This window comes from Pseudomaricurvus sp. HS19, assembly GCF_009857815.1.
Taxonomy (GTDB): Bacteria; Pseudomonadota; Gammaproteobacteria; order Pseudomonadales; family Cellvibrionaceae; genus Pseudomaricurvus.
Window position 1 is genome coordinate 57,672 of record NZ_WVVW01000012.1, and the last position, 56,726, is coordinate 114,397.

55 protein-coding genes (2 of these 55 cut by a window edge) are annotated in these 56,726 nt (G+C 58.2%); 36 read left to right on the top strand and 19 right to left on the bottom strand.

Translation table 11 applies throughout. The features are described 5' to 3' along the window. Positions 1-1,021, bottom strand: the 5' portion of a protein-coding gene (glnT, locus tag GSF27_RS15560; RefSeq protein ID WP_160970829.1) for a type III glutamate--ammonia ligase. It extends 311 nt beyond the left edge of the window; only the first 1,021 of its 1,332 coding nucleotides appear in the window; it begins with the start codon at positions 1,019-1,021; its stop codon lies off the left edge, out of view. A 264-nt stretch (positions 1,022-1,285) separates the two neighbouring features. Between glnT and GSF27_RS15565 the strand changes: the two genes are divergently transcribed. Further along, complete coding sequence (locus tag GSF27_RS15565; RefSeq protein WP_160970831.1) at positions 1,286-1,882, top strand: XRE family transcriptional regulator; 597 nt, start codon at positions 1,286-1,288, stop codon at positions 1,880-1,882. Positions 1,883-1,908: 26 nt separating this feature from the next. Here GSF27_RS15565 and GSF27_RS15570 read toward each other — a convergent pair whose 3' ends face one another. Further along, positions 1,909-2,247 carry a P-II family nitrogen regulator gene (locus tag GSF27_RS15570; protein ID WP_160970833.1) on the bottom strand — a complete coding sequence of 113 codons (339 nt, stop codon included), beginning with the start codon at positions 2,245-2,247 and terminating at the stop codon, positions 1,909-1,911. 312 nt (positions 2,248-2,559) lie between these two features. Here GSF27_RS15570 and GSF27_RS15575 point away from each other — a divergent pair, with 312 nt between their 5' ends. The 8 genes from GSF27_RS15575 to GSF27_RS15610 all read left to right on the top strand — a co-directional run bounded on the left by GSF27_RS15575 (position 2,560) and on the right by GSF27_RS15610 (position 12,566). Then, positions 2,560-3,309 (top strand): TetR/AcrR family transcriptional regulator, encoded by a 750-nt coding sequence (locus GSF27_RS15575; RefSeq protein ID WP_202410490.1) that lies wholly within the window; start codon positions 2,560-2,562, stop codon positions 3,307-3,309. A gap of 19 nt (positions 3,310-3,328) precedes the next feature. Beyond that, positions 3,329-4,462 carry an efflux RND transporter periplasmic adaptor subunit gene (locus GSF27_RS15580; RefSeq protein ID WP_160970835.1) on the top strand — a complete coding sequence of 378 codons (1,134 nt, stop codon included), beginning with the start codon at positions 3,329-3,331 and terminating at the stop codon, positions 4,460-4,462. Positions 4,463-4,472: 10 nt separating this feature from the next. Then, positions 4,473-7,583: an efflux RND transporter permease subunit gene (locus GSF27_RS15585; RefSeq protein ID WP_160970837.1), complete on the top strand. Its 3,111-nt coding sequence runs from the start codon at positions 4,473-4,475 to the stop codon at positions 7,581-7,583. A gap of 137 nt (positions 7,584-7,720) precedes the next feature. Beyond that, positions 7,721-8,200, top strand: a complete 480-nt coding sequence (locus tag GSF27_RS15590; RefSeq protein WP_160970839.1) for a GNAT family N-acetyltransferase — start codon at positions 7,721-7,723, stop codon at positions 8,198-8,200. A gap of 316 nt (positions 8,201-8,516) precedes the next feature. Then, positions 8,517-9,656: an ABC transporter ATP-binding protein gene (locus GSF27_RS15595; RefSeq protein ID WP_160970841.1), complete on the top strand. Its 1,140-nt coding sequence runs from the start codon at positions 8,517-8,519 to the stop codon at positions 9,654-9,656. Further along, positions 9,653-10,567 carry an ABC transporter permease subunit gene (locus GSF27_RS15600; RefSeq protein WP_160970843.1) on the top strand — a complete coding sequence of 305 codons (915 nt, stop codon included), beginning with the start codon at positions 9,653-9,655 and terminating at the stop codon, positions 10,565-10,567. Before GSF27_RS15595 ends, GSF27_RS15600 begins: the two co-directional genes overlap by 4 nt. After that, entirely contained in the window at positions 10,560-11,405 is an 846-nt protein-coding gene (locus GSF27_RS15605) for an ABC transporter permease subunit (RefSeq protein WP_370462619.1), read from the top strand. Before GSF27_RS15600 ends, GSF27_RS15605 begins: the two co-directional genes overlap by 8 nt. A gap of 63 nt (positions 11,406-11,468) precedes the next feature. Next, positions 11,469-12,566, top strand: a complete 1,098-nt coding sequence (locus GSF27_RS15610) for an extracellular solute-binding protein (protein ID WP_370462620.1) — start codon at positions 11,469-11,471, stop codon at positions 12,564-12,566. A 277-nt stretch (positions 12,567-12,843) separates the two neighbouring features. On the opposite strand, the gene GSF27_RS15615 is transcribed toward GSF27_RS15610, so the two are convergent. After that, positions 12,844-14,145, bottom strand: a complete 1,302-nt coding sequence (locus tag GSF27_RS15615) for an FAD-binding oxidoreductase (protein WP_160970845.1) — start codon at positions 14,143-14,145, stop codon at positions 12,844-12,846. 26 nt (positions 14,146-14,171) lie between these two features. Next, positions 14,172-15,311: an alanine dehydrogenase gene (gene ald, locus GSF27_RS15620; protein WP_160970847.1), complete on the bottom strand. Its 1,140-nt coding sequence runs from the start codon at positions 15,309-15,311 to the stop codon at positions 14,172-14,174. 176 nt (positions 15,312-15,487) lie between these two features. Between ald and GSF27_RS15625 the strand changes: the two genes are divergently transcribed. After that, positions 15,488-15,973: an Lrp/AsnC ligand binding domain-containing protein gene (locus tag GSF27_RS15625; protein ID WP_160970849.1), complete on the top strand. Its 486-nt coding sequence runs from the start codon at positions 15,488-15,490 to the stop codon at positions 15,971-15,973. Between the two features lie 68 nt (positions 15,974-16,041). Here GSF27_RS15625 and GSF27_RS15630 read toward each other — a convergent pair whose 3' ends face one another. Both GSF27_RS15630 and GSF27_RS15635 read right to left on the bottom strand, forming a co-directional pair. Then, positions 16,042-17,403: a glutamine synthetase family protein gene (locus GSF27_RS15630; RefSeq protein WP_202410491.1), complete on the bottom strand. Its 1,362-nt coding sequence runs from the start codon at positions 17,401-17,403 to the stop codon at positions 16,042-16,044. A 2-nt stretch (positions 17,404-17,405) separates the two neighbouring features. Then, a complete protein-coding gene (locus GSF27_RS15635; protein ID WP_160970851.1) occupies positions 17,406-18,164 on the bottom strand; it encodes a gamma-glutamyl-gamma-aminobutyrate hydrolase family protein in 759 nt (252 codons plus the stop codon). A 281-nt stretch (positions 18,165-18,445) separates the two neighbouring features. Between GSF27_RS15635 and GSF27_RS15640 the strand changes: the two genes are divergently transcribed. After that, the gene (locus GSF27_RS15640) at positions 18,446-19,813 is read left to right on the top strand and encodes a glutamine synthetase family protein (RefSeq protein WP_160970853.1); all 1,368 of its coding nucleotides are present in this window, start codon (positions 18,446-18,448) and stop codon (positions 19,811-19,813) included. Positions 19,814-19,897: 84 nt separating this feature from the next. On the opposite strand, the gene GSF27_RS15645 is transcribed toward GSF27_RS15640, so the two are convergent. Further along, positions 19,898-21,178: an FAD-binding oxidoreductase gene (locus GSF27_RS15645; protein ID WP_160970855.1), complete on the bottom strand. Its 1,281-nt coding sequence runs from the start codon at positions 21,176-21,178 to the stop codon at positions 19,898-19,900. A 91-nt stretch (positions 21,179-21,269) separates the two neighbouring features. Continuing rightward, positions 21,270-22,580, bottom strand: coding sequence for an aspartate aminotransferase family protein (locus GSF27_RS15650; RefSeq protein WP_160970857.1), 1,311 nt, complete (start codon positions 22,578-22,580; stop codon positions 21,270-21,272). Between the two features lie 233 nt (positions 22,581-22,813). On the opposite strand from GSF27_RS15650, the gene GSF27_RS15655 reads away from it, so the two are divergent. Further along, entirely contained in the window at positions 22,814-24,310 is a 1,497-nt protein-coding gene (locus GSF27_RS15655) for an aldehyde dehydrogenase (protein ID WP_160970859.1), read from the top strand. Between the two features lie 72 nt (positions 24,311-24,382). On the opposite strand, the gene GSF27_RS15660 is transcribed toward GSF27_RS15655, so the two are convergent. Next, positions 24,383-25,678 carry an FAD-binding oxidoreductase gene (locus GSF27_RS15660; RefSeq protein ID WP_160970861.1) on the bottom strand — a complete coding sequence of 432 codons (1,296 nt, stop codon included), beginning with the start codon at positions 25,676-25,678 and terminating at the stop codon, positions 24,383-24,385. A gap of 109 nt (positions 25,679-25,787) precedes the next feature. On the opposite strand from GSF27_RS15660, the gene GSF27_RS18035 reads away from it, so the two are divergent. Then, positions 25,788-26,336, top strand: coding sequence for a cupin domain-containing protein (locus GSF27_RS18035; RefSeq protein ID WP_160970863.1), 549 nt, complete (start codon positions 25,788-25,790; stop codon positions 26,334-26,336). A 304-nt stretch (positions 26,337-26,640) separates the two neighbouring features. Further along, positions 26,641-27,336: a methyltransferase domain-containing protein gene (locus GSF27_RS15670; RefSeq protein ID WP_202410493.1), complete on the top strand. Its 696-nt coding sequence runs from the start codon at positions 26,641-26,643 to the stop codon at positions 27,334-27,336. Here GSF27_RS15670 and GSF27_RS15675 read toward each other — a convergent pair. Then, a complete protein-coding gene (locus tag GSF27_RS15675; RefSeq protein WP_160970865.1) occupies positions 27,327-29,228 on the bottom strand; it encodes a sigma-54-dependent Fis family transcriptional regulator in 1,902 nt (633 codons plus the stop codon). The two genes, GSF27_RS15670 and GSF27_RS15675, sit on opposite strands and share 10 nt — an antisense overlap. Positions 29,229-29,585: 357 nt before the next feature. On the opposite strand from GSF27_RS15675, the gene GSF27_RS15680 reads away from it, so the two are divergent. The 5 genes from GSF27_RS15680 to GSF27_RS15700 all read left to right on the top strand — a co-directional run bounded on the left by GSF27_RS15680 (position 29,586) and on the right by GSF27_RS15700 (position 33,868). Further along, positions 29,586-31,070 carry a CmpA/NrtA family ABC transporter substrate-binding protein gene (locus GSF27_RS15680; RefSeq protein ID WP_160970867.1) on the top strand — a complete coding sequence of 495 codons (1,485 nt, stop codon included), beginning with the start codon at positions 29,586-29,588 and terminating at the stop codon, positions 31,068-31,070. 2 nt (positions 31,071-31,072) lie between these two features. Beyond that, complete coding sequence (ntrB, locus tag GSF27_RS15685; RefSeq protein WP_160970869.1) at positions 31,073-31,900, top strand: nitrate ABC transporter permease; 828 nt, start codon at positions 31,073-31,075, stop codon at positions 31,898-31,900. 3 nt (positions 31,901-31,903) lie between these two features. Beyond that, positions 31,904-32,812: an ABC transporter ATP-binding protein gene (locus GSF27_RS15690; protein ID WP_160970871.1), complete on the top strand. Its 909-nt coding sequence runs from the start codon at positions 31,904-31,906 to the stop codon at positions 32,810-32,812. Positions 32,813-32,872: 60 nt separating this feature from the next. Then, positions 32,873-33,313 (top strand): cyanase, encoded by a 441-nt coding sequence (cynS, locus tag GSF27_RS15695; protein ID WP_160970873.1) that lies wholly within the window; start codon positions 32,873-32,875, stop codon positions 33,311-33,313. A gap of 78 nt (positions 33,314-33,391) precedes the next feature. Continuing rightward, on the top strand, positions 33,392-33,868 hold the full coding sequence (locus GSF27_RS15700; RefSeq protein ID WP_160970875.1) for a nuclear transport factor 2 family protein: 477 nt from the start codon (positions 33,392-33,394) through the stop codon (positions 33,866-33,868). Positions 33,869-33,878: 10 nt separating this feature from the next. Here GSF27_RS15700 and GSF27_RS15705 read toward each other — a convergent pair whose 3' ends face one another. Beyond that, entirely contained in the window at positions 33,879-34,262 is a 384-nt protein-coding gene (locus tag GSF27_RS15705; protein WP_202410494.1) for a DUF4377 domain-containing protein, read from the bottom strand. 254 nt (positions 34,263-34,516) lie between these two features. Between GSF27_RS15705 and GSF27_RS15710 the strand changes: the two genes are divergently transcribed. Further along, positions 34,517-35,071: a flavodoxin gene (locus GSF27_RS15710; protein WP_160970877.1), complete on the top strand. Its 555-nt coding sequence runs from the start codon at positions 34,517-34,519 to the stop codon at positions 35,069-35,071. Between the two features lie 28 nt (positions 35,072-35,099). Here GSF27_RS15710 and GSF27_RS15715 read toward each other — a convergent pair whose 3' ends face one another. After that, positions 35,100-35,417, bottom strand: a complete 318-nt coding sequence (locus GSF27_RS15715) for a DUF6156 family protein (protein ID WP_202410495.1) — start codon at positions 35,415-35,417, stop codon at positions 35,100-35,102. A gap of 377 nt (positions 35,418-35,794) precedes the next feature. Here GSF27_RS15715 and GSF27_RS15720 point away from each other — a divergent pair, with 377 nt between their 5' ends. Then, on the top strand, positions 35,795-36,013 hold the full coding sequence (locus GSF27_RS15720; RefSeq protein WP_160970879.1) for a Nif11-like leader peptide family natural product precursor: 219 nt from the start codon (positions 35,795-35,797) through the stop codon (positions 36,011-36,013). 11 nt (positions 36,014-36,024) lie between these two features. Further along, a complete protein-coding gene (locus tag GSF27_RS15725) occupies positions 36,025-36,681 on the top strand; it encodes an alpha-ketoglutarate-dependent dioxygenase AlkB (RefSeq protein ID WP_202410496.1) in 657 nt (218 codons plus the stop codon). A 7-nt stretch (positions 36,682-36,688) separates the two neighbouring features. On the opposite strand, the gene GSF27_RS15730 is transcribed toward GSF27_RS15725, so the two are convergent. Further along, positions 36,689-37,099 (bottom strand): GFA family protein, encoded by a 411-nt coding sequence (locus tag GSF27_RS15730; protein ID WP_160970881.1) that lies wholly within the window; start codon positions 37,097-37,099, stop codon positions 36,689-36,691. 49 nt (positions 37,100-37,148) lie between these two features. Further along, positions 37,149-38,003: an SDR family oxidoreductase gene (locus GSF27_RS15735; RefSeq protein WP_160970883.1), complete on the bottom strand. Its 855-nt coding sequence runs from the start codon at positions 38,001-38,003 to the stop codon at positions 37,149-37,151. Between the two features lie 394 nt (positions 38,004-38,397). Here GSF27_RS15735 and minC point away from each other — a divergent pair, with 394 nt between their 5' ends. From minC to minE, 3 genes are all read left to right on the top strand, one after another. Then, positions 38,398-39,171, top strand: coding sequence for a septum site-determining protein MinC (gene minC, locus GSF27_RS15740; RefSeq protein WP_160970885.1), 774 nt, complete (start codon positions 38,398-38,400; stop codon positions 39,169-39,171). An 83-nt stretch (positions 39,172-39,254) separates the two neighbouring features. Then, complete coding sequence (gene minD, locus GSF27_RS15745) at positions 39,255-40,067, top strand: septum site-determining protein MinD (protein WP_160970887.1); 813 nt, start codon at positions 39,255-39,257, stop codon at positions 40,065-40,067. Continuing rightward, entirely contained in the window at positions 40,067-40,321 is a 255-nt protein-coding gene (gene minE / locus GSF27_RS15750) for a cell division topological specificity factor MinE (RefSeq protein ID WP_160970889.1), read from the top strand. Before minD ends, minE begins: the two co-directional genes overlap by 1 nt. 66 nt (positions 40,322-40,387) lie before the next feature. On the opposite strand, the gene gap is transcribed toward minE, so the two are convergent. After that, complete coding sequence (gene gap / locus GSF27_RS15755) at positions 40,388-41,389, bottom strand: type I glyceraldehyde-3-phosphate dehydrogenase (protein ID WP_160970891.1); 1,002 nt, start codon at positions 41,387-41,389, stop codon at positions 40,388-40,390. Between the two features lie 233 nt (positions 41,390-41,622). Then, entirely contained in the window at positions 41,623-42,720 is a 1,098-nt protein-coding gene (gene amrS / locus GSF27_RS15760) for an AmmeMemoRadiSam system radical SAM enzyme (RefSeq protein WP_160970893.1), read from the bottom strand. A gap of 108 nt (positions 42,721-42,828) precedes the next feature. Here amrS and amrB point away from each other — a divergent pair, with 108 nt between their 5' ends. Together amrB and amrA are read left to right on the top strand one after the other, a co-directional pair. Then, positions 42,829-43,623 (top strand): AmmeMemoRadiSam system protein B, encoded by a 795-nt coding sequence (gene amrB, locus GSF27_RS15765; protein ID WP_160970895.1) that lies wholly within the window; start codon positions 42,829-42,831, stop codon positions 43,621-43,623. Between the two features lie 9 nt (positions 43,624-43,632). After that, positions 43,633-44,226 (top strand): AmmeMemoRadiSam system protein A, encoded by a 594-nt coding sequence (gene amrA / locus GSF27_RS15770; protein WP_202410497.1) that lies wholly within the window; start codon positions 43,633-43,635, stop codon positions 44,224-44,226. Positions 44,227-44,429: 203 nt separating this feature from the next. Here the strand turns inward: amrA and GSF27_RS15775 are convergent, their stop codons facing one another. Continuing rightward, on the bottom strand, positions 44,430-45,686 hold the full coding sequence (locus GSF27_RS15775) for a hypothetical protein (protein WP_160970897.1): 1,257 nt from the start codon (positions 45,684-45,686) through the stop codon (positions 44,430-44,432). Positions 45,687-45,993: 307 nt separating this feature from the next. Between GSF27_RS15775 and GSF27_RS15780 the strand changes: the two genes are divergently transcribed. The 5 genes from GSF27_RS15780 (at position 45,994) to GSF27_RS15800 (ending at position 49,694) form a co-directional block, all read left to right on the top strand. Beyond that, the gene (locus GSF27_RS15780) at positions 45,994-46,176 is read left to right on the top strand and encodes a hypothetical protein (protein ID WP_160970899.1); all 183 of its coding nucleotides are present in this window, start codon (positions 45,994-45,996) and stop codon (positions 46,174-46,176) included. A gap of 356 nt (positions 46,177-46,532) precedes the next feature. After that, on the top strand, positions 46,533-46,703 hold the full coding sequence (locus GSF27_RS15785) for a hypothetical protein (RefSeq protein ID WP_160970901.1): 171 nt from the start codon (positions 46,533-46,535) through the stop codon (positions 46,701-46,703). Positions 46,704-46,776: 73 nt separating this feature from the next. Next, entirely contained in the window at positions 46,777-46,959 is a 183-nt protein-coding gene (locus GSF27_RS15790; RefSeq protein ID WP_160970903.1) for a hypothetical protein, read from the top strand. Positions 46,960-47,326: 367 nt separating this feature from the next. After that, positions 47,327-48,187 (top strand): sterol desaturase family protein, encoded by an 861-nt coding sequence (locus GSF27_RS15795; RefSeq protein WP_160970905.1) that lies wholly within the window; start codon positions 47,327-47,329, stop codon positions 48,185-48,187. Beyond that, the gene (locus tag GSF27_RS15800) at positions 48,180-49,694 is read left to right on the top strand and encodes an archaeosortase/exosortase family protein (protein WP_160970907.1); all 1,515 of its coding nucleotides are present in this window, start codon (positions 48,180-48,182) and stop codon (positions 49,692-49,694) included. The genes GSF27_RS15795 and GSF27_RS15800 overlap by 8 nt, the downstream gene beginning before the upstream one ends. A 35-nt stretch (positions 49,695-49,729) precedes the next feature. Here GSF27_RS15800 and GSF27_RS15805 read toward each other — a convergent pair whose 3' ends face one another. Further along, the gene (locus GSF27_RS15805) at positions 49,730-50,629 is read right to left on the bottom strand and encodes a LysR substrate-binding domain-containing protein (RefSeq protein WP_160970909.1); all 900 of its coding nucleotides are present in this window, start codon (positions 50,627-50,629) and stop codon (positions 49,730-49,732) included. 169 nt (positions 50,630-50,798) lie between these two features. Here GSF27_RS15805 and GSF27_RS15810 point away from each other — a divergent pair, with 169 nt between their 5' ends. Then, the gene (locus GSF27_RS15810) at positions 50,799-51,416 is read left to right on the top strand and encodes an FMN-dependent NADH-azoreductase (protein WP_160970911.1); all 618 of its coding nucleotides are present in this window, start codon (positions 50,799-50,801) and stop codon (positions 51,414-51,416) included. Positions 51,417-51,480: 64 nt separating this feature from the next. After that, positions 51,481-52,401 carry a glutathione S-transferase family protein gene (locus GSF27_RS15815; RefSeq protein WP_160970913.1) on the top strand — a complete coding sequence of 307 codons (921 nt, stop codon included), beginning with the start codon at positions 51,481-51,483 and terminating at the stop codon, positions 52,399-52,401. A gap of 87 nt (positions 52,402-52,488) precedes the next feature. Here GSF27_RS15815 and GSF27_RS15820 read toward each other — a convergent pair whose 3' ends face one another. Beyond that, positions 52,489-52,698, bottom strand: coding sequence for a cold-shock protein (locus GSF27_RS15820; RefSeq protein ID WP_160970915.1), 210 nt, complete (start codon positions 52,696-52,698; stop codon positions 52,489-52,491). Between the two features lie 307 nt (positions 52,699-53,005). On the opposite strand from GSF27_RS15820, the gene GSF27_RS15825 reads away from it, so the two are divergent. Together GSF27_RS15825 and GSF27_RS15830 are read left to right on the top strand one after the other, a co-directional pair. Continuing rightward, positions 53,006-54,235, top strand: coding sequence for a nucleoside recognition domain-containing protein (locus GSF27_RS15825; RefSeq protein ID WP_160970917.1), 1,230 nt, complete (start codon positions 53,006-53,008; stop codon positions 54,233-54,235). 160 nt (positions 54,236-54,395) lie between these two features. Continuing rightward, positions 54,396-56,726, top strand: partial view of a hypothetical protein gene (locus tag GSF27_RS15830; protein WP_160970919.1) — the 5' portion only. It continues 204 nt past the right edge of the window; the window shows 2,331 of its 2,535 coding nt (coding positions 1-2,331); its start codon is at positions 54,396-54,398; its stop codon lies off the right edge, out of view.

The window sequence follows — 56,726 nt, forward strand, 5'->3', positions numbered from 1 at the left end:
TGCAGCCGGAGTCGGGCAGGCGGAACTCAATGCGGCCGTAGGGAACACGCACCATGGCCGAGCGGTTGTTGTCGCCGTAGGCGATGTAGGCCGGTGCCCAGGTGGCGCCGGAGGCGGAGCCACCCACCACCAGGCGCTTGTAGGAGTTCACGGTAGGCGCGGCGATGGCGCAGAGGGCCTTGGCATGGGTCAGCAGGCCGCCGATAAAGTGGTAGGCCATCTTCGACAGGCCCATACCGCTCTTGTCGCTGGCGTCGTGGAACAGGTTTTTGCCATCGTCGTCGGTGATGGAAAGATGGAAGTGCATGCCGTTACCGGTGCGGTTGGACATGGGCTTGGGCATAAAGGAGCAGACCATGCCGAGGCTGTTGGCGATCTCACCGGCGGCCATGCGCACGAAGGTAAAGCGGTCAGCGGATTCCAGCGCATTGCCGTAGGTGTAGTTGATCTCGAACTGGCCGTTGGCGTCTTCGTGGTCGATCTGGTACACGTCGAAGTCCACCGCCTGCAGGGATTCCACCAGCTGTTCCAGGAACTCGCGGGAGCGGGACAGTCCCTTGTAGTCGTAGCAGGGCTTGGCCAGCACATCGCTGTCATCCACCGGTGCCAGGCCGCCGTCGGCGGTGCGCTGGAAGAGGGAGAACTCGGGTTCCAGGCCGGAGTTGAGAGTCCAGCCGCGGTCTTCCAGCTGCTGCAGCTGCTTCTTCAATACCACGCGGCTGTCGTAGGGGTAGGGTTTGCCGTTGACGTAACCATCACAGACGATACGGGCGTAGCCCGGTTGCCAGGGCACGATGGAGAGGGTGTCGAGATCACCGCGGGCCATGAAGTCCGGGCCGTGGGGCTCCATACCCAGGCCCCAGACAGCGAAACCGGCAAAGCCTGCGCCCTGTTCCACCACATCCATCAGGCAGTGGGCTGGCACCGACTTGGTTTTCGCCACACCGTGGATATCCACAAACTGGGCGAGAATGTATTTGATGCCGTTCTCGCTGATGAAGGTATCGATATCGTTGCTCATTTTTCTGCTCCCGCGGTTGCGTTCATAGGGCTAAAAAGTGGTGCATTTCTTTTCAGTAAATAAACTTTCTTAATGAGAAAGCAAAGGTTGTGCCAATGGTTTTCGTGTCAGGAATATTTATTTCATTGGTCGTAAGTGCCTGATTTCGCTTTAAGTAGAAAACTTTTTTTCATTGTGGGAATATAATTTCGCGCGTAGGTGACAGGCTCGAGAGTCGGGTTTGTGGGCAATCCCGGTGCGGCAGCACTAAAACGGAGCAGGTGAATGCAGGACGAAGCAGGGCAGAAGATGGGCCTCGACCAGTACATTGGTTTGAAGGTGAAGAAAGCCCGCATGAAGCAGGGATTGAAGCTGATTGATGTGGCCAAGATGTCCGGCATCAGTCAGGGGATGGTGAGCAAGATTGAAAATGCGCAGGTCTCCACCAGCCTGGAAACCCTGAGTCGTATCTGTTCAGTGCTGGGGCTGCCAATCTCGCAGCTGTTTGGCGATTACGATCGTCCCGACAGCCGCGCCCAGTTTGTCAAAGCCGGTACCGGTATTGAGGTGGTGCGCCGGGGCACGGATAAAGGCCATACCTACCACCTGCTGAATTACCAGCGCGGCGCCAGCCGCTCTTTTGAGCCCTTCCTTATTAGCCTGGATGATGCCTCGGAGGTGTTTCCTTCCTTTTCACACCCCGGCGAGGTGTTTATGTATCTGCTGGAGGGGCGGGTGAGCTACCGCCACGGCAATCAGGTGTATGACATGGAGCCCGGGGACTCGCTCAGCTTTGATGCCGAGGTACCCCACGGACCGGAGGTGTTGTCCGAGGTGCCGATCCGCTTCCTGTCTATCGTGATCTACGAAAAAGAGGACTGATCCTCCGGTACTGGCAATCCACAGGGTCAGATTGCCAGTGCGCCGATCTCCCCGGTACGGATACGCAGCGCCTGCTGCATGCCGCTCACCAGAACCCGGCCGCTGCCCTGGTCGCAACCGCTGCTGATCAGCTGGATGGCGTCGGCGACCAGGTCTGCCTGGTCCTCCGGCAGTACCAGTTCCACTTTCAGGTGGGGCAAAAAGGTTTGTATAAATGGAGTGCCCCGCACGATGAGCGAGTCCTCCAGTGGGTGGCCAAAGCCTTTCACTTCGCTGACGCTCATGCCTGCGACATCCATGCTGGCCAGCACTTCCCTCACCGCATCCAGCGCGTTGGGTTTGATAATGGCGGTTACAAGCTTCACCGGGGTCCTCCTGCGAAACATCGGCTCGTTATTGTTGCTTTCCCAGCGCCAATGAAATTTTTGTGCCATGGCTGTTTAGATCATGAAAATCAACGGCTTGCTGGTGTTTTGGCGAGCTTGAGCAGAATCGTGGGACAGGGGCCCCGATCACTTTCGGCGCAGGCGGGGGGAGTCTCCGGCGCCATTTGCTCAGTTGCGGTGCGGCGCCGTTCGGCGGTGTTTGGCAGACAACAAAATTTAACACTGTGAATATTTAATATTTTATGAATCATATTCATAATGCCCTGCTAATTTCAGGCAGGGGTGCGCAACGTGGGAGTCCAGGACAGGAAAAAGCGACAGTTCGCTGAGCGCGAGGCGCTGTTCCTCGATCGCGCCTGGGCCATGATCGAACGCGATGGCCTGCTCAACCTGCAAATGGCCCGTCTCGCTGCCGAGTGTGAATACGCAGTTGGCACCCTCTATCTGCATTTCAGCTGTAAGGAAGACCTGCTGGTGGCCCTGGCCACCCGAACGGTGGGTCAGCGCATGGAGCTCTACGAGCGGGCTGCCCTCTGGTCTGCTCCTCACCGCCACCGTCTGCTCGCCATCCTTGTTGCTGAAGTGCTCTACGCCCAAAGTGCACCGGAAAATTTCCGTCTGGTGCAGTACGCTTCCACGCCGGCAGTATGGATGGCAGCGTCTGCGGCCCGGCGCGAGGCAGCGCTGGAGGCATCCAAGCCTTTGGGATCGCTGGTGTTGGGGGTGGCGGCCGCCGCGGTTGCTGACGGCGACGTGAGTTGTTCTGCCCTGCAGCCCCATGAGCTCACCAGCGGTCTCTGGGCCATGACCGAGGGTATGCACGTACTGGTGGGGGCAGCGGGATTGCTGGATGCCCACTCCGTCCCGCGGCCCTACCAACTGTTGCTGGTCAACGCACACGCGTTGCTCAACGGTCTGGGTTGGCAGCCCCTGATAGCCCTGGATGATGAGGCGGCGCAGAAGGCGCTGGCGGAACGAATAGTGTTGGAAGTGTTTCCCGAGCTGGCGCAGGCCGCCTGTGATGCACAACCGCAAGAATAATGTAATTGGGAAGTGATCTATGAATAGGCGCATGAAAGTGTTGTTGGGCATCACCGTTCTGGTGTTTGGTGGCCTGATCGCCGCCAAGGCGATGATGAACCGCTTCATGAACGAGTTTTTCGACAACATGCCGGTTCCGGCGGCCACTGTCTCGTCGGCCGGCGCGGCCGCTGATACCTGGGTGCGCGAGATCACTTCCGTGGGCACTGTAGTGGCCGTGCAGGGTGCCGACCTGACCACCGAGGTGAGCGGTATCATCGAGAAGATTCACTTCGACAGTGGCAGTGCGGTGAAGGCCGGGGACGTGATTGTCAGTCTCGACAGTGCCACCGATCAGGCCGACCTGAAAACCCTGCAGTCCGCTGAGCGACTGGCGGTGCTGGAGCGTGACCGGGTGCGGGAGCTGTGGCAGCGCAAGAGTATTTCCAAGTCGGAATTTGACCGTCGCCAGAGTGAGCTGGAACAGGCAGAGGCACGGGTAGCGGCGCAGCAGGCCCGTATTGAGCAGAAGCGCCTGCGCGCCCCCTACGCCGGTCGGCTGGGGATTCGTCGTATCAACATCGGCCAGTACGTCAACGCCGGTGACCCGATGATCGGCCTGCAGTCCCTGGAGCAGGTGTTTGTCGACTTCACCCTGCCGGAGCAGCGTTTCAGCGATATTCATGTTGGCCTGCCGGTGACTGCCCGTATGGATGCCTTGGCGGATGCGGAATTCACTGGCAAGGTATCGGCGATCGAGCCGGTCATTGACGAGGGCACCCGCAACTTTATGGTACGCGCGGTCTTCGATAACGCCGACCATCAGTTGCGTCCGGGTATGTTCGCACGGGTCGCATTGAATCTTGGCGATGCACGTCAGGTGGTCGTGGTGCCCAAGAGCTCAATCAGTTTCAAGCCCTATGGTAATTCGGTCTATGTACTGACGCCTGCAGATGAGAGCGGTGAAGATGGTCAACCCCTGAAGAAGGCGAGCCAGCGTTTGATCACCACTGGCGAGACCCGTGGCGACCTGATTGAAGTGGAGCAGGGATTGCAGGAGGGTGAAGAGGTGGCTACCAGCGGCCTGCTGAAAATTCGCAGTGGCGGCACGGTGATCGTGAATAACAGCGTGGTACCGGACGCTGAAATAGCGCCGACTCCGGAAAACATGTGAGGAGCCGGTTGTGAAATTTACCGATATCTTTGTCAACAAACCGGTACTGGCGACAGTTGTCAGCCTGGTTATCCTGTTGCTGGGATTGCGTGCGGGAAGTGAGCTGACCGTGCGGGAATACCCGGAGCTGCAGAATGCCAACGTCAATATCTCCACGGCCTATGTGGGTGCCGATGCCGATCTGGTGCAGGGCTTTATCACCACGCCTATCGAGCGTGAGGTGGCCACCGTGGATGGTATCAACTACATCAAATCCTCCAGTGTGGCCGGCGTTTCCACAGTCAGTGCTGTTGTGCGGCTGGATGCCAATCCGGATGTGGTGCTGACCAAGGTGATTGCCAAGGTCAACAAACTGAAAAGTACCATGCCTCCGTCGGCCGAGAACTCGGTGATTGAGCTGCGTATCGGCGACCCGGCTGCCCATGGCTACCTGGCGTTTTTCAGCGACTCCATGGAGATCAACCAGATAACCGATTATCTGGTGCGTGAAGTAGAGCCGCGGATCTCGACGGTACCGGGTATCCAGCGCGCCGAAATTATGGGCGCGCGGACTTTCGCGGTGCGCGCGTGGCTGAAGCCGGAGCGTATGCGCGCGTTCAACCTGACCGCGTCGGATATCAACGAGGCGCTGCGTTCCAACAATGTGCTGTCGGCGGTGGGGTCTACCAAAGGCTCCATGCTGGCCATCGATCTGAAGGCGGATACTGACCTGCGGGATATCAATCAGTTCCGGCGCATGATCGTGCGTGCGGAGAATGGCTCTATCATTCGCCTGGAAGATGTTGCGGATGTGCAGCTGGGCGCCGAGAGTTACGCTGGCTCGGCGCGCTTTAATGGCAAGCAGGCGACGTTTATTGCTGTTTTTACCACTCCGGATGCCAACACCATCGAAGTGCTGGCTGATTTGCGCAAGGTGTGGGATGAGGAGATTGTGCCGCAGTTGCCGGAAGGGCTGGAGGCGGATTTCAGCTATGACAGCTCCACCTATATCCGCGATGCCCTGGACGAAGTGCAGTCCACCATTGTGGAGGCCGTCCTGATTGTGATCGTGGTGATCTTTGCCTTTCTCGGTTCCATGCGCTCGGTGATTGTGCCGGCGGTAGCCGTGCCGCTGTCACTGGTGGGAGCGATGTTCCTGATGTTGCTGCTTGGCTTCTCCCTCAATTTGTTGACGCTGTTGGCGATGGTGCTGGCCATCGGTATCGTGGTGGACGACGCGATTATCGTGCTGGAGAACATTCACCGGCATATCGAAGAGGGGATGACGCCACAGGCGGCCGCCTTGCGCGGCGCCCGCGAACTGGCGTGGCCGGTGGTCGCCATGACCACCACCCTGGTGGCGGTGTACCTGCCTATCGGCTTCCTCAGCGGAATCACCGGTGTTCTGTTTGTAGAGTTCGCCTTCACTCTTGCCGGCGCGGTGCTTATCTCTGGCGTTGTGGCGTTGACGCTGTCGCCCATGATGTGTGCCAAGCTGCTCAAGCCCCATAAGGGAGGCGAAAAGGGTGGCCTGGAAGCGTGGCTGGACAATCGCTTTGAGCGGCTGCAGCACGCCTATCAACGGGATCTGCACTCTACCCTCACGCAGGTGCCGGGTATTATCCTGTTTGGCCTGATCGTGCTGACATCCTGCTATTTCTTTTTCCAGATGGCGCCCAATGAGCTGGCCCCCCAGGAAGATACGGGCCTGGCCTTCTATATGGGCGAGAGTGATCCCGGGGTATCGCTGGAGTACGTGGAGCGTTTCTCCGACAAGGCTTGGGAAATCGATCAGGGCAGCGATGCCATCGCTGGTAACTTCCAGTTCAACGGTGTCAGCCTGACCGCCCCGGGCGCTACCAACGGTGCTTTTGGCGGCATGATTATGGCGCCGTGGAGCGAGCGCGACGAGTCTCTCATCGATGTGCTGAATAACCACATTACACCGGAGTTCTCCAGGGTTGCCGGTTTGCAGGTGGCGGCCATGATCCCGCCGGCGTTGCCCACTGGCGGCACTGGTATGCCCATCGAGTTTGTGGTGCTGAGCACCGCGGCGCCGGAGACAGTGAAGGAGCTTGCGGATCAGGTGCTGGAGAAAGCGCGTGACAGTCGCAAATTTATCTTTCTCAACACCGACGTAAAGATCAACAAGCCCCGCACCGATATTCTTATCGATCGTGACAAGGCGTCGCAGCTGGGTATCGATATGGCGCAGTTGTCGGGGGACCTGTCGTCCATGTTGTCGGGGGGGTACGTTAACCGCTTCTCGCTGGAAAACCGTTCCTACAAGGTGATACCCCAGGTAGAGCGAGCAGAGCGCCTTACGGCGGAGCAGCTGGAGAGTTACTACACCCGCACACAAAGTGGTGACCTGGTGCCGCTCTCCACCATTGTCGCATTGAGGGATTCCGTGCAGCCACAGGTACTGAGCCGCTTCCAGCAGCTCAATGCGGTGAACATCGGTGCGGTACCCCGTCCGGGAGTTGCCTACGGTGATGCATTGGCGGAGCTGGAAAACGCGGCGGCAGAAATCCTGCCGCGAGGCTACACGGTGGATTACGCCGGTCAGTCACGCCAGTTCAAGAGTGAAGGTTCGGCACTGGTGGTGACCTTCTTCTTTGCCTTGATCATTATTTATCTGGTGCTGGCGGCGCAGTTCGAGTCTTTTCGGGACCCGCTCATCATGCTGGTGACCGTACCTATGTCCATTTGTGGCGCCTTGTTTGTACTGAACATGTTGGGCTTTTTCCGGGTGCCGGGGGCGACACTCAACATCTACACACAGATCGGACTGCTTACGCTGATCGGGGTGATCTCCAAGCACGGTATCCTGATTGTGGAGTTTGCCAACAAGCTGCAGCAGGAGGGCGTCTCCAAGCGTGAAGCCATCGAACAGGCCGCCGCCATTCGTTTGCGCCCGGTCTTGATGACCACGGCAGCTCTGGTGCTGGCCATGGTGCCCATGCTGATTGCCACCGGGCCTGGTGCTGTGGCGCGCTTCTCCATGGGTGTGGTGATTGCCGCCGGGATGACCATTGGCACGGCCTTTACGCTCTATGTGCTACCGGCGGTCTATCTGATGATCGGCAGGGATTATTCGGCGTCGCCAGCGGTGGCGCCGACAGAACAACCTGAAGGCTGAGCCCCTGTCCCGCTTTCCCACCGGCCTGCACTGCAGGCCGGTTTTGTTTTAAGGTCCGGGCTCTTCAGCAGTTGTTTTTTCAGCGTGTTGCAGTAGAGTGCGCAGCAGTGCAAACACAGCAGCCTGAGGAGATTGTCATGGCGCAGGTAAGAGCAGTTCAGGACGCCGACTGGCCGGCCATTGTGGCTATCCAGGCGCAGGCCTATGCCCCCGAACTGCTTGAGTCTGAAGAGGCGCTGCGCGCCAAGGGACAGATGCGCCCCAACCTCTGCTCGGTGCTGGAAGATGGGGAGGGGATTCGCGCCTACTGCCTGGCCCACGCCTGGAGCGCGGACTCCGCCCCGAGCCTGCACGCCACCAGTCACCAGCACTGCGACAGCGACAATATCTTCCTGCACGATCTCGCTTTGCAACCCTCCTGTCGAGGCCTCGGCTATGCCCGCCTGCTGCTGGACGACATCCTGGCCCAGGCTCGTGCGGCCAATTTCCGCAGCTTTACCCTGGTGGCGGTACAAAATTCTGCCCCATTCTGGAGCCGTTTCGGCTTTGTTGCCGATGAGCGCAGCCTCCCTGCCAGCTATGGTGAGGGGGCGGTGTTTATGAGTTTACGACTCTAGGAACCCTCTCTTTTTGCGCTGTTCTGGCGCATAAAAAGCCCCAATGTTTTATTTTGGTGCGCTTTTCCGTCTTCTGATGGTGCGCGGTAGATTCGACCCGTTTGGCATCTTAATCCTCTGATGCCAATTTGGGGTTGATTCATCCTCAAAAGTCAGTATTTAATGGCGCTGTACAATAAAACGAACACAGTGTTCTAAATAGCGAAAGTTTTGGCCGCTATCTTGCTAGGTAAGAACTCTCTGTCTGCACCCGCTCAAGCGACCTTGTGGACAGAGCCGAATTACCACCAACCGTGCGGCAGGAGAGACTCACCCAATGCCACAGGAACAGTCCGGCCAGAAGCCGGAAAAAAATAAACGTGTCAAATTAGAGATCCGTCAGGTCAGCAAAGAGTTCGACGGATTCAAAGCAGTTAACGATGTCTCATTGGACATCTACCAGGGTGAAATCTTTGCTCTGCTCGGCGCCTCAGGCTGCGGTAAGTCTACCTTGCTGCGGATGCTGGCCGGATTCGAGTCACCCACCAGTGGTGAAATCCTGCTGGATGGTGTCTCCCTCAATGGTGTGCCCGCCTACGAGCGCCCCATCAACATGATGTTCCAGTCTTACGCACTGTTCCCGCACATGACGGTAGAGCAGAACATCGCCTTTGGCCTCAAGTACAACAAGCTGTCCAAGCCAGCCATGCAAGCCAAAATTGAAGAAGCGCTGAGCCTGGTGCAAATGAGCGCCTATGCCAAGCGCAAGCCGCATCAGTTGTCCGGTGGTCAGCAGCAGCGGGTGGCACTGGCTCGCAGCCTGGCCAAGGAGCCGAAGCTGTTGCTGCTGGACGAGCCTATGGGGGCGCTGGACAAAAAGCTGCGTACACAGATGCAGCTGGAGATTGTCGATATTATCGAAGCGGTGGGTGTTACCTGTGTGATGGTAACCCACGACCAGGAAGAGGCGATGACCATGGCCTCGCGGGTGGGCATCATGGATGCCGGTGTTATCCGCCAGGTGGGTGCTCCCTACGAAGTGTATGAGCAACCCAACTGCCGTATGACCGCTGAATTTATCGGTTCCGTAAATATTTTTGATGGCAAGCTGACGGTGGATGAAGCCGACCACGTGGAGATCACCACGCCGGATTGCGACAAGCCGCTGCGTATGGCCCACGGCATCTCCGGTTCCCTGGGTATGGATATTGGCTATGCCATTCGCCCGGAAAAAGTGATGGTCTCCCGCCATGAGCCGGATCAGCCCCACAATGTGGCGCGGGGCAAGGTAATGGATATCGCATACCTTGGCAGCCACTCTATCCTGCACATCGAGCTGCCCAGTGGTAAGAAGTTTCAGGCTTCGGTGGCCAACAGCGACCGCAAGGTGGTGGGTGATGACGAAGATCGCATCACCTGGAACGACGAGGTTTACATCAGCTGGGGCGAGCGCAGCGGGGTGGTGCTGACGTCATGAAGGGCCTCAATCTGTCACTGCTGATGGGCGCAGGCAAGCGGCTGGTGATGGCGGTACCCTATGTGTGGTTACTGCTGTTCTTCCTGGTGCCGTTTATCATCGTGCTCAAGATCAGCTTCGCGGAAGCGCAGATTGCTCTGCCGCCATTCACTGATCTGGTGGAGTTCACCGACGACGTTCTGACGCTGAGTCTCAACCTCTTCAACTACATCGACCTCTACGAGTACGATCTCTATCTCACCGGCTATATCAGCTCGGTAAAAATTGCCGCAGCGGCCACCTTTATCGCGTTTCTGATTGGCTACCCTATTGCCTATGCCATTGCCCGCTTGCCGGAGCACTCCCGCAACCTGGCGCTGATGCTGGTGATACTGCCGTCCTGGACCTCATTCCTGATCCGTATCTATGCGTGGATCGGTTTGCTGAAGAACAATGGCCTTATCAATAACTTCCTCATGTGGCTGGGAATTATTGATGAGCCGTTGATCATGCTGCACACCCCGTTCGCAGTGTACATAGGTATTGTTTACGCCTACCTGCCCTTTATGGTGCTGCCTATCTATACCAACCTGGTGAAACACGACGGACGTCTGCTGGAGGCTGCGGCGGATCTTGGCGCTTCCCCGGTGGAGAGCTTTTTCAAAATTACCCTGCCTCTGTCAATGGGCGGCATTATTGCCGGCGCCATGCTGGTGTTTATCCCGGCGGTGGGTGAGTTTGTGATTCCGGAACTGCTGGGCGGTCCCGATACCCTGATGATAGGCAAGATGCTGTGGAACGAATTCTTCAATGCCCGCAACTGGCCGGGAGCTTCCGCGGTCGCGGTGGTGATGCTGGTACTGTTGATCATCCCGATCACCATCTTCCAGCGCTACCAGGCGAAAGAAGCAGAGGAGGCTGAGCGTGGCTAATACCCAAACCAAAGCTGGCTGGCCTTCATGGCTGATCCTGGGACTGGGTTTCCTGTTCCTTTACCTGCCGATCTTCGTGCTCATGTTCTACTCGTTCAACGAGTCGCGACTGGTGACCGTATGGGCCGGTTTCTCCACCAAGTGGTATGGAGAGCTGTTCCGGGACGACCAGATGATGGGCGCTGTGTGGATGAGCCTGAAGATCGCCTTCCTCAGTGCCACCATGGCTGTGGCACTGGGCACCATGGCGTCAGTGGCGCTGGTGCGCTTCGGTCGCTTCCGTGGCAAAACCGTGTTTACTGCCATGATGACGGCGCCACTGGTTATGCCCGAGGTCATTACCGGTCTGTCACTGCTGCTGTTGTTTGTCACCCTGGCGCAAATGATCGGCTGGCCCGCCGAGCGCGGCATGCTCACCATCTGGATTGCCCACACCACGTTCAACATGGCGTATGTGGCGGTGGTTGTGTCGGCGCGCTTGCGGGAACTGGACAAATCGCTGGAAGAGGCGGCCATGGACCTTGGCGCCAACAGGCTGGCGGTATTCTTTAAAGTAACCCTGCCCATTGTGGCCCCGGCGCTGTTTTCCGGCTGGCTGCTGGCGTTTACCCTGTCGCTGGACGACCTGGTGATTGCCAGCTTCGTTTCCGGACCGGGTTCCACGACCTTGCCAATGGTGGTCTTCTCCAGCGTGCGCCTTGGCGTAAGCCCCAAGATCAACGCACTGGCAACTATACTGGTGCTGTCCGTGGCGGCGGTCTCGCTGCTGGGGTGGTGGCTGATGCGACGTAAGGAGTTGCAGCGCCAGAAAGAGATGCGTGCTGCCTACGCTTCATAGAACTAAAACCAACAAGTACAGCAGAACAACTTTTTTGCCCGACGACACTACGAGGAGTAATCCGTGAAAACCTTAACCAAACTGGCACTTGCCGCGTCTGTCTCACTGGCGTCTACCATGACCCTGGCTGCTGACAAGACTCTGAATGTCTACAACTGGTCTGACTACATTGCCGAGGACACCCTGCCAACTTTTGAAAAAGAGACTGGCGTCAAGGTGACCTACGATGTGTTCGACAGTAACGATGTGCTGGAAGCCAAGCTGCTGTCCGGCAAGACCGGCTACGATGTGGTGGTTCCTTCATCCACCTTCCTCGCCCGTCAGATCAAGGCCGGCGTGTTCCAGAAGCTGGACATGAGCAAACTCCCCAACCACAAAAACCTCGATCCGGCGATGATGGCCAAACTGGCTGAGCTGGATCCGGGCAACGCCTATGCGGTGCCTTACCTGTGGGGTACTACCGGTATCGGTATCAACGTTGCCAAAGTAAAAGAGCGCCTGGGTGAGGACTTCCCGGTGGATACCTGGGACATCGTCTTCAAGCCTGAGCTGGCTGCCAAGCTGGCAGACTGTGGCATCACTGTGCTGGACGCCTACGACGAAGTGGTTCCGACCGTACTGAACTACATCGGTGAAGATCCCAAGTCCCAGGACCAGAAGGTACTGAAGAAAAAAGTGGCGCCGGTACTGGATGCGATTCGTCCCTACGTGCGTTACTTCCACTCTTCCCAGTACATCAATGACCTGGCCAACGGTGACGTGTGTGTGTCCATCGGCTGGTCCGGCGACATCCTGCAGGCGGTGGATCGTGCAGCCGAAGCTGATAACGGTGTAGAAGTGGCTTACATCATCCCGAAAGAGGGCGCTGGCCTGTGGTTTGACATGCTGGCGATTCCAAAGGATGCGGGTAGCGTGGACGAGGCCCACAAGTTCCTGAACTACCTGATGGATCCGAAGGTTATGGCTGGTGTGTCCAACTACGTGTGGTACCCGAATGCCGTGCCTGCGTCCAAGCCAATGATCGACGAAGAGATTACCTCTGACCCGGCGATCTACCCGACTCCGGAAGTGGAAGCCAAGCTGTTTACCTTCCCTGTCTACGAGCCCAAGTTTGACCGTGCCGGTACCCGTATGTGGACCGCGCTGAAAGCTGGTAAGTAATTAGGGTAAATTGTGGCAACCCAGGTTGCCGCGAAGAAACGCCTCCCCAGGGAGGCGTTTTTTTATGCCTGATATTTGGTCGTCAGGATGGGTTTTAAGGTTGGCTCCATGGTTGCCCCGAGGTAGGAGCGCACTGGCCCAGACCACCCCCTCTTGCAGCAGAGCTGCAATTCACCTTGTCCCGTGCGCGATCCCTTTACCGCGGGTTCGGTGTCCGCAGCGGCGTTTCAAAAAAGCCCGCCGGTAGGGCGGGCTTCTGCTTTGTTGTGGACTCTGCTTAGCGCAGTTTTTCCAGCATCTGGTAGTACCACATACCCAGCACCAGCAGTTGGTTGCCCACCCATTCGCTGCCGGGGATGCGCACGTGTTTGCAGGCGGCAAAGACATCAAACTCACGCAGCTGCCCGTCAATGGCGTTGGCCATAATTTCACTGACGATGTGAGTGGTGGCAATGCCGTGACCGGAGTAGCCCTGGGCGTAGTAGACGTTATCGCTGATGCGCCCCAGTTGCGGGATGCGGTTCATGACAATGCCCATCATGCCGCTCCACTGGTAGTCGATAGCCACGCCGCGCAGGCGCGGGAAGGTACGCTCAATGGCAGGGCGCAGCTCGGCGGCAATATCCCGTGAGGGTTTGCCGCTGTAGTTGGCGCCGCCACCAAACAGCAGGCGCTTGTCGGCGGTCAGGCGATAGTAATCGAGCACAAAACGACAGTCGTAGACGGCGAGGTCTTTGGGGTTGATGGCCTCCGCCACGTCGTCGGGCAGTGGCGCGGTGGCGACAATGCCGCCGGCGGCGGGGAAAATCTTGCCGCTCATCTTGGCACGCTCCAGCCGGTGGTAGGCGTTGCCCGCCAGCATGACGGTGTTGGCTGTCAGCTGTCCCTTGGCAGTTTGTATAACAGGTTTGGCACCGTGACGGATACGCAGTACCGGACTCTGTTCGAAGATCTGCACACCCAGGGACGCCGCGGCGGCGGCCTCACCCAGACACAGGTTCAAGGGGTGCAGGTGCATGTTCTTACGGTTGTAGAGCGCACCGTGATAGATATCGGTTTCGAGATAGTCGGGAATGTCAGCGCGACTGAGCAGGGTGACCTGGTCGCCCATGCCACGACGTTCGGCTTCGGCGAAACTGGCTTCCAGTTCGCGCATGTGGCCTGGTTTGTAGGCGGCGTGCAGGTGACCCTGTTTCAGGTCACACTGGATGCCGTACTTTTCCACCCGCTGGCGAATGATGTCATGGCCGCGCCAGCGCAGTTGCCAGATAAAGTCGTCAACCTCGTTGCCGAGGCTGTGACGCATCTGGCGGCGCATGGCTTCATCGCCGGAGAGACTGCCGGTGACCTGGCCGCCATTGCGGCCAGAGGCGCCCCAGGCAATCTTGCTGGCTTCCACCACGCCAACCCGATACCCGCGTTCAGCCAGCTCCAGGGCGGTATTGATACCGGTAAAGCCGCCGCCGACGATGGCGATATCCACACTGTGGTCGCCAATCAATTCCGGATAGCTGCTCTCCTGGTTGATGCTGTCTGTGTAATACGCCTTAACGCGTGGTTCCGGGCGGGGTTGTGGCATGGTGTCTCCTTCAGGCGGTGGTGATATCAGGCGGCGCTGGTGATGTGTGAATTTTCGGTCAACGCGGCCCGCGGTTCCACAAAACGATAGCCGAGGGCTTCACAGACTGCGGCATTGGTCAGCTGACCGCGGTGCAGGTTGAGGCCGGCCAGGAAGCCGTCGTTGGCCAGCAGTGCATCAATGCCGCCATTGGCCAGCTGCACCACGTAAGGCATGGTGGCGTTGGTGAGGGCAAAGGTGGAGGTGCGGGCTACGGCGCCGGGCATATTGGCAACGCAGTAGTGGATAATGCCGTCCACTTCATAGGTGGGTTCCGCGTGTGTAGTGGCGCGGGAGGTTTCAAAGCAGCCGCCCTGGTCAATGGCCACGTCCACCAGCACGCTGCCGGGTTTCATCAGCGACAACATATCGCGGGTTACCAGCTTGGGTGCTGCGGCACCGGGGATCAGCACGGCACCAATCACCAGGTCGGCCGTGGCCAGACAGCGCTCCACGGCATCAATGGTGCTGTAGAGGGTTTTGATGCGACCACCCTGGGTTTCATCGATGTCTTTCAGGCGCGGCAGGCTGCGATCCAGCAGGGTAACGTCAGCACCCAGGCCGGCAGCCATGCGGGCCGCATTGAGTCCCACTACGCCGCCACCGATAACTACCACATTGGCTGGCTCTACGCCGGGTACACCGCCGAGCAGCAGGCCGTTACCGCCCTGGGTTTTCTCCAGGCAGTGGGCACCGGCCTGAATCGACAGGCGTCCGGCCACTTCGCTCATGGGGGCCAGCAGGGGCAGGGCGCCGATGCGGTCGGTGACCGTCTCGTAGGCCACTGCGGTAACGCCGGATTGCAGCAGCAGTTCTGCCTGCTCCGGATCTGCCGCCAGGTGCAGGTAGGTAAAGAGCAGCTGGCCGGCGCGCATCTGGCGGCACTCGTGGGGCTGTGGCTCCTTGACCTTCACGATCATTTCGGCGCGGGCAAAGATCTCTTCCGCGGTGGCTACAATCTCGGCACCGGCAGCGACGTAAGCGTCGTTATCCAGGCCGATGGCTGCGCCACAGTCGGTCTCCACCATAACTGTATGGCCATTGGCCACCAGCTCGCGGACGCCGGCCGGGGTCAGGCCTACGCGGTATTCGTGTACTTTGATTTCCTTTGGAACGCCAATCAACATGGTTATCACCTCAAGTGTTCATTTTATAAAACGTTAGTGTGTTAATACTAGAACACTGGAGTTAAAATATGCTCGGCAAATGTTATGGAAATACGCCTGTTTTCCGGTAAATCTTTTTTATAATTTGTTATATACAGTTGATTATTAATATTTAACGATATTTTTCGGTAGATTTTATGGTTACAAAAAAAGAGGGTGCCGAGCGGGCTTTGACCCGTATAGATCGGCGTATTCTCAAGGAGCTGCAAAGTAACGCCCGTATCAGTTACGCAGAGCTCGCACGCCGGGTGGGACTGACCACCAGCCCTTGTATTGAGCGGGTAAGGCGGCTGGAAAGTGATGGCTATATAAAGGGGTATACCACTGTGCTGGATCCGGACAAGCTGGGTTCCGGACTGGTGGTGTTTGTGCAGATCCGCCTGGTGCGTATGTCGCAGGATATTTTTGCCGAGTTTGCGACAGCGGCGGCCGCCCTGCAGGAGGTGCAGGAGTGCTTCCTTATTTCAGGCAGCTTTGACTACCTGATCAAGGCGCGGGTGGCGGACATGCATGAGTACCGGCGCTTTCTGGGGGAGACGCTGTTGTCCCTGCCCCACGTGCAGGAGTCCACCAGTTTTGTGGTGATGGAAGAGGTCAAGGAGTCGACGCTGTTGTCGTTCTGAGTGGTTGTTGCAGGATAACGGGGAGGGGAGTGCAGGGCGCCGGTAACCCGGCGCCTGCGGGATGGTGCTTATACAGTAGAGAGCAGGAACTCACGCTCCCAGGAGCTGATTACACGCTTGAAGCCTTCGTACTCGGCCCAGCGGGTTCCGATAAAGCCGTCGACAAAGCTGCTGCCCAGCACGTCGCGGATCTCGTCACAGTTGGCCATGGCCTCCAGTGCCGCTTCCAGGTTGAACGGAATATCGGGGTCGCTGACTGCACCCAGGCGACCGGTCACCGGTTTACGCGGTGTCAATTTCTGGGTCATACCCAAATAGCCGCAGATCAGGTTGCCGGCCATTACCAGGTAGGGGTTGGTGTCGGCACCGGGAAGGCGGTTCTCAATGCGGCGGTTCTTGGAGTTGGATTGCGGCACGCGCAGGCCTACGGTGCGGTTCTCCTCTCCCCATTCAATATTCACCGGTGCGTTGCCAGTGGCCCCGGGCAGATAGCGTCGATAGCTGTTCACGTTGGGTGCGAAGATCGGCATGATCTGCGGGATGTAGGTTTGCAGGCCGGCCAGGTAGCTGAAGAACTGCTTCGAGGGTGAGCCGTCTTCGTTGGAGAAGATATTGCGACCGGTCTTCACATCCAGCAATGACTGGTGAATGTGCATGGCGCTGCCGGGCTCGTCCGCAATGGGCTTGGCCATAAAGGTGGCGTCGATGTTGTGCTTCAGGGCTGCCTCGCGCACGGCGCGCTTGAATACAAACACCTGGTCAGCCAGCTTCAGCGCTTCACCGTGACGGAAGTTGAACTCCATCTGTGCCGGGCCTTCCTCGTGGATCAGGGTGTCAATGTCCAGCTGCATCAGCTCACACCAGTCATAGACGTCTTCCATGATGTGGTCGAACTCGTTGGCGGCGTCGATGCTGAAGGACTGGCGGCCGCTCTCCTGGCGTCCGGAGCGGCCCATCGGCGGTTCCAGCGGCAGGTCGGGATCGATGCAGCGCTTGGTCAGGTAGAACTCCACCTCGGGTGCCACAATGGGCTGCAGGCCTTTCTCTTCGTAGAGTGCCAGCACACGCTTGAGGGTGGCGCGCGGGGACAGGGTGATGGGGTTGCCCATGCTGTCGTAGCAGTCGTGAATGATCTGTGCGGAGGGTTCCAGTGCCCAGGGCACCAGGAACTTGGCGCAGTCATCGGGCCGCAGCAGCATGTCGATGTCGGCCGGGTCGAGAAGGCTGTAGTAGAGCTCTTCGTCGGGGTAGTCACCAGTGGCGGTTTGCAGCATCACACTTTCGGGCAGGCGAATGCCGCCCTCGGCGATAAACTTCTCCGTCGGCATGATCTTGCCGCGGGCAATACCGGTCTGGTCAGGAGTAATACACTCCACTTCCGTAATGTTGTTCTCTTTTAACCACTTCGCGAGGTTATCCAGGTTTTCCATAATTACACTTTGGTTGCAGACGCTCTGCACGCCTGGCCAAAAGCCTCAAATATCAGTTTTTGGGTAGGGTTTTCGTTGACGCGCCATTCAGGGTGCCACTGCACACCGAGACCAAAAGTCATGCCCTTGACGCTGATCGCTTCGATCAGGCTGTCTTCGGCTATGGCTTCCGGTTGCAGGTCATCGGCCAGGCGGCGGATACCCTGCGAGTGCAGTGAGTTTACGCGGATGCTTTCACGGTCAACGATGTGATGCAGCAAGCCGCCGGGTACCAGGGTTACATCGTGCACTGGTCCGTACTGAATTTCTATATCGCCCTCTTTATCCTCGCGGTGGTCGCTGAGGTCGGCCTCATCGTGTACCGCCTGATAGAGGGAGCCGCCAAGGGCGACGTTCATATCCTGCATACCCCGGCAGACCCCCAGCAGAGGTTTGTCGGCGGCGCGCAGGGCGTGAATCAGTGCCGCCGCCTGGGCGTCGCGGCGGGCGTCGTATTCGTAGGGGCGATCAATCTTCTCCTCGCCGTAGAGGGCGGGGTCGGCCATGGAGTAAGCGCCGGTGAGGAAGACGCCGTCGACGCGGCTCAGCCACTGTTCGATTTCAAGTTCGTCGGCCATGGCCGGGATCAGGACCGGGACCACATCGGCGGCCTGGGTCAGGGCCAGCAGGTACTTGTCGCCGGCGGTGTGGTACTCGTGCAGGTCGTAACGGCGGATATCGCAGATCACACCAACCAGAGGTTTAAGCGCGGGTGCGGACATATAAATCCTGTTGTGTTGTATTTTGAACATCGGCATGAAAACTGCCTGCTGTAAGCGGTGAGAATGGCTTGGCATTCCCTGCTAAACAGCTTGGGTCAAGCCTACTAGCTTATTGACCGATGTCAAATATATTTTATATGATGTTCGAAATATCATTCATTTGGTGTTTCCGGTTCCCGTCTGCGCATTGGTCTCCCGAGCGCACAGAAGGGTTGCGATGAAGCAAATTTCGGCTTCACTAAATGAAAGCAATATCAGTGCCCCCGAGCCCGAGATAAATCATGTCAGAACGCAGTAGAGAAGTTGATGAATTCCTCAAGCACCATCCCAATGTAACCACCATTGAATTGCTGGTTACCGACCTGGATGGAATCATTCGTGGCAAGCGCATCGAGCGCAGTCTGCTGCACGATGTCTACAACAAGGGCTTCCACCTGCCCCAATCTGTGCTGGGGCTGGACTCAACCGGCACCACAGTGGAGCAGACCGATCTGGGAATGACCACCGGCGATTCGGATCGTCGCTGCCGCCCCATTCCGGGAACGCTCAAGCTGGTGCCCTGGCATGAGGACGGTGACCGTGCCCAGGCACTTTGTATTATGTATGAAGACGACGGCAGCCTGTTGTCCTTCTACCCGCGCAATGTGTTGCAGCGGGCGGTGGAGAAGTTCGGTGAGCTGGGCTACACCCCCGGCATCGCGCTGGAGCTGGAGTTTTACCTGATTGACCAGGAGCTGGATGTGCAGGGTAATATCCAGCCGCCGGTCTCCCCGGTCACCGGCAAGCGTATGAGTTCCACCCAGGTCTACTCCATGCAGGACCTGGATGATTACGACTTCTTTATTCGCGATGTACTGGCCATGGCGCGGGAGCAGGATATCCCTGCTGACGCAGTGATTGCCGAGTACGCTCCCGGCCAGTTCGAGGTCAACCTGGATTACGGCAACGATATCCTGGCTGCCGCCGATCAGGCGATTCTGTTGAAGCGGGTGATCAGTGCGGTAGCCCACAAGCACGGCATGCACGCTTCCTTTATGGCCAAGCCCTACATTGCCGAAAGCGGTTCCGGCCTGCACATTCACCTGAGCTTGATGGACAGCGAAGGCAACAACATTTTTGCCGCCGATGACCCCACCACCAACCCATATATGCGCAACGCGGTGGCCGGCCTGCTGGATATGGCGGACTCCTCCCAGGCGCTGTGCTGCCCCACGGTAAACAGCTACCGCCGTCTGGCTCCCAAATCCTTTGCGCCCACCAGCAAAACCTGGGGCTGGGATAACCGCACCGTAGCCATGCGTATCCCTTCCGGCAGCAAAAGTGCTACCCGTATCGAACACCGCATGAGCGGCGCCGATGCCAACCCCTACCTGGCGGTGACGGCCATGCTGGCCGGCGTTACCGAAGGCCTGGTAAACAAGATGACGCCACCGGAGCCGCTGGACGGCAACGCCTATGAAGAAGATGTACCGGTGGTGCCGGATAACCAGCGTGACTCACTGCGTGCCATGGAAGCGGATAGCCGCATTCTCGACTGGTTTGGCGAGGACCTGGTGCGTATCTACTCGGCGGTGAAGTGGCACAACATCTACCTGTTTGAGCAGCAGGTAACACCGATGGAGTATGAGTTGCTGTTGCCGGTGGTATAACCGGCAACATTTGAGGCGTAAAGAGAACGCGCAAAAAGAAAGGGGCCAATTGGCCCCTTTCTTTTTGTTTGCCCGTCAGCCGGATCAGATACCCAGCTTGTCCCGCAGGCCGTAGTAGAGCGCACCAACGGCGGTGTAGGGTACCCGCAGCAGTTGGCCGCCCGGGAAGGGGAAGTGGCGCAGGCTGGCAAAGGCGTCAAAACGCTCGGCGCTGCCTTTGATTGCTTCGGCGATCAGGCGGCCGGCCAGGTGGGTGGTGGTGACACCGTGACCACTGTAGCCCTGTGCATAGTAGATGCTGTTGGTGAGGCGGCCGAACTGTGGCAGGCGGCTCATAGTGAGCAGGAAGTCACCGCCCCAGGTGTAGTCAAAGCGCACGCCTTTCAGTTGTGGGAAGGTGGTCTCCACATGCTTGCGCAAAAACTTTTCGATGGAGGCTGGGTCGCCGCCGCCGTAGGTGACGCCGCCGCCGTAGAGCAGGCGGTTGTCGCCGGTGATACGGAAGTAATCGAGTTTGTAGTTGCAGTCTTCCACGCAGTGCTGGTTGGGGATCAGCGAGCGGGCAACGTCTTCGCCCAGTGGTTCGGTGGTGATGATCTGGGTACCGCAGGGCATGGACTTGGCGGCCAACTCGGGGATCAGGCCACCCATGTAGGCGTTGCCGGCCAGCAGCACGTAGTTGGCGGTTACCGAGCCCTGCTCTGTGTGTACCACCGGTGTGTCGGTGCGATCGACACGGATGACTTTGGAGTCTTCATAGATGGTGCCGCCGAGGCTTTCGATGGCCGCAGCCTCACCCAGCAGCAGGTTGAGCGGATGGATATGGCCGCCGCGCATATCCAGCATGCCGCCACAATAGACATCGGTCTGGATCTGGTCGCGGATCTCGTTGCTGTCCATCAGCGTCAGGCCGTCGTGGCCCAGTTTGCGCCAGCGTTCAGCCTGCTCTTCCAGTTCATGAATCTGACGCTTGTTGAACGCCGCAAATATACCGCCGGGTTTGTAGTCGCAGTCGATATTGTAGGTGGCAATGCGTTCGCGAATAATGTCGCCGCCTTCAAAAATCATGCTGCTGAGGGCGCGTGAGGTTTCGCCGCCGTAATTTTTTTCAATCACGTCGACGTCGCGACTGTAGCTGTTGACCAGCTGGCCACCGTTACGGCCACTGGCGCCAAAGCCCATGCGGGCGGCTTCCAGCACCACAACCTTAAAGCCGGCTTCTGCCAGGTGCAGGGCGCTGGAGATGCCGGTGTAGCCGGCGCCAATAATACAAACGTCAGCGCGGATATTGTCAGTAAGGGACGGCCGGTCGCGTTTGTCGTTGCGGGTATCGGCGTAGTATGAAGGGGTGTGGGGTGTGTGCATGAATCTACCTGTGCCTTAAGTCAGTGGCATTTGCAGAGGGTTACACGAATACGCGGCCCGAAGGCCGCGTATTGGTGGCAAGTGCCAGTTATCAGTAGAGCGATTTGATCGCCGCGCGCAGCGCAGTCATCAGCTCGTCAATATGCTCGCGCTCCAGGATCAGCGGTGGTGACAGGGCAATAATGTCACCAGTGCAGCGCACCAGTGCATTGCTCTTCCAGAAACAGTGCTGGAAGACGTCATAGCCACGCTGGCCGATCTTGTCACCGGACTTGAAGTCGATGGCACCCATCAGGCCGAAGTTGCGAATGTCTTTAATGACATCGAACTCTGCCAGGCTGTGCAGGGACTCTTCCCAGTAGCCTTCCAGTGCCAGAGCCTTGTCAAACAGCTTGTCGTCTTCGTAGCAGGAGAGGGTGGCGAGACCGGCAGCCGCGGCAACCGGGTGACCGGAGTAAGTGTAGCCGTGGAACAGCTCAATCAGCTCTTCCGGACCCTGCATAAAGGCATCGTGAATGGCGTTGTGCACGAATACGGCACCCATGGGGATAGCACCATTGGTGAGGCCCTTGGCGGTGGTCATGATGTCCGGAGTAACACCCATGCGGTTGGAGGCGAAGGCCTCGCCTACACGGCCGTAACCGGTGATCACTTCGTCAAAAATCAGCACGATGTCGTGGGCAGCGGTAATCTCGCGCAGGCGCTTGAGGTAGCCAGCCGGTGGAATCCATACGCCACCGGAGCCAACCACAGGCTCGACAATCACGGCCGCGATATTTTCAGCGCCGTGCAGGTTGATCATATCCAGCAGCTCATCCGCCAGTTCGGCGCCTTGCTGTGGCTGGCCACGGGTGAATTCACTGCCTGGCAGCCAGGCGTGCTTCAGGTGGTCGGTACCGGTGAGGCCGTTGCCGAAGGAGCGACGGTTATTGACCAGACCGCCGACGGAAATGCCGCCGAAGTTAACACCGTGATAGCCCTTCTCGCGGCCGATCAGGCGGGTCTTGGAAGGGTTGCCTTTAGCGCGGTGGTAAGCGAGAGCGATCTTCAGTGCTGTCTCTACCGATTCGGAGCCGGAGTTGGTATAGAAGACGCGATCCAGTCCTTCCGGAGTGTGCTTCACCAGGCGCTCGGCCAGTTCAAATGGCAGCGGGTGACCCATCTGGAAGGTGGGGGCGTAGTCCAGCGTATTGATTTGCTGGCTGACAGCGTCACTGATGGCCTGCCGACCATGACCGGCATTCACACACCACAAACCGGCAGTGCCGTCGAGGATCTGACGGTTATCAGCGGTGGTGTAGTACATATCCTTGGCTGCGACCAGCATGCGCGGCTCGGATTTGAATTGGCGGTTAGCCGTAAAGGGCATCCAGAACGCGTCAAGCGAGGATGGGGCAGACATAAAAAACACCTCTGTGTGTTATATCGAACAACTTCCCCGCAGTGTATGTAAAAAAAATAAAACATCAAGTGACTTTTTGATTATAGGGGTATTTATGTTAAAAAGTTATTTTAAATCAATTAGATAGTGTCGTTTGTGGAAAATGGTTGATGTTCAAGATATTGATACACTAGGGCGGTGTGAGGTAGTCTTAGCCCAATATTCACTCACACTCTTTAATTTCCGGGGGCACTATGTGTTCGGCAAAGACTCTCGCAGACTGGCAGGCGGAAGCCCAGCAGCTGCAAATCGAAGGTCGCGCGTTTATCAATGGCAGCTATAGCGATGCGGCAGACGGCCAGACCTTCACTTGTCTCAGTCCGGTAGATGGACGGGAGCTGGCGCAGGTGGCGGCCTGTGATGTGGCAGACGCGGATCGTGCCGTGGCGGTAGCCCGGGACGCGTTTGAGTCCGGTATCTGGGCCCATAAGGCGCCGGCGGTGCGCAAGAAGATCCTGCTGCGCTTTGCCGACCTGATCGAACAGCATCGCGAGGAGCTGGCGCTGCTGGAGACACTGGATATGGGCAAGCCCATCGGCGACGCCCTTGGGGTCGATGTTGGCGGTACTTTACGGGCACTGCGCTGGACCGCCGAAGCCATCGACAAAATCTATGACGAAGTGGCGCCGACGCCTCACGATGAGCTGGGTCTGGTGACCCGCGAAGCCATTGGGGTGGTAGCTGCCATTGTGCCCTGGAACTTCCCCATGCTGATGGCGACCTGGAAGTTTGCGCCGGCGCTGGCGATGGGCAACTCACTGATTCTCAAGCCTTCGGAAAAGTCTCCCCTGACCGCCATTCGCCTGGCAGCACTCGCTTCCGAAGCCGGTATCCCTGATGGCGTGTTCAATGTGTTGCCCGGTTTTGGTCACACAGTGGGCGCGGCCCTGGCCAGTCACATGGATGTCGATACGCTGGTGTTCACCGGGTCCACCGGTACCGCCAAGCGCCTGATGGTGCTGGCCGGTGAAAGCAATATGAAGCGGGTGTGGTCCGAGGCCGGTGGCAAGTCTGCCAACGTGGTGTTTGCCGATGCGCCTGATCTGGATGCGGCAGCAGAGGCCGCCGCCAGCGCCATCTGTTTCAATCAGGGTGAGGTGTGTACCGCCGGTTCCCGCCTGCTGGTGGAGGAGAGTATTGCTGACGAGTTTATGGCGAAGGTCCGGGAAGCCGTGGCCAAGTGGCGTCCCGGTCATCCGCTGGACCCCAACACCAATGTAGGTGCGATTGTGGACGAAGCGCAGTTGCAGCGGGTGATGAGTTACATCGATACCGCGCATGCTGAAGGCTGTCAGCTTACCGTGGGTGGCCAGCGACTGGATGTGGTGAGCGGCGGTACCTACATCGAACCCACCGTGTTCGAATGTGTAACCCGGGACAAAACCATTGCCCAGGAAGAGATCTTTGGCCCGGTGTTGTCGGTGATTCGCTTTACCGATGAGCAGGAAGCACTGCAGATTGCCAACGACAGCATCTACGGCCTGGCGGCTGCTGTGTGGACCGGCAACTTCAGTCGCGCCCACCGCTTTGCCCGTGGCCTGCGCGCCGGCTCCGTATGGGTTAACCAGTACGATGGCGGCGACATGACCGCGCCGTTTGGTGGCTACAAGCAGAGCGGTAACGGTCGGGACAAATCCCTGCACGCCTTTGACAAGTACAGCGAACTGAAAGCCACCTGGTTCAAGTTGTAAACCGGTGATTGGTGGACAGTAAAAAAGGGGCCTTACGGCCCCTTTTTTATTGGTTCGGTTGCAGGTTCGCTTTCAGAATAGATCCATAAAACGGTGGTAGCTCATGCCCAGCGCCAGCAGTGGTGAGCGGAAACGCGGGCCGCCGGGGAAGCGCATGTGCTTCACTTTTTCGTAGATGGAGAGACGGCTGTCGTCGCCGTTTATCGCCTCGGCAATCACGCGCCCGGCCAGGTGACTGGCGGCCAGTCCGTGCCCGGCATAGGCCTGGGCGTAATAGAGGTTTTCCCGCAGGCGACCGATCTGTGGCAGGCGGTTGGCGCCGATGCCGATCAGGCCTCCCCACTGGTAATCAATGCGGGTGTTGCGCAGCTCCGGAAACACCTTGTCCATATTCGGCTTGAGGGCGGCGATGATGGATTTGGGATCGCGCCCTGAGTAGGTACAGAGTCCGCCGAAGATCATGCGGCCATCGCTGCTGAGGCGATAATAGTCGAGGGCAATACGTTCATCGGCGACGGCGGCGTTGGTGGGCAGAAGCCGTTTTTGTACCTCTTCAGGCAGTGGTTCGGTCGCCATGACGTAGCTGCCTGCAGGCAGGACGGTGGCCTCCAGGACGTCGTCGAGTCCGCGCACATAGGCATTGGCGCATACCACCAGTTGCTCGGCGCGCACACTGCCGCTGGCGGTACGAACGGTAAAGCCGTTGCTCTCGTCGATCTCTTCCACCCGGGCATTTTCAAAAATACGCACACCTTGCTGTTGCGCGGCGCGAGCTTCGCCCACCACCAGATTCAATGGGTGCAGGTGACCACTGCCCATATCCAGCAGTGCTCCCTGGTAGCAGTCCGATCCCACCAGGGTGTGCATTTCCGGTTGTTCAATGATGTGCACGTCATAGGCATAGCCAATGCTGTCCAGGTGCGCTTTCTCCTCGCGGAAAGCCTGCATGTGCCGCGGTTTCATGGCCAGGCAGGCGTGTCCCATAACCAGGTCGCAGTCGATGCTGTGCTGTTTGATTCGGTCGAGTACGATGTCTACCGCTTCAAAGCCCATCTGTTCAATGGCGTCGATGCCCTGCTGGCCGATGTTGTTACGGAACTGTTCCAGGCCGTGGCCTATGCCGCGAATCATTTGTCCGCCATTGCGCCCGGAGGCGCCCCAGCCGATCTTGTAAGCCTCAAGCAGCACCACGTCGAAGCCCCGTTCAGCCAGTTCCAGTGCGGTGTTGACGCCACTGAAGCCACCACCAATCACGCAGACCTGGGCGGAGACATCGCCCTGCAACTGATCAAAGCCGGCGCGATCGTTAAGAGTGGCGTGGTAGTAAGATTCGGGGTAGTTCGTGCTGTGAGTTCCGGGATTTAGCATGGGGGTACCGCAGTTTCGAGGTTGTTTGATATTTCAATCGGTTGTGTGGGATAATGCACGAAGTTGCGGGTCAACTCAACGTGCAGGCTTTCGGGGAGATTAAAGCGAAGTGGATGTCGGTTATCGGTTAAGAGAAGTGAGAAAGAGTGCTGGTTTGTCCCAGCGTGAGCTGGCCAAGCGCGCCGGCGTTACCAATTCCACCATTTCCATGATCGAGAAGAACAGCGTTAGTCCCAGCGTCAGTTCGCTGAAAAAGGTGCTGTCCGGTATCCCCATGTCACTGATGGAATTTTTTGGATCCGAAGACTCTGCCGAGCTGGAAACCCCGGTGGTTTACAGCGCCGATGAGTTCAAGGATGCGACGGTTGGTGATATCGACTGGAAGTTGATTGGCCAGGCGTTCCCCAATCGCGCCATGTCTTTCATGGTGGAAACCATGCCACCGGGTTCCGATACCGGCGAGGGCATGTACATGCACGATGGTGAAGAGGTTGGCTACGTAGTCACCGGCAAGCTGGAGCTGACGGTAGACGACCAGATTTATGTGGTTGAAGCCGGCCAGGGCTACTACTTCGATTCGCGCAAGGAACACCGCTTTCGCAATCCCTTTGACGAAGAGTGCAAGCTGGTCTCCTGCACCACCCCTGCCAATTTCTGACGCCTCTCGCGGACCTGCCGGGTGCGATTGCCCGGCAGCCCCCATCCGCTTTTCAACTGCCGCGTTACCAGCTATTTGCACAATTCCTCCCGCCTCGTTGCCGCCTGGCAATCCCGTGCATGACAGTAGGCGCAACAAGTTACAGATGTGCTTGTGGCGGGCTGCTTTGCGTTAGTATTTACCCTGTCTTTGCTCTGGCTCCGGGCTGATCCGGTGGCAGTGGCTATGTGCTCATGCAGTCTGCAGAGGTCGCAGGTGAGGCGAGTGTCGGGATTGCAGGGTGTGGAAGAGGGGCGCGGCAACTGTGAGTAAAACAGACGGACAACTGGAGCAGGAGATCCTGCACAGCTGGGAGCAGAACGCCGAAGCCTGGGTGGGCGCCGTGAGAGCCGGCGCCATCAGCAGTCGCCAGCTGGTTACGGACAGTGCGGTACTGCAGGCTATTGTCGATTGCGCGCCGGCCAGCGTGCTGGATATCGGTTGTGGCGAAGGTTGGTTGATGCGGGCCCTGCAGCGGCACAACATTGCTGCCAGTGGCATCGATGGGCAGCCGTCACTGGTACGGGCGGCGCAACTGGACGGCCTGCAGGCCTCGCTGCTCAGCTATCAGGAGTTACTGGAGCAGGGGCCACCGCAGTCGGCCGCGATGATGGTGGCCAACTTTTCCCTGCTGGGTTGCGAATCCTCAGGGCAGGTCGTGGCGGCGGCACAACGCTGGTTACCCGCTGGCGGCTGGCTGCTGATACAGACACTGCATCCGCTGCAGGTGTGTGGTGATCTCCCCTATGAGGATGGTTGGCGGGAGGGCTCCTGGGAGGGGTGCGGGGAGGGCTTTGTGTCACCGGCGCCCTGGTATTTTCGTACCCTGGAGAGCTGGCTGGCGCTGTTGCAGCGACATGGCCTGAGCTTGCAGAAGCTGATGGAACCCCTGCACCCGCAGACACGGAGGCCAGCGTCCCTGCTGCTGTTGGCGCGGCAGCAGGGACGAGTTCAGGCGTGAGCCCGGTGATCCGGCAGGTGTTGTACCGGGTTGGATTGCAGGTTGTATTTTTTTACCCGCGACGCCAGTGTGGTGGGCTTGATGCCCAGCAACTCTGCAGCTCCGCCGCTGCCTGAAATCTTGCCGCCGCACAGCGCCAGCGCGCGACGGATGTTGCTTTTATCCAGCTCCACCAGCTGCGCTTCGGTCAGTACCTCCTCCTGGTGAGGGCAGTTGGGTGGTGCTGCTTCCGGCAGCACCGGCAGGTGGCCTGGGTTGAGGTTGTCGAAGCGCAGTGTGCCACCCTTGGTCAGAATCACCTGCCGTTCAATGACGTTCTCCAGCTCGCGGATGTTTCCCGGCCAGTGGTATTGCTGCAGCTTTTCCATCTCTGTCAGTGGAATTTTAAGCAGCGCCTTGTTGGCCCGGGTGCAGGCTTTCTGCAGGAAGTGTTGGGTCAGCAGCGGAATATCTTCCAGCCGCTTGCGCAGCGGTACGGACTCCACGGGAAAGACGTTAAGACGATAGTAGAGGTCCTCGCGAAACTGTCCCGCCTCCACCATGCTTTTCAGGTCCTTGTTGGTAGCCGCCAGGATACGCACATCCACATGGCGGGTGCGCCCCTCGCCCACACGTTCAAACTGCTGCTCCTGTAATACCCGCAGTAACTTACCCTGCAAATGCAGGGGGATCTCTCCCACCTCGTCCAGAAACAGGGTGCCGCCATCGGCCAGCTCAAAGCGTCCGGTGCGATCGCCGTGGGCACCGGTGAAAGCCCCCTTGCTGTGACCGAAAAACTCACTTTCAAACAGTTCGGCGGGGATGGCCGCGCAGTTGACGCGAATCAGCGAGCGGTGCGAGCGCGGGCTGTGGTCATGGATAGCGCGGGCAATCAGCTCCTTGCCGGTGCCTGACTCGCCGTGGATCAATACCGTGGCATCGGAGGGGGCCACCAGTTGTATCTGCTGCACGATCTGCTGCACCGCGGCGCTGCGGCCGACAATGTGGCGGTAGTTGTATTCGGCCTTGATCTCCTCTTGCAGGTAAGCGTTCTCCAGTTCCAGTCGATGCTTCAGTTGCTGCACTTCGGCCATGGTTTCCAGCAGCTTGCGGCGATCCGCTTTTTTCTGGCTGACGTCGCGGAAGATAACCACCGCGCCGACAATGAAGCCGTTGTCGCGGATGGGGGTGCTGGTGTACTCCACATCGATGGGGGTGCCGTCCTTGTGCCAGAAGACGTCGTCATCCACTTCGTGCACGGTGCCATCCTTGAAGGCGGCAAAAATCGGGCACTGGTGGGCGCTGTAGTGACTGCCGTCGGCGTGATGGTAGTGCACCATGCTGTGCATGTTGCGCCCTGCCAGTTCCTCGGCGCTGTAACCGAGAATGCGCTGCGCGGCGGGATTCACAAAGGTGGTGATGCCGTCAGCATCCACGCCGTAGATACCCTCGCCGGCGGCGTCCAGCAGCAACTGGTTTTCCCGTTCGAACTCCTGAAACACCTGGCTGACCCGGTTCCAGTGGCCGATACCCGAGAGGTAGTGGCGCTGGGCGGCGGAGTGGTGACGTTCGTCGTTCATCTCATCGGCAACCTGCATGCTCAGGAACAGGTGCCAGTCATCACCGGCGCGGTTGCTGCGCCCGGCCACCTCCAGTCGCAGGTCGCTGTCACCGGTATTAATCAGCAGGTGATCGCACCATCCGCGCCCCTTCTCCAGCAACTCCTGGCTGAACACCACCAGCCCGGGAAAGTTGGGGGCAAACAATTCGCTGGCGCGCTGGCCTTCCAGCTGGGTGATGTCCCGCCGCCACAGGCGGCAGGCCTCCTGGTTGGCGCAGATAATCCGATCGGTCAACGGGTCCAGCACGATCTGGGCGGTGGCGGCCTGGCGGAAGTAGAGGTGTGAGTTCATGGCAAACCTGTGCAGTCAGAAAATATCCCGGCTAAGGGGATACAAGTTTCAGGCCGGTTTTACGAAATTTCGTAATTCAGTACACGAAAAATCGTTAATTACGAAATATCGTTACCTGCTGAATATCTGCGGGCTAATAAAATCTCAACAATATCAATGGGTTGTAAATCAATTTCGGTTTGGCATTGCGGTTGCTATGTACTGGGACAACGCGCCGTCAGTGACATGCTGGCGGGAAACAGATCGCACCAGGGGAGTTTTCGGGGCCGGGCCTGCACCACAAGCAGGCAGGCTGGTGCGCAATCAGGTTTTGCTTAACCGGGACCAGAAAAATCCGTTCACAGAGGACAGGCGAACATGGCTTCAAAAAGTTTGGGCAACCCTTTTGATCACACCACGAAACTCACCCACACCGTTGGCTGCGACTGCAAGGTCTGTAAAGCCGAGACACTGACCCCGGGCGGGCTCAGCGACAGAGAGCGGACCCAGTTGCTGGAGCAGCAGGCGGAGAGCAGCAGCGCTGCCGCTTCCGCACACTCCCATTCTCATACTGCCGGAGACGCCGCGCCGCAGTTCGACAGCAGCGAAGATATGATGGATCGTGCTATCGAAAGCGCCATCGTGCGGGGCATCTTTGGCCATAACGATGCCTCCCGCCGCAATTTCATCAAGCTGGTGGGGGGCGGCACCCTGGCGTCGGTACTGGGCACCATGATCCCGATGGATAAGGTTAAGGCGGCAGTGAAGGAGTCCATGGGGCCGCTGGAGAAATCCAAACTGAAAGTGGGCTTTGTGCCGATCACCTGTGCCACGCCTATCATCATGGCGCAGCCCATGGGCTTCTATGCCAAATATGGACTGGACGTGGATGTCATCAAAACCGCCGGCTGGGCGGTAGCGCGGGACAAGTCATTAAACGGCGAGTACGACGCTTCCCATATGCTGACGCCCATGCCGCTGGCCATGAGCATGGGGGCGGGCTCCACTGCGACTCCGTATATCATGCCCGCGGTGGAAAACATCAACGGCCAGGCCATTGTGTTGCACAACAAGCACAAGAATAAGCGCGACCCCAAACAGTGGAAGGGCTTCAAGTTCGGTGTGCCGTTCGACTACTCCATGCACAATTTCCTGTTGCGCTATTACGTGGCGGAGCACGGCATTGATCCGGACCAGGATATCCAGATCCGCGTGGTGCCACCGCCGGAAATGGTGGCCAACCTGCGTGCCGGCAACCTCGATGGTTATCTGTCCCCCGACCCGTTCAACCAGCGCGCGGTGTACGAGAAGGTGGGCTTTATTCATATGCTCACCAAGGACATCTGGCAGGGCCACCCCTGCTGCGCTTTCGCCTGCAGCCAGAAGTTTGCCACCGAGTTGCCCAACACTTACGCGGCTCTGTTCAAGGCCATCGTCGATGCCACGCACTTCTCTGCCAAACCGGAGAATCGCGACGAGATTGCCAAGGCCATCTCGCCGAAAAATTACCTCAACCAGCCTGAAATCGTCGTGCGCCAGGTGCTGACCGGTCGCTATGTGGATGGTCTTGAAGCGAAAGTACTGGATGTGCCGGATCGTATCGACTTCGACCCATTCCCGTGGCACTCCATGGCGGTGTGGATCCTCACCCAGATGAAGCGTTGGGGTTACGTGCAGGGGGACATCGACTACAAGGCGATTGCCGAGCAGGTTTATGTGGCGTCGGAAACGGCTGAGGTGATGAAGGGGCTGGGCTATGAGCCGCCGGCCACCACCTATGAAAACTACACCATCATGGGCAAGGTGTTCGATTACACCAAGCCGGAAGAGTACATCAACAGCTTCGCCATCAAGAGGGGATAAGCGTGCAGTCACTGAACCTGAGAGCAGCGCTGACTTCACTGGTTTTCCTGGTGGTGTTGCTGGGCCTGTGGGAGGCCTTCAACCAGCCGCCGGAAGCCTCAGGGGAGTTGTCGGAGTTTGAGCTGCTCATGGGCGGTGCCGACCAGGAGGCGAGGGTGCCGCCACCCTCGCAGGTTCTCGGTCACGCCTGGGATGAGCTGAGCAACCCGTTCTATGACGCAGGCCCCAACGACAAGGGCATCGGTATCCAGTTGGCCTATTCGCTTTACCGCGTCTTGACCGGCTATTTCCTGGCGGCGCTGATTGCGATCCCGCTGGGCTTTGTCATCGGCATGTCGCCGCTGATGTACAAGGCGTTGAATCCGTTTATCCAGGTTTTGCGGCCGATCTCACCACTGGCGTGGATGCCTCTGGCACTGTTTATCATCAAGGATTCAGAGCAGTCGGCCATCTTCGTCATCTTTATCTGTTCCATCTGGCCCATGTTGATCAACACCGCGTTTGGTGTGGCCAATGTGCGCAAGGACTGGATCAAGGTGGCGCAGACGCACGAGCTGGGTGCGCTGAAAACAGCCTTTCAGGTGATCCTGCCGGCGGCAGCTCCCACCATCCTTACCGGTATGCGCATCTCCATCGGTATCGCCTGGCTGGTGATTGTGGCAGCGGAAATGTTGGTGGGCGGTACCGGTATCGGCTACTACGTCTGGAATGAATGGAACAACCTCGACCTTAACAGTGTGATTTTTTCGATCCTGATGATCGGCGTGGTGGGCATGCTGCTTGATCTGGCTCTCGGGGCGGTTGCGAAGCTGGTGCAATACGAGGAGTAACCCATGAGTAAATCTTTTGTCAGCGTAGAAGGCCTGGCTCGCAAGTACCCGCAGAAAGAGGGTGAGCTGGTGGTGTTCGAAGATGTGAATATCGGCATCGAGAAGGGTGAGTTCGTTTGCATCATCGGTCACTCCGGCTGCGGCAAGTCCACCATCCTCAATGTGCTGGCGGGGCTCGACTCGCCTTCTGCCGGTGCGGTAATCATGGATGGCAGGGAGGTCTCCGGCCCCAGCCTGGATCGAGGTGTTGTGTTCCAGAACTACAGCCTGCTGCCCTGGCTGACGGCATTGCAGAATGTCTCCTTCGGGGTAAGGGCGCGCTTCCCGCAGTGGAGCAAGCAGCAGGTTAACGATCACAGCAAAAAATTCCTGGAGATGGTCGGGCTCGGCCATTCACTGGAGAAAAAGCCGTCACAACTTTCCGGAGGTATGCGCCAGCGGGTCAGCATCGCCCGCGCTTTCGCCACCAGCCCCAAGTTGCTGCTGCTGGATGAGCCTTTTGGTGCCCTGGATGCCCTCACTCGCGGCGTCATCCAGGATGAGCTGATCAAGATATGGGGTGAAACCCACCAGACCGTCTTCATGATTACCCACGACGTGGATGAGGCCATCCTGCTGGCAGATCGCATTCTGTTGATGACCAATGGTCCTCACGCGCGGGTGGCGGAGTCGGTGACCATCAACCTGCCGCGGCCGCGCCAGCGTGCCAGCGTGGTGAAGGACCCGGGCTACTACAAAATTCGCAACTACCTGGTCAACTTCCTGGTTGAGCGATCAGGTGAGTTGGCTGGCTCGGGCGGGGAAGAGAGCGGCAGCTTTAAAACGCTGGAAGTTGATCCTACCCAGCTGGCCGACACCGGCGAGACCAATAATTCGATGGTGGAGATGCCCGATCTGGTGGCATCCCACTGATTAACCGGGTTGTCTGCAGACTACCGACTGCAGATGCCAACAGATGCCTGAGGAGGGCGTATGGACAAGCAAATGATGACCGACATCATCGTCTCTACCAAAGTTGAAAAAGGCCTGACCTGGGAAACCATGGGGCAGGACCTGGGAATGTCGCCGGTATGGCTGGCGTCGGCCTGCCTGGGGATGAACAGCGCCCCGGCGGAAAAAGCGGAAGCCATTGCCGGCTACCTGGGGCTGCCGGATGAGGTGGCGACGGCGTTGAAGGCGTTCCCCACCAAGGTCTGGGACCAGGCCGTGCCTACCGATCCGCTGATCTACCGTCTCTATGAGGTGGTGGGTGTTTACGGTGACACACTGAAAGAGGTGATCCAGGAGAAGTTTGGCGACGGTATTATGAGTGCGATCGACTTTTCCATGGAGGTGGACAAGATCGAAGACCCCAAAGGTGATCGTGTCCTGTTGACCCTGAACGGTAAATTCCTGCCGTACAAAAGCTGGTAAAAAAAGCTGCTCGCGTATGGTTGCCAGCAGCGACCATACGCGGGGTTTTGCTGTCACTTGCCGGGAGTAGCTGCACCTATGTCAGAGATTATTCCGCGCCCGCCGCTGCCGCCGTTCAGTTATGACGATGCCGTGTTGAAGGTGCGCAGGGCGGAAGATGCCTGGAACGGCCGCGATCCGCTGAAGGTGTCGCTGGCCTACACGCCGGACTCCCGTTGGCGCAATCGCTCGGAGTTTATCCGTGGCCGTGACGACATAGTAACGTTCCTGTCGCGCAAGTGGGAACGGGAGCTGGACTATCGCCTGATCAAGGAGATATGGGCACACAGTGACAAGCGTATTGCGGTGCGCTTTGCCTACGAGTGGCGCGACCAGTATGGCAACTGGTTCCGCTCCTACGGCAATGAAAACTGGGAATTTGATGAAAACGGCCTGATGGCTGAGCGACATGCCAGCATCAATGACCTGCCGATCACCGAGCGCGAACGCCTGTTCCGTTGGCCCGCCGGACCGCGGCCGGAAGATCATCCCGGCCTGTCCGAACTGGGTCTCTGAATGACCGGAGCTATTCTGCGGCGGGTGTCTTGCTGATCAGCTCCACCAGCTGGTAGCGATAGAGGCCGGCATCGGCCGGTGCTGTCTCCGCTGTGTATACCTGTACCTGGCGGATTTTGAGGCGGTAATCGAAGCCCTCTTCGAAGGTGAAGCCGTCGATCTTCTGGTAGAACGTCTTGCCGTCCACTACCAGGCATTTCATGGGCCCCACGCCAACGCAGTCCACCCTGGCCGGGCCAACTGTCACTTCCATGATGTTGTCTGTCACTGTCCTCTCCGGAATGGTCTTCTCCGGCATTGTCTTCTCCGGTTCAGGCGCTGCCGTGTCGCCGCCGCAGGCACTTAATAAGGTTATTGCTGCGGCCGCAGCCAGCATCAGTTTGTTCAGTCCCATAATGTCATCTCCCTTGCGAGCTCTTGAATGGACAGGGCTGGAGCCTCTGTTTCCGGCAACGCCTACGGTATAGCACAAATGTCTGGTACGAGCCTTGCAGGAGCCTGTACAGGAGCAGACGCCGGAATCCCTTTGCAGGGCTTTCTGATCCGCGTCTGTGCCTTATCAGCCAAATTGTTGCTGTTGTGTTCCAAACCGGTGCAAGTGTGACATGCACGGTGAGGGATGCAACCCAGGCAGGTCAAGGAGGCCAGATGGAAAAAATAGGACTCTTTTACGGTACGGAGACAGGCTCCACCCGGGTGATAGCCAGAAAAATCTATCACCAGTTGGGTGACGCCCTTGTGGCCAAGCCGCTTAACGTCAATCGCATTACCCCCGCCGAGTTTTTGCGCTACGACGCGTACATACTCGGTGCCCCCAGCTATGGGGAGGGTGCCATACCCGGACACAGTGCCGGTTGTCTCGAGCGCAACTGGCAGGAGTTTCTGGCGCAGTTGGGCAATGCCAATCTCTATGGCAAGCGCATCGCCATGTTCGGCCTCGGTTCCCAGGAGCGATACCCGGATAACTTTGCCAGCTCACTGATGCCGCTGCACCAGTCATTTGCCGGCTTTGGTGCCGAGATGGTGGGGGAGTGGCCCACCGCAGGCTACCACTTCAATCATTCAGCAGCGGTGGTGGACGATCACTTTGTGGGACTGGTACTGGATCAGCGGGCCCAGGGTGCACAGAGTGGCGAGCGGCTCACCACCTGGCTTGATCAGGTGACGCCACGATTGATCAAGCGTCTGCAGCAGGCGGCCTGATTGCCGGGATGCTGCCCCGGGCTGTGGTTTAGTCTGTCAGCTCTTCCTGGCTCAGCAGTTGGCCTTCGCTGCCGAAGACCAGGCGGCAGGCCTCGTCGTCCAATGCCCGGATCTCGGCCCACTGCAGGCGACCCTGGTCGTCATAGCCGTAGCGATGCTCCAGCTCCACTTCGCCATAGACCCGTTTGTGGATGAGGGTTACACGGCCGGCATCATCATTGCAGACACCAAAGAAGGTATTGCGATTGGCGATCTCATCGGTGCTGATGGGGCTGACCATCTGCAGCGGCAGTCCGGTGCCGCTGTAGCTCAGATAGTAACGTTGGTAGTGATTGATGGCTTCCATTGACAGGGCTCCCCGCTGACAGGCTTGGCTGTTGATTGGCCTCCGGGCGTTGCGGATATTTCTTCCGCAGCGAAGGTGACGGGCGCATCTTGTAACACAGCCGACAGCGTGGTGTCAGTCATTTTTCGTTGCCGACCGCGCAGAAAGTTTTGTCGTGTTTGCTGCAAAAACAACTGACACAGATGCGACAAGTGCGTCATTACTGTCGCTGTCAGTTTCTTGACAAAAGTTCTCAACCATATGATTTTTATTGGCTTTTTCTGCTGCCATAAAACGGTGGCAGCTGGTCTGACTATTGCTCTCTGACTATTGGATCAGCGTTTCACCGCGGGTGAAATGCTGAGGATTTTTTTGTCAGACATTGTTAGAGAGTGTTTATGTCCATTACACAAATTGCCGCGTTTTCCGCGAAAGCCAAAACGGATGCCGGGCTGGGTGAGGAGCTCAAAGCCTGTCAGAAACTGAAAGAGATGTTTGCCCTCGCCAAAGATCACGGGTTTGATTTTGACGAAGACAGTCTCTACCCGCCCAATGAGCCACAGTTCACCGAAGACCAGCTCTCCGAGCGCCTCGCCAAGGCTCTGTTGCGCGCCTGATACATCGGGTGGTGACCTTCGTTTCAGCAGCCGGAGGTGCTGATCTGTCGGCCCGGGTCGGGACGGCGCCTGCACCATGCACCTGGCAACAGGTGCCCGGTTGCGCCTCCCTGTGGCTGGCGCCGGATTTTCTGGAAGAACAGCTGCAGCGCGGTTACTGCAATAGCTTTGTCACGAGCCATCCCTGGCCTGCCAATCACTACGAAGTCTTTGGCCGGCGTTTTACGTTGCCGCGCCTGCAGACATGGCATGCGGACGCGGGTATCGTCTATCGCTACAGTGACAACCTGCTAACCACCACGCCATGGACTCCACTCCTGTTAACACTGCGGCAACAGGTGGAGCAAGCCTGCGGCCACCCTTTCAACGCCGTGTTGGTCAATCACTACCGCAATGGCGGCGACCATGTTGGTTGGCACAGTGATGATGAGCGGGAGCTGGGCGAGTCGCCAGTGATTGCATCCCTGTCGCTGGGCGTCGCGCGGGAATTTGCCTTTCGGAGAAAGGATAGTCATCACCGCAGCGGCCAGGTGTTACTGACCGGTGGCAGCCTGGTGTTGATGGAGCCGGCGTTTCAGCACCATTGGCAGCACAGTGTTCCGGTCAGCGCCGTTTCTGACGCGCGAGTGAACCTGACTTTTCGCTACGTCTATCCGCAGCAGCCGTGAGCAGCGATCAACTGTTCCGGGGTCTCGGGGGGAAGCCCTCAAAGCGGTGAATCAATTCCAGCTCGTTATCCCAGTTGGCCCTGCTGCCGGTAAACAGGTGCGCCTCCGGCTTGAGGGGCAGGTCCTCATCAAGACTGCCTGCGGGCACGATACAGATATCGCCGCCCATGCTGGTATTGGGCACTGCCGAGCCGCAGTTGACGCAGAAACTGCGCACATGGTGAGTGGGCTCCAGCCTGAAATCCCTGACGCTTTCGCGGCCTGCTAGCCAGCTCAGGTTCGACGCTTTGGTAAAGAGGTTGGCGGCGTGAGCGGAGCCGGTGTCCTTGCGGCACCAGGAGCAGTGACACAGATAGAAGTGATCAAAGTCATCGCTGATTTCGAAGTGCACAGTGCCGCAGAGGCAGGATCCTTTCATGGTTTTACTTCCCTCCTTATTGTTCCTGTATGGCGATATAAAACCGGTGTTAGTGGCTCTGCATATTGCGGATGTCCCTTGGGGTAATGCAGGCCAGTACGCCACCGTCACAGGGAATGTCGACACCGGTCAGGTAACCCGCTTTATCGCTGGCACAAAAGGCCAGCAGTTCCGCCACCTCCTCCGGCTTGCCGAAACGTTTCAGGGCGGAGTAATTCACCAGCTCACCGGAACCGGTCTCTTTTTCAAGGCGTCCCATCTCGGTATCAAAGCTGCCCGGCGATACGGCTACCACACGGGCACCCTTGCTGCCAAAACGACCGGCGATTGACTTGCTGTACCAGCTGACAAAATTCTTGCTCAGGGCATAGGCGACACCGGTGCGCGCCTTTTTGGGAAAGAAGTTGGTGACAAACAGCATCCGTTTCAGGAAACGACCGATATCACTGTGGGCGAGGCGATAACCACGGCTGGGGATCAGAAAGCCCGGCAGCATATGGCCCGACACGGATGAGACGTTAACCATGGCGAAGCCTTCGTCAGCCAGCCGGTAGAACGCCTCATTAATGTTGATGGTGCCCACCGCGTTCACTTTCCAGATGGTGCCGGGATCGGCCATCTGCGGGCTGAGGCCGGCAGTGTGTATAACCGAGCGTACCCTGCCCAAGGATGCCGCCGTCTGCACCAGCGCTTCCACGGATTTGCGATCGGTGATGTCGCAGCGCTCGGCGTCACAGGTAATGCCGGCGGCGATGAGCTCTTCCCGGGCGGCATCCAGCCGGGCCTGGTTTACGTCGCAGATGAGAATATGGTGATCACGGCCCATAAGACGGGCCGCGGCCAATCCCATGCCCCCGGCGCCACCGGTAATAACGGAGAGGTTTTTGCTTGTCTGTTCTTCCATGGACTCTGCTGTGCTGTCAGGTGAGTGGTGTATCCCGGGCTAATCCGGTACTGTCGGTAGTGAAGCTGTTCCAGACAGTACCGGCAAGCACGCCGGCGCTATGGACTAAGCACATTAGGTAGGTAATAAAGAAAAAGCAAACGACGATTTTTTGAGCAATGGTTCCCGTTTTCCTGCCATGCCGACAGTGAGACAGCTCTCGCAGGGAACCGGGTTGCTGTCTCCCGGTCACTGACTCATCGTCGCGTTTCTCTTTTTTGGTTGCCCGGTTTTTGAACACTCCGCACAAAGATTCGTCGCTATTGGTGCCGGCGCCCGGGCCTGCTTGCACTGGGCGGGGGAAAGGGCTATACAGCTCCGCCAATTGTTTCCGGAAAAAGTGACCGCTGATTGTATGAGCACCGTCGAAAACAGCATGCTGGAAAGCCAGCCGCCATCCAGCTTTCGCCTGAAGGCCGGCTTGTTCCCCCTCACCCTGCTGGAAGTGCAGGGCCTGGACAGGCAGAGCTTCGAGCGCGAACTGCAACTCAAAGTGGCCGAAGCGCCGGCGTTTTTCCAGCAGACACCGGTCATCCTCAGTTTTGATGCAGACGCCCGGGGCGATATGAGCCTGGCGGAACTGGTAGAGTTGTGTCGCACCCAGGGGCTGGTGCCGGTGGTGCTGCGGGGTGGCAGCGAGGAGTTGCAACAGCAGGCGCTGCAGCAGGGCCTGGCACTGATGCCGGAGGGGCGCAGCCGGGCAGCGAAGGCTGAGCCCGAACCGTCGCCTGCCGAAGATGTCCCGGAGCCGGCCGCGCCCGCTGCCGAAGACGAGCCCTCTGCGCCAGTGCCCGGCGGTGGCGGCAATCGCGTGATTACCACGCCCATTCGTTCCGGGCAGCAGGTATACGCCGCCGGAGGCGACCTGATCGTGTTGTCATCGGTATCTGCCGGCGCTGAAGTGCTGGCTGACGGCAATATACATGTCTACGGGCCGCTGCGTGGTCGCGCATTGGCCGGTGTTCGCGGTGATACCGGCGCCAGAATTTTTTGCCAGAGTCTTGAGGCGGAACTGATTTCCATTGCCGGAGATTTCCAGCTGTCGGATGATCTGCGTGGCAAGCTGTGGAAGCAGCCGGTGCAGATTTGCCTCAGTGACCAAAAACTTACCGTTGAGCCACTGGCTTGAGCGTCTGTCTCTTAGCCGTGGTGTTCACTCAACCTCACAGGACTGCCACAGGGCAGCACTGATACAGAAAAAGGACTGTAATCTTGGCCAAGATCATTGTTGTTACATCGGGTAAAGGTGGCGTCGGTAAAACCACAACCAGCGCAGCCATCAGCAGCGGGCTTGCCTTGCGAGGGCACAAGACCGCGGTTATCGATTTTGATATCGGTCTGCGCAACCTGGATATCATCATGAACTGCGAGCGGCGCGTGGTGTATGACTTCGTTAACGTCATTAATAACGAAGCGACCCTGAAGCAGGCGCTGATCAAGGATAAGCGGGTGGACAACCTGTTTATCCTGCCGGCCTCCCAGACCCGGGACAAGGATGCCCTCAGCAGCGAAGGTGTGGAGCGGGTTCTCAATGAGCTGGCTGACGATGGTTTTGAATACATCATCTGTGATTCGCCCGCCGGTATTGAACACGGTGCATTTATGGCACTCTACTTCGCGGATATGGCGATCGTGGTTGCTAACCCGGAAGTCTCTTCCGTACGCGACTCCGACCGTATCCTGGGTATCCTGCAGAGCAAATCCCGTCGCGCCGAGAAGGGCGAGCGCGTGGAAGAGTGCCTGCTGATTACCCGTTACAACCCGGAGCGGGTGGCGAAAGGTGAAATGCTGGGGGTCACCGATGTGGAAGAGATTCTGGCCACCAAACTGCTGGCGGTAATTCCGGAGTCCGAATCCGTGCTCAAGGCCTCCAACCAGGGGGTGCCGGTGATTCACGATAAGGAATCCAAAGCCGGCCAGGCCTACGATGACGCCGTTGCCCGACTGCTGGGTGAAGAGCGTGACCACCGCTTTGTTGAAGTGGAACACAAGGGATTGTTTCAGCGATTGTTCGGGAGGAAGTGATGAGCATCTTTGACTATTTCCGCAGTAACAAACAGGATTCGGCGGCCGTAGCCAAGGAGCGCCTGCAGATCATCGTGGCGCACGAGCGCAAGCAGCGTAATCAGCCCGATTACCTGCCTAAGCTGCAGCGGGAACTGCTGGAAGTGATCCGCAAATACGTCGAAATCGAACAGGACCAGATAGATGTTCAACTGGAGCAGAACGATGACTGCTCCGTGCTGGAACTCAATATCGTCCTGCCCGAAGCCCGCTAGGGCAATCAGGCTTGACTGCCGGCCGCACCCCGGGCCGGCAGTGACAACTTCCTGTCATCACCCCCGTCAGAGTTTCACCATCAGGTTGGCAATATCGAGCATGCGGTTTGAGTAGCCCCACTCGTTGTCATACCAGGCCATCACTTTCACCAGTTTGTCTTCCACCCGTGTCTGGCTCGCGTCAAAGATGCACGAGGTAGGGTTGTGGTTGAAGTCGATGGAGACCAGCGGTTTGTCGTTCCATGCCACTACACCGGCAGGCAGGCGGGTGACGGCATCCTGCATCAGCTGGTTGACCTCGTCGGCGCTGGTGGCGCGTGCGGGAATAAGCACCAGGTCCACCAGTGACACGTTGGCGGTGGGCACACGCACTGCCAGCCCATCCAGTTTGCCCGCCAGCTGCGGCAGCACCTTGCCTACCGCACCCGCCGCCCCGGTTTTAGTGGGGATCATGGATTGCGGCGCCGAGCGCGAGCGGTAGAGATCCTTGTGCAGTTTGTCGATCAGGTTCTGGTCGTTGGTGTAGGCGTGGATGGTGGTCATATAGCCCTGCTCAATGCCAATTCCCTCGTGCAGGACTTTGGCCATGGGAGCCAGGCAGTTGGTGGTACAGGAGGCGTTGGAAACAATGCGTTGATCCGCCTGCAAGCTGTCATGGTTCACGCCATAGACCACCATGTTATCCGCATCGCCCACCGGGTAGGCCACCAGCACTCTTGCCGCGCCTGCGTCCAGTTGCGGCTGCAGTAGCTCGCGCTTCTTGAATTTGCCGCTGCACTCCAGCACCAGGTCAATCTGTAACTCCTTCCAGGGCAGGGCGGCGGGATCGGCTTCCGAGATCAGCTTGATCCGGTCGCCATTCACAATCAGCTCGTCCCCTTCCAGTTCCACGTCGGCGGCGAAAATGCCGTGGGTGCTGTCGTACTTGGTCAGGTGCTGGCTTACCTCGGCCGGAGCCAGATCGTTGATGGCGACAATTTTCAGGTGCGGATAGAGCTTGCTTTCATACAGTGCCCGCAAAATATCGCGACCAATGCGCCCATAGCCATTAATTGCCAGACGTTTCATACGCACTCCTTTGTGAATGATGACAGGTCAGGGATGGTGATCTTCCGTGTGCAGCAGTCAGTGTGGTGACAGCCAAAGCCACAGCCTAATGGAAAACAGGGCTGGAGAGGGTTGCGTCAGATCATTGTGCGCCAACTTTACGCTGTCGATGTTGCAAAAAGCTGCTCAGGTAACGGGTGCGATCAATCATGCAATTACCTTGCCCTGATGTGCAGGCTGGTGCCAGGGTCGTCTTAGGGCACCATGCGCACCGGTACCCGGCGGGCGCCCCAGCGTCCCGGCTCTGCCTCAAAAACACCGGCGCACGATGTGCCGCAATGGGGGCAAGCGCCGTTGGCGTCCAGGTGCCATTCCTGCAACTGATACCAGTCGCGCACGATCAGCGGTGTACCGCAGTGATGACAGTTGGTGGTGTCGCCGTCCTTGTCATGCACATTGCCGGTGTAGACATAGTGCAGGCCCGCCTGCATGGCGATCCGGCGGGCGCGACTGAGGGTTTCCTGCGGGGTGTGGCCGATGTGGGTCATCTTGTAGTCGGGGTGGAAGGCGGAGAAGTGCAGTGGCACCTCCGGTCCCAGCTCCTCGCACACCCATTGGCTCAGGGCTTCCAGTTCCGCCTGCGAGTCGTTTTCGCCGGGAATCAGCAGGGTGGTAATTTCCAGCCAGGTATTGGTCTCATGGCGGATATATTGCAGGGTTTCCAGCACCGGCCCCAGTTCGCTGCCGGTGAGCTGGTGGTAGAAGCGCTCGCTGAAGGCCTTCAGGTCAACATTGGCTGCGTCCATATAGGGGAAGAACTTCGACGCCGGTTCCGGGCAAATATAGCCGGCGGTGACCGCCACTGAGCGGATATCACTTTCGTGGCAGGCGTTGGCGGTGTCTACGGCGTATTCGAGGAAGATCACCGGGTCGTTGTAGGTAAAGGCCACGCTGCGACAGCCCATCTCATCGGCGCGCCGGGCGAGGGTGGCGGGGCTGGCCTGGTCGGCCAGGGTGTGCATCTCCCGCGATTTGCTCATGTCCCAATTCTGGCAGAATTTACAGGCGAGATTGCATCCGGCTGTACCGAATGAGAGGACAGGTGTTCCGGGAAGAAAGTGATTGAGGGGCTTTTTCTCTATAGGGTCAATGCAGAAGCCGCTGGAGCGGCCGTAGCTGGTGAGCACCATATGGTTGTCGAGGCGACCGCGCACAAAGCAGAGGCCGCGCTGCCCCTCCCGCAGTTTGCAGTAGCGTGGGCAGAGGTCGCACTGGATGCGGTCATCCGCCAGCCAGTGCCAGTGTTGCGCGTTCACCACGTTGCTGTCGCGCAGGATGGGAGAGTCGCTCACGGCCAGTCACCTGTCTGTTTTTTGTGCACTTGATAGTTATGGTGCCAGCACCTATATCTATCAAGGTCAGGGATGCATTTTTAGTTACCGCGGCGAGGAAAACGATCCATGCACAGCAGTATCCGTCCGGCCGCTGTCGCCGGTCTCTTCTATCCCCGGGAAAGCGGCGAGTTAGCGCAGCTCCTGCAGGGATACCTGTGCCAGGCTTCTGTCCCGGAAGGACGTGGTCGTCCCCTTGCGATTGTTACCCCTCACGCCGGCTACGTTTACTCCGGCAGTACCGCCGCGGTTGCCTGGGCCAGCGCTTCGTCCTGGGCAGATCAGATACAACGTGTGTTACTGCTGGGGCCCGCTCACAGGGTGGCCTTGAGGGGCATAGCCACCAGTCCCGCGGCTGCGTGGCAGACGCCTCTGGGGGCTGTGGCCCTGGACCAGCGTGGTGCACGCCAGTTGCAGGAGTTGCCGTTCGTTGTGGAGTCGGCCCTGGCCCACGCGGAGGAGCACAGCCTGGAAGTTCAGGTGCCTTTTATCCAGACTCTCTACCCCCATGCGCAGTTGTTGCCTCTGCTGGTAGGTGATGCCAGTCCTGAAGAGGTGGCGGAGTTGCTGCGTCCATACTGGCACGACCCGCATACATTGATTGCCATCAGTACCGATCTCAGCCACTACCACGATTACGCTACAGCCCAGCAGCTCGATGGCAGCACGGCACTGGCCATTGAGCAGCGGCGCTGGTCGGTGATTGGTCCCGAGCAGGCTTGTGGCTGCCGTGCGCTCAATGGCCTGTTGCAGTTGGCGGGTGAAGAGGGGCGGCCGGTGCAGACACTGGCACTGTGTAATTCCGGCGATACCGCCGGCGATAAACGCCGGGTGGTGGGTTACGGTGCCTTCGTGGTGCATTGAGGGGTGCGTATGCAGATGATAGATGTCACTGCCCACGGGCGCAGCCATCCGCAGATCAACAGCGACGACCAGATGCGGTTGCTGCAACTGGCGCATGATGCCATCGCTCATGTGTTGAAAACCGGCGAAGAGTTGGCGGTGGACAAGAAATCCTGGCCCGACTACCTGCGTCGTCCGGCAGCTACTTTTGTCACCCTGAAAATGCACGGCAAGCTGCGGGGCTGTATCGGTACCCTGGAGCCGCATCGCTCCCTGGTAGAGGATATCCGCAGTAATGCGGTTAGCGCCGCGTTACACGATCCGCGTTTCCCACAACTGCTGCCGTCAGAGTTTGCTGATGTGGAGATCAGTGTGTCGGTACTGGGAGAGGCGGAAGCGGTGAGCTTTCGCTCCTGCCAGGAATTGGAGGGATTGCTGCGCCCGGGGGTGGACGGTTTGATACTGGAGTCCCATGGCCGTCGCGCCGTGTTTCTGCCCCAGGTGTGGGACAACCTGCCGCAACCGGGGGAGTTTATTCGTCAGCTGAAACAGAAGGCCCACCTGCCGGAAGACCTGGAGCCGCCGGAACTGTGTGGCAAAATCTTTCAGGTGCAATATTTCTGAGCAAGGTTGTTCATTGCCGCCGTGTTGCCCTTCTTTTATACCCCCGTGAAATCTGTTTTCTCTCTCGTTTAAATCCAATTCGCGAAAACTGACGCCAATAATCTGTTGTGCCGGCTTTGGGGCTGGGTAATCCCTGTGGATGTGCCAAACTGATTGCAGGGGCCGGTTGAGATTCCGGTAGTGCCGATCTTCCTGCAGGGATGTCAAAGATCCGTTAACAGCAGGGCATTGAGGCAGTGTGCGGTCAGGTCTACCTGCATCAGGGGCTGTTCCCTGGACAGGATAAACGCACCCTGATGTCTGGTTGCCTCATCAGCGTAGGTGTTCATTTCGTCCTCTGATTCTGCAAACTGCTCATCAATTTGCAGCTGTCGATTAAAGGCCATTTCCCTGGCCAAATAGTCAATGGCGGTGTGTGTCAGGGTTTGTGGTTCGTGTTTGCGGTCGGTCATGATGTTGGCAAAGGTGGCGATGCCTTCAATCGTGGCGCAGCTGTTGGTGCCGGAGTGCGCAAGATTTCTCTCTTCTGCAAACAGCCATTCGGACATGGCCACGGCAAAGTCGTAGTAACGTTTGTCACTGGTGCTGTCCAGGCGCACCTTCAAGCCCATCATTCCCCAGGAGTAGAACAGCTTGTCAGGGCGCTCCTGGTGGCTTTGGAGCAGGTAGTCTTCGAGGTCCGGTAAAGTGGTGTCCATGTCGGGGTCTCCCGGAAAGGCTGCCTGATATTCGGCGAATGCCAGCCACGTTTGTCCATTCACATAGGGTGATTCAGACAGGTAGTGAGGCGCCTCCCTGACTCCACGGCCATCAACCATCAAGGCCCGCAGTCCATCTTTCCAGTGGCGGATGTCGGCATCAAACCGCTCGTCCCCGGTCATGTTCCGGTATTTCAGGGCGGCAACCAGGGTGAGTGCGGTTGCCCCCGGCAACGCGCGCTCGTAATCCTGGTGGGCTGTGACAAGTTTTCCGGGACCTTCCGTTGAGAACAGCAGGCCGGATTTGTACAACGGTTCCCTGAGCGGACGCCACAGCTGCCAGCGATTGTAGAGACCGATGGTTTCGAGAGTGCGTTGTAAATAGCCCTTGCTGATCGGAACAGAATGACTGGCGGCCATCTGCAGGAACCTGACTATGGCTTTCTCTGTAGAGGGATCCCGGGTGTGCTCCAGATAGACCGCCAAAGCGAAAAGCGCACAGCTCTGTCGCACCAGGTTTACGCCGGAGATGTCATCCATGCTCGTCGACTGGCCGTTACTGAAATCGAAATCGTAAGGAAACAGGCCGGCTTCCGTCTGGTTGCGAAGGAGCTGTGCGGCAGCGTAACCGGCTTGTCGCAAGTTCTCCGGCGGGGATTTTCCGCCAGCTGTGCCCGGGTCGGAGTCGGCCAGCGCGCTGCTGCCGATAAGCGTCATCATGAAGACAAGAATAGAAGTGTTCAGGCCGTATTTTCTAATCACACGCGATTATCCCGGGAGCAGCGTAGTGTCGGAGCAACGATCCCGGCTGATGATCACTCTGGTTCTGGATCATCACGCCCGGGCCTATCTGTTTTGTGTCGATTTTTTATACAGATCTGTCGGTGTTCAATAGTCTCAATTTTGTAACATATTGTTTATTAGGTGAGTTTCCGGTCTGGCATCAATTATGCCTTCACTCTGAAGCCCCTTTTTTCAGGGTGGCCTTCGGGCCTGGTGGCTTGCACCCGGATAGTGGCAGCTGTGTTCGAGTTTTAAAGTTGAACAGGAATCCAAGGAGGATCCTCATATGCTGAAACATATTAAACATCAGGCATTATTTCTAGGTTTTTCGGCCATAACCGCCGCGCAGGCGTTTGCACAGGAGCAGCCGGATGGTGTGCGGGCGCTGCCTTTTGGCGATGGCGCTTTGGTTGCCGCGGCTGCCGCCTGTGGTGTCGCGCTGGTGTGGCTGGCTAGCAGGAAGAAATAGACCGACTTGCCGACAGCCTGGAGTTTATATCTCGCTGCTCAGGCTGTCGGTGCCGTGCGGGTGTCTGATCTTTTCAGCGAGACTGAGGAGAAACCGATAATGTTGAATCATGTTATTTCCAGGCTGTCGCTGGCAGCACTGATCTCTTTTGTTTCCATGCATTCCCTGGCGGGATTCCCGGGTACACCACCCCAATCATTACCCTTCGGAGATGGAGCTCTGGTTGCACTTGCTGCCGCTTGCGTAATCGGTGTGGTGTGGCTGGTTCGGGGAAAGGGAAAATAGACTTCCAAATTTTCCACTTTCTTTATTGTTGCCGTTCTGTGTTGTTAAAACGTGCCGGAGGGTCACGGCTGATGAAGCAGATAAACCGATGGTTGCCAATGTTGGTGTGGGGCGCGATGCTCTCGTCCACGTCTTATGCCAGCGACGCATTGCGGCCTTTGCCGCTGGGCGATGGCTCCCTGGCTGGCTTTGTAGCAGCTTGTGTGCTGGGCGTGGTCTGGCTGATGCGCAGCAAGAAGTGATCTGATGCATGGGCCATCCCGATCGTTTGGCAAAAAAATATTTCTGATCCGGATTTAATCCTGGGAGATAAAAATGATGAAACGCATACAATCACAAGTGTCAACGCTGGCTGTTCTGTCTCTCTTTGCTGTCCAGTCGTTCGCTGGCTCCACTCTTCCTCCCCGCAGCCTTCCCTTTGGTGATGGTGCGCTGTTTGCTGTGGGTGCGGCTTGCGTGGTCGGTGTTGTCTGGCTGCTGCGCAGCAAGAAAAAGTAAATTGGCGGGTTGATCGATGGTGAAGGCAGGGGGCTTACGTCCGATGGCGTATCAGCTGTTACCGGCAGGGCATAATTCAGTGGCGTGGTGTCATATGTGTGTGATGGTCAAGGCGTTAACAGCTCGCGGATGCTGGGGTTTGATAATCTCCGTGTTGGCATTACCGGCGCGCGCGGACGCCGTCGAGCCGTTGCCATTTGGTGACGGCAGCCTGTTGGTTCTGGGAATCGGTTGTATTATGGCAGTCGCCTGGATGATGCGACGTAATGGAAAGTAGTTTCTCCGGCGTTGTGTGATACATCGACTGCCTTTCCCCGGGGCTGCTTCGGACAATCCCCGGTCTCCCCTCCACCATCTGTAGGCTGATATGTCTGAGCAACTTACCCTATTCAGCGCCTATCTGTTCTTCGGCGTGGCGGTACTGCTGGCGATATTGGAGATGGTTCAGCCGGCAAACAAGCCGGATTCTGCGTCTGTTAATCGGCGGTGGGGGGCAAACCTCGGGCTTTATCTGGTCAACGCGTCGATGTCCCGTTTTCTGTTACCGCTTTCGGCAGCGGCTGTCAGTGAGATGCCGATATCCAGAGAGCTGGGTTTGCTGCATCAATGGCCAGTGGCGTTCCCGCTTGCGGTTGTCACAGGCTTTCTGGCGCTCGATTTATTGGCCTACTTTCAACATCGACTCTTTCACGCGTGGCGCCCCTTATGGCGCCTGCATATGATTCACCATACCGACGTTGAGACAGACTTTACCACCACGGTACGGCATCACCCTGTTGAGGTCGTCCTGGGCACACTCATTCTCTATGGCTTTGTGGTGGTATCAGGGATACCGGCACTGTCCATTTTGTTGTACGTGCTGGCGGAAACTGTCGTTGCACTGCTGTCTCATGCCAATCTGCGATTCCCGGAAAGGTGGGAAAGAGTGCTGTCGCTGCTGTTGGTGACGCCCGCGGTTCACGCGGTCCATCACTCCGCCAGCAGACCGGAAACGGACAGCAATTTTGGTACTGTATTCACGCTTTGGGACCGGATTTTCAGCACCTACCGGAAACTGCCCGATGGCCAGGTCGGGCCGCTGAAGTGCGGTCTTGAGTATTTCCGGGCACCAGAGGATAGCCGTTTCCTGCGCCTGCTATGGCTGCCGTTGCGCCCCATTCCGGCAGTGGCGGAGGAAAGGGGGTCGGCAGCCATACCATCAGATGATAAGAGCCCGTGTCGTGACTGACACATGCCAGCATCAAAGCAGGGAGTATCCCGAAGGTCGTATAAGCCAGGAGTGGCTGTGGGCGCTGGCCACGCTGGTAATCACACTGCTGTGTGTTGTCATTGCGTACAGCGATACCTTTGTGGAGACTGCTGCGGTCTGGAGTCAGTCGTCCCATTTTAAGATCGGGCGTTTTGTCGTTCCGCTTACCTTGATACTGCTGTGGTATAACCGACAGCAGTTTTTGTCCTCGCCCCCTCGGGCCTGTGGCTGGGGGATCCCGCTGGCGGCTCTCGCTGCTGCGGTCTGGTTGCTGGGCGAGTGGACCAATATCTCGCTGCTCAGGCAGTTGGCGCTGCTGGGTGTTTTAAGCAGTCTGGTTCTGTCGGTGTTGGGACCGTCACTGTTCCTGCGAGCCTTACCCTATCTGGCGATGCTGCTGTTTGCCTTGCCAGTGTGGGAGCTTTTCCTGCCCACGCTGAAGTCAGTGGCCATATTGCTGGTTAAGGGTTACGCCTTCATAGTCCAGCTGCCTCTCGAGTCGGAAGGTTACTCTCTGTACGTTGGCGGTAAACGCTATATCGTCATCGATTACTGTGCCGGCTTGCAGTTTATCCTGCTGGGATTGCTGACGGGTTGGGCGTTCGGGTTGTTGATCTACCGGTCACTGTTGAGGGTTTTCCTGCTCTCCCTGCTGGGAGGCGTGCTGGCGCTGTTGGCCAATGCCTTTCGGATCGCGGGCATTATTACCTACGACTATTTAGTGGGGGGGAGCAGCCAGCTGGATCACGCCTGGTTTGAGATGCCGGCATTGATCCCCTGCTTTGCGCTCCTGTTTTTTGTCTTTTACAAACTGCAGCCGGAAAATACCCATCAGGAACCCGCTGCCATTGCAGGGCGGAAGTTGGCAGCACAGGGGCCCGCAGGTCTGCTGGGGGTGGGCATGACAGTAGCGGTGTTAATTGCCGCTCCGTTGCTGACCGTTTATTCACGGGGGCATGGCGCCGTAGCTGCGGGTACGATGTTACTGCCGATGGAGATGGGGGGGTGGCAAAAAACTGCCGGGCAGCCGTTGTGGCAGCCAGAGGTGAGGGCCGGTCTGGTTGCGGAAGATGCCGCCACCTATCGTCAGGGCGACCGGCAAATCCTGGTCTATCGAGTTATACCGTTAACGCCTGAGAGCAAGGTCAGTGGCGGTGCCGTCCGGCTATTCCGGCCGGGGTTTCCGTACAACCATTCGGAAGTGCGGGAGCTGTGTGACGAGGGGATTTGCCGTGGGACCTATGTTCGCGCCACCTACATGGCGCAGCGGGGGCGACAGTTGGGCCAGCTCTACTACGCCTATCAGATGAATGATCGCTTTACCGCTTCGGTACTGGTCTTCCGCCTGTGGCGTGGTTATAGCCGGTTGGTGGGCGAAGCCGGGCAGCAGGTGAGCTTGGTTGCCATCGCCTCTGATCGCGGCCACGAGATCACGTCGGCAGAGTTGGCGCAGCTCTTCAGCACCGCGGTTGGGGAAGGCCAATGAGGGGAAAGGAGGGCGCTCTACCCTGACTCTCCTCCTTATTGGTCACTGGCTTGCAGCAGCGCCTTGACCAGGCTCTGTAACCCCTTGCCCCGATTGACAGTCTTCCACGCCACCAGGGTGTCGTTAATGTGAGGCGTACTGTTCTCGATGGACAGCTCCACCAAGTCCCCCCGTTCCAGCTGCTCCCGGATACGCTTCTTCGGTAGATAACCGATACCCAGCCCCGCCTGTTGGGCAGCTATTTTCTGGGCGATGGTGCGCACGTAGAGTCGCTCTTCACTGCTGATACGTCCGGTATCCCGGGGCACGCTGAAGCGTGAGCTGTCGTGCACCACCACCCAGCGGTGGGCCTTCAACAGTTCTTTCTGCAGTGGCTGTGGCGCGTTGATAAGCGGGTGCCCGGCGGCAACGGCAAACACCATCTCCAGGGTGCCAAATTTCTCGGAGCGAAGCCCTTGTTGCGGAGGCACCGGGCCGCCGGCCCCGATCAACAGGTCCACCCGGTCTTCAATCAACGCCTCCCAGGTGCCACCGAGAACCTCCTCGCCAATATCCAGCTCGATCTGCGGGTGTTGCTGCAGAAACTCCTGCAGAACCGGCAATAGCTGGTCGAAATCGAGAATGGTGTCGAAGGCGATGCGGATGCGGGGCTCCCAGCCAATGGCGATCTCCCGGGTCTGGTTGGCCAGGCGTTCGGCGGCCTGCAGCAGCTGGCGTCCCTCCTCCAGCAGGTGACGGCCAGCCGGGGTCAGTACCGAGCGCCGCCCCTGGCGCTGGAACAGGGTTACCCCCAGTTGCTCCTCCAGCTTCTGCACTATGTAGGAGAGGGCGGATGGCACCTTGTTGAGGTGCTCGGCGGCGCTGGCAAAACTGCCGCGACGCTCAATCTGGTCGATGACTTCCAGGGCTTCCAGGGTCAGGGGGGAGTGGTTCATGGCAGGTGCCCCGCAGGCTGTTCAAAAACTTTGAACAAATCTATCGGAAATCCACCGTTATTCAAGCTCCGTCGCGGCGATAGACTGTCATTACTGAAGATTACAACCCCTTAATGGCCTGACGCGGTGAATGGTTCACCGGACAGGGGCCCAGATAACGGAGCGAGTCATGAGCAATTCCAACCTGTTAGTGCGTATCGACAGCAGTGCCCGCGGCACCGCGTCCAACTCCCGTCACCTCACCGATTACCTGACACAGCAGCTGCTGGCACGGGAAGAAGAGCTGCAGCTGGTCAGTCACGATGTGGGGGAGAACCCCTTCCCGCAGGTGACCGCTGAGCAGCTGACCGCCATCCATGGCAGCTTCGACTCCGAAGACCCGGACATCCTGATACAGCAGGCGCTCTCCGACGAGCTGGTGGAGGAGGTGCTGAATACTCGCTACCTGGTGATCGGTGCCCCCATGTACAACTTCGGCATTCCGGCCAACCTGAAAACCTGGATTGATCACATCTGTCGCGCCCGCAAAACCTTCCGTTACACCGAAAACGGTCCCGAAGGGCTGAGCGGTATCGAGGAAGCCTTTGTGGTGGTGGCCAGTGGTGGCGCGCCGGTAGGTTCCGCGGTGGATTTTGTCAGCAGCTACCTGCGCCAGGTGCTTGGCTTTATCGGTGTGCGCAAGGTGCATATTGTTGATGCCGGCGGCTCCGGCGCAGATGCCGACGGTGTGAGGGCCAAAGCAAAGGCCCAGATTGATGAGCTGGTAGGCAGCCTGGCAGAGGCATAATCAAAGCCGGGACAGATGCAAAGCCGGAACCGGATTGAAGACAGGACAGAGAGGAGCAAAGATCATGGGTGTATTGCAGCAGGGTGAGTGGCGTGACCAGTGGTACGACACCGAAAGCACCGGCGGCGCCTTCCAGCGCCAGGAGAGCCGCTTCCGCAACCAGATCAGCGCCGATGGCAGCAGTGGCTTCAAGGCTGAAGCAGGACGCTACCACCTCTATGTCTCCCTGGCCTGTCCCTGGGCACACCGCACCCTGATCATGCGCCGCCTGAAAAAACTGGAAGGGCTGATCGGTGTCACGGTGGTAGAGCCGCTGATGCTTGAGAACGGCTGGGAGTTTGGCGAAGGTGGCGACGACCTGTATGGCCTGGACTATCTCTACCAGCTCTACCTGAAAGCGGATCCGGGTTACGAAGGGCGGGTTACGGTACCGGTGCTGTGGGACAAGCAGACCCGGACCATCGTCAACAACGAGTCGGCGGAGATTATCCGTATTTTCAACAGTGCCTTTGATCACCTCACCGGTGACCAGGGTAACTACTGCCCGGCGTCCCTGCGCAACGAGATTGATGCTATCAACAGTCGCGTGTATGACAGCGTGAATAACGGGGTCTACAAGGCGGGTTTTGCCACCGACCAGGCGGTTTACGAGTCGGCGGTGACAGAGTTGTTTGCAGCACTGGATTGGCTGGAGCAGCGTCTGGAGAATCAGGACTACCTGGTGGGTAACCAGCTGACGGAGGCGGATATCCGCCTATTTACCACCCTGGTGCGTTTTGATCCGGTCTACGTGGGGCACTTCAAGTGCAACCTGCGCACCCTGGCCAGTTACCCGAACCTGTCAGCCTACCTGCGGGGCATCTACCACCTGCCGGGCGTGGCTGAGACGGTCAACTTCACCCACATCAAACAGCACTACTACGGCAGTCACAAGACCATTAATCCCACCGGCATCGTGCCCCTGGGGCCGCTGCTGGAGCTGTAAGCAGTCGCAGGCTCCGCGACATAAAGCGCAGACGAAAAAAAAAGCAGGCCGGAGCCTGCTTTTTTTGTTCAAGCGGAACGGTTGGCCTTACAGCGCAACGATGTTCTCAGCCTGAGGACCTTTCTGGCCTTGAGTTACTGTGAACTCAACAGCTTGGCCTTCGGCCAGGGTTTTGAAGCCTGAACCGGAAATGGCGCTGAAATGGGCAAAAACGTCTGGACCGGATTCTTGCTGAATGAAACCGAAACCTTTGGATTCGTTGAACCACTTAACGGTGCCTTTAACTCTGTTAGACATAATAACGTCCTGATATTCAAATAAATTAAACGGGTGCCTTTGTCAGAGGCGGAGTAGCTTGGAAAAGACTATACCTAGGAAAACTGCAGGACGGCGTTGCAAGAGCAGGAGACCGTTAAATGTAGATTTTCATTTGGAGGCTTTCTTTCTAGCCGGGAAGCACTATACCCCCATTGCAGGTGCCTGTATACAGATATCTCTGATTGGTTGAAAAATAATCTGAGGCCCGGTTTTCAGTATCGCCGGGCGCCTTTCCCCTGGCACGCCTTATTCCCTAGAATAGCCAAAACCCTGGACGAAACTGCTGATGCTCAACTGGATTTGGCTCTTCTTTTTTCTGGCCGCGTTTGTCTCGGCGCTGGCCCAGCTGCTGTTGCAGGGCAATACGGCAATCTTCAATACCCTGGTCTCCGCGCTGTTTGAAATGTCGAAGCTCTCCTTCGATATCGCCCTGGGGCTGGTGGGCATCCTGACCCTGTGGATGGGTATCCTGAAAATTGGCGAACACTCCGGCCTGGTGGAGAAACTGGCGCGCCTGCTGTCGCCGTTGTTTGCCCACCTGATGCCCGGGGTGCCCCGCAACCATCCGGCGCTGGGCCACATCACCATGAACTTTGCCGCCAACATGATGGGGCTGGACAATGCCGCCACACCTATTGGCATCAAGGCCATGCAGAGCCTGCAGACCCTCAACCCCAGGCCCGACAGCGCCTCCAACGCCCAGATACTGTTCCTGGTGCTCAACACCTCGTCGCTGACCCTGTTTCCCATTGCCATCCTCATGTACCGGGCGCAGCAGGGGGCGCCGGAACCGGCCACCGTGTTCCTGCCCATACTGCTGGCTACCAGTGCCTCCAGTATTGCCGGCCTGCTGGCGGTGGCGATGGTGCAGAAACTCAATATCTTCAATCGTGTGGTGCTGGCGTACCTGGGCAGTGCCGTGGCGCTGCTGCTGGCCCTGGTCCTCTACCTGACGCGGCTGACGCCCGACGAGCTCACCAGCGTATCCTCGCTGATCGCCAACCTGCTGCTCTTCTCGGTGGTGATCCTGTTTATGGTTGCCGGTATCCGCCGTCGTATTAATGTCTACGAGAGCTTTATTGAAGGCGCCAAAGAGGGATTCCAGCTGGCCATTACCATCCTCCCTTACCTGTTGGCGATGCTGGTGGCCATCGGTGTCTTCCGTGCCAGCGGTATGCTCGATTACCTGCTGCAGGCGGTGCGCTGGTGTTTTGAGGTGGTGGGTATGGATACCCGCTTTGTGGAGGCGCTGCCCACCGCCTTTATGAAGCCGCTGAGTGGATCCGGTGCCCGCGCCATGATGCTGGAGACCATGAATAACTACGGTGTGGATTCCTTCCCGGCGTTGATCGCAGCCACGGTGCAGGGCAGCACCGAAACCACTTTCTATGTGCTGGCGGTCTACTTCGGCGCGGTAGGGATCAAGCGCATCCGTCACGCCGCCGCCTGTGGCCTGTTTGCCGACGGGGTCGGCATAGTAACGGCGATTGCCGTCGGCTACTGGTTTTTCGGTTGAGGGCGGGAACGCCGTGCGGGATGGCGCCCATTATCTATACTCTTGCGAACAGTAAGTTGATCGCAACGACAGATTGATACGGGCCTATGCAAATCAGGGAAGAATAACCTTGGCAACCCACACCAGACGGTGGCGATGTTCTGAAGTTTTACTGCCGCTTTTGCCAGTCCTGTTCAGGATTGCCCTGCTTATCCCTCTGGCCCTGCCGGCCTATGGGATTGAGGAGTTCGAGGATAATGCGCCGGACGCCGAAGCCGGTCTCTCCGCCGAGGGCAACCTGACCGAAGGTCTCACCCTGCCCACCATCACCCTGAAGACCGCGGAAGGAGCCCCGGTTCTCGACGGCTATGTGGAGAGCGCCTTCTGGTCCTCCAGCCCGGAAATGGACCTGCCCTGGGAGATGTTCCCCGTACGTCTGGCGCCCGCCGAGGTGACCACCCGGGTCTGGGTTCGTGTCTCTTCAACCCACGTCTATGTTGCCTTCGAGGCCGACGATGACGACATGTCCCAATTGCGCAGCGGAGTGCGCTCCCGGGATGGCATCAAGAACGATGACTACGTCTCGGTGGTGGTGGATCCCACCGGTCGTGGTCTGCGCAAGTACGAGTTCCGGGTTAACCCCAACGGCTCTGTCTCCGATGTCCTGCAGGACACGCCCAGCGACCGCTACATCTACGACTGGGATGCACAGTGGCAAGCCGCCGCCCGTATTCATCCCCACGGCTACAGTGTGGAGATGGCCATTCCCCGGCCGCAAACCCGTATGGCCAGTGACGTGGAGTCCGCTGCCGGGGCCTTGCCACCACTGGTTATCCTGAAACGTCACCACCCGCGACGGGTCGACCGGACGCTGGGCAATGTGTTTGCGCTGATCCTGCTGGAGGATCCGACAGCGCCGACCGACCGGGAGCCGGAAACGACCACAGCGAAGGACGGTGCCGCAACAGCAGCCAATACCAATACCAGTGGTGGCGGACGCCAGTCCGGCAATGCAGGTGCGATGGACCCGGCGGAAGGGGAGGGAATCAGTAACCCGCAGGAGAAGGTACCCAAACTGACGCTGGTACCACACCTTGTCTACGACAAGAACGAGGAGCGTGATATCGGCGGCAGCTTCGAACAGGTGGATGACCAGCGACTCTATGCGCTTGGCTTCTCCATGAAGTACGCGGTCAGTGAACAGAGCTGGTTGGGTATGACGGTTAACCCCAACTACTCGGAAACCGAATCGGATATCGCCCGCGACAGCATCAACAACCAGTTTGATCCGTTCCAGCCGGAACAGCGCACCATGTTTGTGGATGTAGGGGAGTATTTCCAGACGCTTAACAAGGCGGTCTACACCCGCAATATTGTCCAACCCGATATTGCCGTCTCCTATCTGGGCAGCGGTCAGGACTACACCACCGGAGTGCTGCTGGCGCTGGACCAGCAGACCCAGATCACCATGCCCGACAACCTGGGCTCGGATACCGTCAGCGTAACCGAGGAGAGCACGGCCCTGGCGTTTAACTCGGAGCGCTACTTCGGCAAGCGCAGCCTGGGTCTGTTGGGAACCTTCCGTTCCGGAGAGGACTACCACAACGCGCTGCTGAGTGTGGCAGGTACCGGTAACCTGGGGGTGGATGACAAGGTGCGTGGCCAGCTGATGGTGTCGGACACCGAATACCCGCAACGCTTTGCCGAGGACCTGTGCAACAGCAGTGGCTGTACTACCACACCGCCGGTGGCGGATTGTGAGCTGGGTTACTGTGCGGTGAATCCGTTTGTAAAACGGGCAGAGTTTGACAGCAGTCTGCAAGGCTACAATCTGCAGTTACGCTACAAACACGATGGCCCTGAGTCCCTTTACTGGGCGCGTTATTACGACGTCTCGCCGGACTTTCGCGCCGACCTGGGTTTTATCAAACGGGTGGATTTCCGGGCCATCAATTTTGCCTACGGCCGCAAGTGGTACTTCCGGACGGCGGAAAAAGACGAGAGCCAGTCGCGGCTGCGGGGCTACCTGGTAGCGGGGCATATGCGTTCCCACGAGGAGGACGACGCGCTGGAGACCAGTTACACCGGCTGGCTGGAGTTTCGCGGCAGTTACCAGACCACTCTGCGGGTAGGGCGCTGGTTGCGCGACCGGGCGGTCAACCGGCTCGACCAGGCGGATCTCTCCGTTGCCGACAACGCACCGATGTTCCGGGAACAATATTGGCAGTGGTACTCCCAGACATCCCCCTTTGCTTCATGGACCCTCTATTTTGACGGTCGCTGGGGACGTACGGCGGATCCGGAAAACCTGGTGCTCGGCGACCTGCGGGAAATGATTCCAAAACTGGAGTGGTTCTCCGGTCGCCTCAGCCTGATGGCGTCCCTGACCTGGCGCAGTTTCCATGTGGATCAGGAGCGGCTCTACAAAGAGGAGTTTTTCACCTTACGGGCCATGTACTACCAGAGCCCGAAGATCACCCACCGCATGCTCTGGACACACGACCTGACCAAA

Excerpts from the sequence above, each read along its gene's own strand:
- minC (WP_160970885.1), top strand. The coding sequence starts at position 38,398 with ATGAGCACCGTCGAAAACAGCATGCTGGAAAGCCAGCCGCCATCCAGC.
- GSF27_RS15815 (WP_160970913.1), top strand. The coding sequence starts at position 51,481 with ATGGGTGTATTGCAGCAGGGTGAGTGGCGTGACCAGTGGTACGACACC.
- GSF27_RS15645 (WP_160970855.1), bottom strand. The coding sequence starts at position 21,178 with ATGCACACACCCCACACCCCTTCATACTACGCCGATACCCGCAACGAC.
- GSF27_RS15690 (WP_160970871.1), top strand. The coding sequence starts at position 31,904 with ATGAGTAAATCTTTTGTCAGCGTAGAAGGCCTGGCTCGCAAGTACCCG.
- GSF27_RS15675 (WP_160970865.1), bottom strand. The coding sequence starts at position 29,228 with ATGAACTCACACCTCTACTTCCGCCAGGCCGCCACCGCCCAGATCGTG.
- GSF27_RS15580 (WP_160970835.1), top strand. The coding sequence starts at position 3,329 with ATGAATAGGCGCATGAAAGTGTTGTTGGGCATCACCGTTCTGGTGTTT.
- gap (WP_160970891.1), bottom strand. The coding sequence starts at position 41,389 with ATGAAACGTCTGGCAATTAATGGCTATGGGCGCATTGGTCGCGATATT.
- GSF27_RS15705 (WP_202410494.1), bottom strand. The coding sequence starts at position 34,262 with ATGGGACTGAACAAACTGATGCTGGCTGCGGCCGCAGCAATAACCTTA.
- GSF27_RS15635 (WP_160970851.1), bottom strand. The coding sequence starts at position 18,164 with ATGTCCGCACCCGCGCTTAAACCTCTGGTTGGTGTGATCTGCGATATC.
- GSF27_RS15820 (WP_160970915.1), bottom strand. The coding sequence starts at position 52,698 with ATGTCTAACAGAGTTAAAGGCACCGTTAAGTGGTTCAACGAATCCAAA.
- GSF27_RS15565 (WP_160970831.1), top strand. The coding sequence starts at position 1,286 with ATGCAGGACGAAGCAGGGCAGAAGATGGGCCTCGACCAGTACATTGGT.
- GSF27_RS15810 (WP_160970911.1), top strand. The coding sequence starts at position 50,799 with ATGAGCAATTCCAACCTGTTAGTGCGTATCGACAGCAGTGCCCGCGGC.
- GSF27_RS15655 (WP_160970859.1), top strand. The coding sequence starts at position 22,814 with ATGTGTTCGGCAAAGACTCTCGCAGACTGGCAGGCGGAAGCCCAGCAG.
- GSF27_RS15720 (WP_160970879.1), top strand. The coding sequence starts at position 35,795 with ATGTCCATTACACAAATTGCCGCGTTTTCCGCGAAAGCCAAAACGGAT.
- GSF27_RS15590 (WP_160970839.1), top strand. The coding sequence starts at position 7,721 with ATGGCGCAGGTAAGAGCAGTTCAGGACGCCGACTGGCCGGCCATTGTG.
- GSF27_RS15795 (WP_160970905.1), top strand. The coding sequence starts at position 47,327 with ATGTCTGAGCAACTTACCCTATTCAGCGCCTATCTGTTCTTCGGCGTG.
- GSF27_RS15825 (WP_160970917.1), top strand. The coding sequence starts at position 53,006 with ATGCTCAACTGGATTTGGCTCTTCTTTTTTCTGGCCGCGTTTGTCTCG.
- GSF27_RS15600 (WP_160970843.1), top strand. The coding sequence starts at position 9,653 with ATGAAGGGCCTCAATCTGTCACTGCTGATGGGCGCAGGCAAGCGGCTG.
- GSF27_RS15660 (WP_160970861.1), bottom strand. The coding sequence starts at position 25,678 with ATGCTAAATCCCGGAACTCACAGCACGAACTACCCCGAATCTTACTAC.
- GSF27_RS15715 (WP_202410495.1), bottom strand. The coding sequence starts at position 35,417 with ATGGAAGCCATCAATCACTACCAACGTTACTATCTGAGCTACAGCGGC.
- GSF27_RS15630 (WP_202410491.1), bottom strand. The coding sequence starts at position 17,403 with ATGGAAAACCTGGATAACCTCGCGAAGTGGTTAAAAGAGAACAACATT.
- GSF27_RS15780 (WP_160970899.1), top strand. The coding sequence starts at position 45,994 with ATGCTGAAACATATTAAACATCAGGCATTATTTCTAGGTTTTTCGGCC.
- GSF27_RS15790 (WP_160970903.1), top strand. The coding sequence starts at position 46,777 with ATGATGAAACGCATACAATCACAAGTGTCAACGCTGGCTGTTCTGTCT.
- GSF27_RS15730 (WP_160970881.1), bottom strand. The coding sequence starts at position 37,099 with ATGAAAGGATCCTGCCTCTGCGGCACTGTGCACTTCGAAATCAGCGAT.
- GSF27_RS15640 (WP_160970853.1), top strand. The coding sequence starts at position 18,446 with ATGTCAGAACGCAGTAGAGAAGTTGATGAATTCCTCAAGCACCATCCC.
- GSF27_RS15785 (WP_160970901.1), top strand. The coding sequence starts at position 46,533 with ATGAAGCAGATAAACCGATGGTTGCCAATGTTGGTGTGGGGCGCGATG.
- ald (WP_160970847.1), bottom strand. The coding sequence starts at position 15,311 with ATGTTGATTGGCGTTCCAAAGGAAATCAAAGTACACGAATACCGCGTA.
- amrA (WP_202410497.1), top strand. The coding sequence starts at position 43,633 with ATGCAGATGATAGATGTCACTGCCCACGGGCGCAGCCATCCGCAGATC.
- cynS (WP_160970873.1), top strand. The coding sequence starts at position 32,873 with ATGGACAAGCAAATGATGACCGACATCATCGTCTCTACCAAAGTTGAA.
- GSF27_RS15710 (WP_160970877.1), top strand. The coding sequence starts at position 34,517 with ATGGAAAAAATAGGACTCTTTTACGGTACGGAGACAGGCTCCACCCGG.
- GSF27_RS15700 (WP_160970875.1), top strand. The coding sequence starts at position 33,392 with ATGTCAGAGATTATTCCGCGCCCGCCGCTGCCGCCGTTCAGTTATGAC.
- GSF27_RS15805 (WP_160970909.1), bottom strand. The coding sequence starts at position 50,629 with ATGAACCACTCCCCCCTGACCCTGGAAGCCCTGGAAGTCATCGACCAG.
- GSF27_RS15735 (WP_160970883.1), bottom strand. The coding sequence starts at position 38,003 with ATGGAAGAACAGACAAGCAAAAACCTCTCCGTTATTACCGGTGGCGCC.
- amrB (WP_160970895.1), top strand. The coding sequence starts at position 42,829 with ATGCACAGCAGTATCCGTCCGGCCGCTGTCGCCGGTCTCTTCTATCCC.
- minE (WP_160970889.1), top strand. The coding sequence starts at position 40,067 with ATGAGCATCTTTGACTATTTCCGCAGTAACAAACAGGATTCGGCGGCC.
- GSF27_RS15615 (WP_160970845.1), bottom strand. The coding sequence starts at position 14,145 with ATGCCACAACCCCGCCCGGAACCACGCGTTAAGGCGTATTACACAGAC.
- GSF27_RS15680 (WP_160970867.1), top strand. The coding sequence starts at position 29,586 with ATGGCTTCAAAAAGTTTGGGCAACCCTTTTGATCACACCACGAAACTC.
- GSF27_RS15650 (WP_160970857.1), bottom strand. The coding sequence starts at position 22,580 with ATGTCTGCCCCATCCTCGCTTGACGCGTTCTGGATGCCCTTTACGGCT.
- GSF27_RS15625 (WP_160970849.1), top strand. The coding sequence starts at position 15,488 with ATGGTTACAAAAAAAGAGGGTGCCGAGCGGGCTTTGACCCGTATAGAT.
- GSF27_RS15595 (WP_160970841.1), top strand. The coding sequence starts at position 8,517 with ATGCCACAGGAACAGTCCGGCCAGAAGCCGGAAAAAAATAAACGTGTC.